Source organism: Nocardia sp. NBC_00881 (assembly GCF_045207455.1).
Classification (GTDB): domain Bacteria; phylum Actinomycetota; class Actinomycetes; order Mycobacteriales; family Mycobacteriaceae; genus Nocardia.
The window spans coordinates 1,326,446-1,384,116 of the sequence record NZ_CP108798.1 but is presented as its reverse complement, the minus strand read 5'-3'; the positions used below and the strand labels follow the sequence as shown (position 1 = coordinate 1,384,116).

The window sequence follows — 57,671 nt, the reverse complement described above, 5'->3', positions numbered from 1 at the left end:
TCTCCCCGCCTGACCAGCACAGCAGCCGCTCCGCGCTGTGCAGCAGTGGCCTCCGCCGAAAGGTCAACCGGTGCAGGCTACCGTACGCGGTGTCCGGCTTCGGCAGGATGTAAGGAGCCGATCTCTGAAAGACCGTGAGATCGGCCACCACCGGCTGGATCCGCGGCACGAACTGGACGGCGCTCGCACCGGTTCCGATGACCGCCACCCGCTTACCGGCGAGTTCGTAGTCATGATTCCACTCCGCGGAATGGAAGCTGACGCCCGCGAACGACTCCCGGCCCGAGATCGCCGGAATTGCCGGTCGGGACAACTGACCAGTGGCGGGCACGAACACGTCAGCATCCAAAGTCTCGCCAGTGTTTGTCTCGATTCGCCACCGTCGCGTTGCCGCATCGAAGTCCGCGCCGGTCACCTCTGTGTTGAACCGGAGGTGCGGGCGCAGACCGTAGTCGTCCACCAGCCGGTTCAGGTAGTCCTTGATATCGCGCTGCTCCGAATACCGTCTCGGCCAACTGCGATTCGGGGCGAATGAGAATGAGTAGTACGGCGACGGAACGTCGCATGCCGCACCCGGATAGGTGTTCTCCCGCCAGACTCCCCCGGCTTCGGACGCCTTCTCCAGGATGACGAAATCATGGTGACCGGAGCGCACGAGCTCCAACGCCATCGCCACCCCACCGAATCCTGCACCGACGATGACTACAGCCACAGACTCAGCCTAGATGGCCGGTGTTTTTCGCGTGGCGGGACCCGCCGGACGTAGTGGCTCGAAGCGTCGGGTGAGTTCGGGACAGGTGCCGAGGCAGGCGGATCTGCTGCGAAGGACGGCGTGTTTCCGCACCCGGCAGCGTCGCGGCGACTCGATTCAGGGTGTGCTGCATCGGGAAGGCTTCGTTTGTTCCCGGACGAGGCGTCGCTGATTGTTCACCGACATGGGGCGACGCAGCGCGCCGCCGATGATTGTGGCGGTGGTTATGGCGTTGCCACGCATCGAAAGGATTTCGGATCGGGAGGCGTTGGAGCGGTTCATTCACCGCGAGTGCCTCGCGGAGTGGTCACATTCTATCTGCGCACACCGTCTGCTTTTCGACCCAGATTGTCCTGTGGATGTTGAAGTAGACGGCTTGGTCTGCGACGGCGCCGAAGATGCCGCCTCCGCTGCGACGGCTGACTCGGCCTCGATTGCACCCGAACTACTACGATCAGGGTCCGAGTCGACGGTTTCGCGGGGAGGCCCGTTCGAGAGGGGACTGCACGCATGACCGGTTCCCAGCACGAACTAGACTAGGCGGTAACCCGAACCCGGGCACCCGCGAACCCACACCGCCGCCATTCAACCCACCCGGCGGCCAAGGGAGTCCCACTGCAGGCGCAGACCTGGCGTTCTTCGGTCCCGTTGCGGCGGGCCCGGCTGCCGACTCGCCCTGGTGCGGCCAACCCGGTCACGGGTACCGGCCGCCACCGCCGACCGGTAGCGGCAGAACGGGTCTGATCGTCGCCGGCGTTCTCGGGCTGGTGGTGGTGCTGGGAATCGGTGTGGCGATCGGCATCCTCGTCGGCGGCGACGGTGGCAGTGGATCCGCCGCTGCCTCGGCCACTACCCGGCAGGGATCGGGGCCGGGGATCTATTCGATGAACGGGATCACCAATACGTGCGACGTGGTCGACCCCACACCGTTGACCAAGTGGTCGTCCACGCCGAAGGGCGCTCCCAACCATCGGGAAACCCGGCCGTCCACCCACGACAGCGGCAGCCTGAAGTGCGATGTCGGCTACACCAGTTCAACCGGCGACGAGTTCTCCATGAACAGAGCCCGAATGAGCGTCGAGGCCGAGTTCACCGACGGGACGGCTCCGCCCTTCTACGACCATTGGAAACACGCCGACACCGCCACCGCTGGACCGGGGTCGGTCTCCGGCGACGTCACCGGAATCGGCAACCAGGGGGCCGCCCCCGCCTACGACCGTTGGAAACAGACCGACACCGCCGCCACCGGAGCGGGGCTGGCCTCCGGCGAGGTCACCGGAATCGGAGCCCAGGGCTACTGGCACACCGCGACCACCGACACCAGCAACGGAATGACCTACATCCTGGGCGTGCACGACAGCAATATTTCGGTGCGAGTAGAAGTCGCCGTCCTACGCGCAAAAGGCGAACCCCCGGTGAATCGGGACGAGCTCGACACGATCGCCAAAAACCAAGCCCAGCAGGCTCTGAATGGACTGAAGAAGGAATAAGCGCCAGAGCCATACGCGACGGTGTCCAATAGTCGATAGTGTCACCCACAACCGGGTCGTCACGTCTGGACTCCGAAAGCGGCTTGGATCACACCCGGCGTCACTCGAACGGCCGAGCGGCTCGGCGCCAGGACGCATGTGGTCAGAGGGGCTGGAGCCGGGTGTGCAGGAGGCAGAATTCGTTGCCTTCTGGGTCGGCCAGGACGTGCCAGCCCTCGGTGCCGGTCTGGCCGACGTCGACGGGGGCTGGCGCCGAGAGTGAGCAGCCGTTCCAATTCGGCGTCCTAGTCGCGGTCGGTGGCGTTGACGTCGATGTGCAGTCGGAGCTTCCCGGTCCGTGGGGCGCTGTTGAGGCGGAGGATGAGGGTGGGCTGCGGGCCGCCGAAGCCGGCGTCGGCCAGCCCGATCTCGATGCTTCCGTCGTCCTCCCCGCCGAGTTCGACGTAGCCGAGGACCTTGCTCCAGAATCCGGCGAGCCGGTTGGGGTCGCCGGCGTCGATGGCCAGGGAGTCGTCGTCGTCAACCGCGCCGTTCTGCTGAGCGCGCGTTCCAGCCGCGGCACCGGATCGCGGGAGTGCCGATATGCACTGTCTCAGCCTGGCTTCCACCGGGCAAATTACTCGATACCTCCTCTGCTGAAACAGTCGCTGGACAGTTCAGCGGAAACCCGTACGGCCCTGTGCCCCAATGTGTCACGCTGCCGGCATGGCTTCCTTGCGGGCAGATCGCATACGCGTGCTGGTGACCGTCAACCAGTTCGAATCCCACTTCCGTGGACTGGTAACACTGGCCGACGCGATAAGCAGGCATGGCCACGATGTCCGCGTTGCGGCACCCGAGAAGTGGGGCGCCTGGCTGCGCAGCAACTACGGCGTCGAGACCGTAGACGTGGGAACACGGTGGGCCGACCGCGAGTTCGACGCAGCCATCTTCGGACATCTGCTCGACCGGGACATAGACGCGTTCGACCGGATGTACATGACGGAGTTCCTCGGCGACCGGATCGCCCTGCGTGTCGCGGAAGACGTACTGAACCTCTCCGAACGGTGGCGGCCCGATGTCGTCCTGCACGAGTGCTCGGAATTCGGCGGTTACCTGGCCGCGGAGGTGCTCCGAATACCACACGTCACGGTGGATATCGGCCCGCTGCAGCTTGTGCGAAACCTCCACGAAGACCTGATCCGGCCCGCTCTGACCACTCAGCGGGCCAAACTCGGGCTTCCGGAAGAACCGTCGACACCGGGAATCCTGCGGCATCTCACGGTTTCCCTGACGCCGAAAGAATTCAATAACGCCGATCTCGACACCGCACTGGTCCGTTACCGGCACGAACCACCGGTACGTCACAATGACCAACTGCTCCCGGACGTATTCACGTCGATGCCTGGCGATAGGCCGATCGTTTACCTCTCCCTGGGCTCGATCGGACCCTTTTCACCGCGGTTCAGGGATCGAATGTCCGAAATCTACGGGGAGGTCTTCGCGGCCTTGGCCGAGCTCCGGTGTACCGCGGTCGTCTCGCTGCCGTCGCTGTACCAGGACATATTCCGGTCGCTACCGCCACACATCCATGTCCTGCCGTATGTCCCCCAGTCCCTCGTGTTAGCGAACGTGGACCTGTTCATCACGCACGGTGGATTGAATTCGATGCGCGACACGATAACCTACGGAGTCCCGCACGTGGTACTCCCCTTCTTCGCCGATCATCCCGGAAATGCACAACGCTGCGAAGCCCTCGGCACCGGCATCCACATCGATCCCATGACCGTCACCGCCTCGGATATTTTCACTGCCTGCCGGCGGACCCTCGACGACCCCGCCTACCGGCAAGCCGCGCGAGCGCTCAAACGACATATGTGGGCACTGCCGCCACAATCTGCATTCGCCGACGACCTCGGAGATCTCCTTCTAGGCTCACACCGGGAGAAATAGAATGAACGATAGAGACGATCTACTCACGAGAATCCGACGGTTGCACAATTCGCAAACCGAGCATCACTTCGTCGCGGGCGTCACCGAGATCCAATCATCCGGCGCCTGCCTCAATGACGACGACAGGGTCGCTGTCGTCGAGGCCGCGCTGGACATGCGTATCGCGGCGGGAATCCTGGCACATCGATTCGAGAACGAATTCGCCAGAAAAATCGGACTCCGTAAGGCGCGACTCACCAACTCCGGATCGTCGGCGAACCTGCTCGCAATCACCGCATTAACCGCCCCGGAGCTGGATGATACCCGGCTGCGCCCTGGGGATGAGGTGATTACGGCTGCAGCCGGGTTCCCGACGACCGTGAACCCGATACTGCAAAACGGATTGAAACCGGTGTTCGTAGATATCAATTCCTCCACATACAACACGACACCGGAAGCCGTGGAGGCGGCAATCGGCCCGAGAACCCGTGCCGTGGTACTGGCACACACGCTCGGTAACCCGTTTCCGGTGGCAGAGATCTCCGCGTTATGCGCGGAGCACGGCATGTTCCTGGTCGAAGACAATTGCGATGCAGTCGGATCGACATATCAGTCACGCGTTACCGGCACCTTCGGCGATCTGGCCACCGTCAGCTTCTACCCGGCACACCATTTGACCACCGGTGAGGGCGGATGCGTCCTGACCAACAACCTGACAACAGCTCGCGTCGTGAAGTCTCTGCGCGATTGGGGACGCGACTGCTGGTGCGAGCCAGGCGAAAGCAACAGATGCGGAAAGAGATTCAATCAACAGCAAGGCCGCCTTCCCTACGGATACGACCACAAGTACATCTATTCGCATATCGGCTACAACCTGAAGACAACAGATATCCAGGCTGCGCTCGGGCTCTCCCAGCTGGCCAGACTAGACGATTTCTGCGCCCGCCGGCGTCATAACTGGCGTCGGCTTCGCGAAGGCCTGGACGGGATCGACCATCTCCGCCTGCCGGAACCAACCCCCGACAGCGATCCGAGCTGGTTCGGATTTGCCCTGACGGTACTGCCGGACGCCCCTTTCGGCCGTATCGACATCGTCAACTTCCTCGAAGGCCGCAAAATAGCGACACGTGGCCTCTTCGCCGGAAATCTCCTCCGCCATCCGGCGTACTCGAACATCGAGTGCCGTATTTCCGGAAGCTTGGCGGCCAGCGACTACGTCGCCGACAATACCTTTTGGGTCGGGGTGTATCCGGGCATATCCGACGAGATGACCGACTACATGGTCGCCTCGGTCCGGGAGTACGTTTCCGGCTACCGACGCTCCCAGGTCCGGCTCGTGGAGACCTCGCCCGAGGGCAAGCGGTGAACAGGCTGGTGGTCACCGGTGCGAACGGACTGCTCGGCAGCGGGATAACGAGGGCGACAAGCCCATTTCGTCGTGCCGGTCGGCAGGTGCTCGGGTTCGGATCGAAAGAACTCGACATCACCGATGCAGCGGCGCTGAACGACACCGTCGGCCCCGGCGATGTAGTCATCAACTGCGCGGCGTACACCGGCGTAGACGCCGCCGAGACCGAAGCCGATAAGGCGTTCGCGATCAACGGGGTCGGCCCGGGACTGGTGGCCCGAGCCTGCGCGAACAAGGGAGCGCGACTGCTGCATATCTCGACCGCATATGTGTTCGACGGGTCGTCGTCAAGTCCGTGGGAGACCTGGTCACCGACCGCCCCGTCGAGCGTGTACGGAAAATCCAAGTTGGCAGGTGAGGAGGCCGCCCGAGCAGCGTTGCCCGATGCGCGGATCGTCCGCACCATGTGGCTGTACTCGGGGACCGACCGGGATTTCCCGGCCGCACTCGTGCGGAGATGCTCCCGGGGCGAGCACGTCGCGGTCGTCACCGACCAGATCGCGTCCCCAACCTACGTCGACGATCTCGTATCCGCTCTGTTCGACCTCGTCGCGCACCCGAATCCACCGCGCCTGCTCCACGCGACCGGCGGCGGCGCCGTATCCAAATACCGATTCGCTCGTGCGATTATCGAAGCGGCGGGACTCGATGCGGACCTGTTACGGCCCTGCCGGACATCGGATTACCGAGATGCCGCAACCCGGCCCCGGAATGCCGTTCTGTCGAATTCATCGTGGATCGACTGCGGCCTTACGCCGCTACCACACTGGCGTGACGGACTACGTCGCGCTGTCAGGGCTGCAGTTCGGGACATCCGGTCGTGAACGGAGCGAACCGGTGACACAGCGCGTGATGTCCACGTACCTACGGCTGGGGTGGTTTCGGCCGCGCGGGTATCCGGAGTGGGCCATCCGATCAGCAATGGAATCGAACCGATCATGACATCGACGCCTCGAATTACCACCGGCCAGGTGACCAGGCCGGGCCAAGGGATCGCCCGGATCTGCAAATGGTTCTTTCTCGCCCGATCTGGGCCTCGCGAACTAACCGACAACGACCATTACTTGCGGCTTCCTGAACAGTGCCATGTCGAAAGACAGCTGCGTGTGGCGGCGATTCCACCTCGGGCGGAGTTCCTCCACTCCTTGCGGCCTCTTCGAGCAGGTCGGGTGAACTGGGGCTCTCGCTTCCTCGGGAGCGCGGCGACGAACGGGAAATCCTCATCTACATCAACGGAACCGCGGCTTGGGAACGGGTGCGGCTATCTGCCGCGCAATCCGACGAGAGTCTCGCATTCTTCGTGAATTCCACGACTTGACTGCCGAGCATCCCATATCCGGTGACTCCCAGGCGGTCTGCCACAAACACCTCTCACCCAAGAACACGGTCTACCTCGACGGCGCCAGTGGGCCGCGGCCCGTCGCCTTCATCGACTGGGATCTGGACTGGTCCGCGGCATCCGCGATCGGTGCAGTGAACTGGGCATTCGCCTCGCTGCCCAGATCGGACGGCACTTGTCGGCCGATCTGGGCAGGCGGTGATCGGCGGTCTACCAGCGTGCCTCAGAGCAGTGGGAGTCCCACGCGGCGGGTAGATCATCGGATAATACCGGTGCGCCGAGGATCGTGTCGTCAAGGTCAAATGCGTCCAGCAGTGCGGGCAGGTTATCGGCGAGGCTGTTGATCGCGTGGTGGAGGTGCTGCTTCGTAGCGTTGGCAGCGGTAGCGTCGACTAAACCATGGGTGAGATACCATGCGGCGTGCTGGTCGAGATAGTGCAGGGCGAAAACGTCACGCACGGCGGCAATCTCGGTGTGTTGGGAATGTTTGTCGAGCAGGTCCAAGGCATACTTGGCGCAATGGGCCTCGGCGAGGCTGAGCGCGTCCGGAATGACTGCCAACCGATCCGCGAGCGCGGGAGTGGACAGATGCGGCTGTGCCTCTTGCGCGATCGTCAGAACGCGGGCGCTGAGCAAGCGTGCGCGGTCGTGGGGGTCGGAGGGGTCGTGTAGTACGGGTTCTGGTGGCGGGGTACCGGCAAGTTGTTTGGCCAGTATTCGGCCGGCGACCGAACCGAGGACGTCGCAGTCGCCCTCTCCGGTGATGGCGGCATGGCAGACGCCGAGGTAGTCGGCGACCCGGTTGGCGCTGAACATGCCTTGTGCACCCATTTTTATCCGGCAGTGGGTGATCGTGTCCAGTGCATGCAGCTGAATGAAGTGCTTGGCCAACATCACTGTGACGACGGTGTCGGGGTCGGTGAGATCGCTGCCGGCAAGGAATGTCTTGATCGCGTTGCCGTAGACGGTGCGGGCCACAGTGCCTGCGAGGTCGGTGAGCAGGGTGTCTCGCACATGTGGAATGTCGAGCATGAGCGGTCGGTCGACACTTGTCATCGGCACTTCCCGGCCTGCGGCGTAGCGCAAGGCGATGTAGAGCGCGGCGCGGGCCGCAGAGTTCAGGCACGACGACAGCGCCATTCGCCCGACGGTCAGCTGGCTGGTGACCGATGGGAATGCCCGCTGCCGACTGTTCTCGTCGCGCCAGGTCAGCACACCGTTGTCATCGATGGTGGCCAGGCCATTGCTCAGCCAGGCGTTGCGCTCGACCTGGAGGTGGTCGAAGCTGATGACCGCGTTGTCCATGATGACCAGGGGCTGACGGCCGAGCTGGATGATTGTAACGCCGGGGCATGGATCGCCGTTGGCATCGCGCAGCCGCGCCGTGAACAGGTGCACGCCATGATCGGTGCCTGCCCCGTCGATCAGCCGCGCGGCGATGACGCAGACCCGTGAAACCGGGATGCCGACGCTGGGCATGAATTTCCGCGCCCGCGAATTCGGTGTGTTGAGCACAAACCCGTCACCGTCCCAGGTCGCGGTGGTCTGCATGAATCCGATATTGGAACCGCACCCGTACTCGGTCAGCAGCATGTTCCCGATGCTGGAACCGTCATCCAGGTCCTGCAGGTACGGCGCCGCAGAGTCGGGATCGGTCAGGGTGGCCAAACTGCCCGAGGCCAAATTGTAGTGTCCGGAGATCAGCGGAACCAGGTCCGTCGCGAGCACTGCCGACCAGTCGAACACGGCGAACAGGCTGGGTAGATCGGTCGCGACAGCGCTGGAGGTGCCGAGCTCGCCAACCAGATAGCGCAACTGCTTGTACGCGTTGAGGCGCCGCTGCTCTTGGCTCTGCTTCTCCGTGATGACGAAGTCCGGGTTGGTCAGAGCCTTCTGCAAATGCTGATGAACCTCCGGGCTACCGTGCCGAAGCAGATCGGTCAGCGATGTGCCCTCTTTTGTCTGCCTCTTTCGGAGCAGGCCGAAAAGTACCGCATCCAGCTTGCCCCGCAACCCATTCCGCGCATCCTCCGCAAGTGTCATCCCCACAGTTGCACTCTCGCTTGAATTCATAGCCACTTGCGTCAACCTTCCACTCCGTGATCCGTGCGTTCCGCTCGGCCACGCACGCGATCACTCAGCCCACAACACCACCAGGTCAGCAAACTCGTCATAGTCGGCGAGAACACGAAACACAGTGTCCCACAGCATGTTGACTCACCGTATGGGTTCGTGGCGGCCGTCCTGTGGCTGGCGCCCGAGCGTCTTGGAGTACTCCTACCGCACCTGGGCCTTCGACAAGGGCCAGGCAAACGCACGCACACCGTGCCGAGTCGGATGACGAGCTGCGCGCCTGATCTCCAGCGGAGCACGACACCAATGGGTCCCGTTTCCGCGCGGATTCCTGCGTGCCGCCGGGTCGGTCTCGACGCGCCACCGCGACCGGGCCGCCGTCGACGGCAGGGCGTACTGGGCCAAGCCGCGCACCGACGAGTGGCCCGACGTCGTCATCAGCATTGGCGTCGGTTGAAGCAGGACGTCCAGTCCTCCGATCACACCGCCATTGACGGCCTGCAGGAGTAGCGGAGGGATTGCTTCAGGTGGCACGGACAACGCCCGACTGGCAGTTCTATGAATCGGACGTCTTCATCATGTCCAGTATTCTGGGTTGCCATTGGTAAAACCAACTAAATTTGTAGGACTCTCCATGGGGCGACGAGGTGGCGGAATAGGTGAATCGACGGTCGGTCGTACTGAATGGAACTTTGTCGACGAGTTGCTCGAAGCGCGGGTCGATCCGGACTGGGAGCGTTGTCGGGTCCGGTGTTATCACGGGGAAACAGAGGCGCTCGATCCGAGGAGATTCCCAGCTGATGGTGGCGTAAATATCGAATGCTTTCTCGGTGAGCGAGAGGAATTGATCGCTCGGTTCCGGAAGCCCGGCTTCTCGGTGCAGCGACACGATGGCACGGGGTTCGAAACAGTCGGCCGGCAGTCCGGGGAAGTACACGTTCATCGTCTTGTCGTGGTAGTCGATGCCGAGCAAGCCGACTTTGTCCTCCAAGCCGTGACGAGCGAACATGCGGGCGTGGTCGGCGAGACTGGGCGGCATGGACGGGAGTGCGGCAAGCTCCGATACCTTTTGCACGCCATCGGCAGGAAAGAACAGCCAGATCTTTTTGAAGCCGCCGACTACACCGATGTCGATCCCGTAGCTGTCGATGGGGCACTGTTTTCGGACCTGGTCCAGCAGAGTGCCAACCGGATGATCGGTCTCGGGAATCAGTTTGTTCGAAAGGGCGATGTGGTACGGATCGGCGTCTCTCGGCAGCGTCAAAAAACGGTAGTCCAGGTCTCCCGAGCGGCGGGCGTCGGTGACCACTCTGAAAGAGATCACGGAATGCGTGAGCATCGTGCCGTATGCGGTCAGAGTGGACCAGACAGTGTCTCGCACGCAGGGGACGTTCAATAGCCGCGCGGAATTCTCAATGGCAGCATAGAGATCGTCCAGCTCGGATTCGGTGGTGGTGACCATACGTCCTTCCAGAGATGAGTGCTACGAACAACGTCGCGGTCTCGCCGACCCGGTCGGCCAGACAGCACGTCAGGTCCGGCAGAGTCGAATGCGCAACGCGGACAGCACTCTACGCTGCGACGTAGCCGTTGGCTTTCAGTCGACTGACTTGGAAGTGGGAGTCATATCTCGATGTTGTGCCGATAGATCGCGCCGGTCATGCGGCGTCGATGGCCACGACACCCGGCGGATGCCCGTGACGGCGCGGGCAGCGGTCTCGGCGTTTCCGAGCCGTCGACGCTGCTGGTGACCTGGTCTAGTAGGTCGATGTCCTGGCGGCACCAGCGCGCGAAATCGCCCGCATCGCGCCGAAGTGTGTGCCGCGACTCGTCGGCGCGCAACGCGGTCCACCCGGCGATGGTGTCGGTCATCGCCCGGCGGATCGGGTCGGTCGGGCCCGCGGGCGCGAGATAGCCGCACTTCCGGTTTGGTCGATGCCCATCTGCACACGTGGCAGACCGGTCTGCGGTCCGTCGGGGCGGATTGGACGCTTTTCGGCTACATCATGAACGTGCACGGCAGCGCGGCCGGCCACTTCACGGCCGAGGACGTGGGGATCGGCGTCGAGACCGGGGCGTTGAGCCAGATCGATTGTGGGAAACGACAATCGGCGACTGGTGCCACAACAATTCCACTTTCGAGCACACTATGCGGCGGTCGAGGGGTTGCGGCGGTCCGGTATTCGCGTGATGTTCCTACACGGCACCGCCAAACGTCCGGGGCATGTGCCGCACTCGCGATCCGAGGTCGGACGGCTTCTCGACGGCCCGTTCGCGGAACGGAACGGGTTGCTGACCCTCGGTATGGCCGTCCTCGGACCCGGCTACTGCGACCCCGACGTCGCGATCGCCGATTTCCGGCTCGCCGCCGAATACGGCACGGTACTCCGTTACACTGACGAACTCGAGTCGCCGGACGCCGACAGGAACAGGTTCGAGTACGCAGGAATGTCCGCGATGTCGTTGCGCACGTTCGCGGATCGGAGTACGCCCGCCTTGCGGAGGATGGCGACGAGACGCTCAGCCTCGCCCCATTCGATACCTGCCTCGGTCGAGAGGGCCGCAATGGCCCGGCCGTCGAAGTCCGTGTTTTCACTCATGGTGTTGATCCTCCTCGGTGATGGGTGGAACCCGAGCCGCCGCCACAGCTCGTCGAACGGCGTGAACCTCCAAGAGCCCCTCGCCAACGGCTGCAAGCTCTCCGAACGTCGAGTATTCGGTGTGCAGGTGGTCATGTCGCCGCGCGCCCTCGCCTGCTCGAACACGTGCCGAGTACATGCGCCCCGGCGACACCCTGGTGGTGCGGTCCCTGGACCGGCTCGGCCGAGCCCTCCAGGACCTTATCGCGATCGGCGCCGGACTCCGCAAGCGCGGCATCGGATTAGGCTCCCTGTACGAGGCACTCGACACCACCCGGGCTGGCTTAGGAAAGCACGAAACCCGCGCCGTGGCGCGGGTTTCTGGCTTGTCGGCTCCTAGATGGCGCGGACGCTCTGGGCCTGTGGGCCCTTCTGGCCCTGGCCGATCTCGAACTCGACACGCTGCCCCTCGTCGAGGGACTTGAAGCCGGAGCCGGAAATCTCGGAGTAATGGACGAAAACGTCGGGACCGCCCTCATCTTGGGCGATGAACCCGAAGCCCTTTTCGCCGTTGAACCACTTCACACTGCCTTGCGACATACTTTTGTTTTACTTCCTGTTGCGAGCCGAGTGATCACTTCAACAACCCGTGCTCATCACACAGCATGCCACACTTCCACGTGTCAGCCGGAAACGGCACGGTCAATCGTGCCGCCGAGGCCGCCGTGTTCAGTCCTGCTGCCCGTATTCGGCGTTGAGTTCGCGGGCTTCGGACAGCTGGTCTTCGAGGACGATGATCCGGCACGCCGCGTCCAGAGGGGTGCCTTGATCAACGAGTTCACGGGCACGCGCGGCCAGACGCAACTGGTAACGGGAGTAGCGGCGATGCCCGCCCGGTGATCGTTGCGGGGTGATCAGTTTTGCCTCATCGAGGCTGCGCAGGAACGCTTGGGTCGTGCCCAGCATGTCCGCGGCCCGCCCCATCGTGTACGCGGGGTAGTCGTCATCATCGAACTTCTCATTCGCGGTCGTGTGTTCAGGAATCGTTGTGCCTCCATGCGACGAGTGCCCCGGTGCCGTACGGCACCGGGGCACTGAGGGGAATTACTACCAATCTTCCGACATGTCACCGACAATTCGGTCGTCGCTCCACCATGCGTACTCGTAGGCGACGTGACGGCAGGCAACTCCTCCCTTCTCTTCAACTGCGCTACTTCATCTTTCATACATTCGGCGACCTGGAACCGGCAGACTTCGCGGTTCCGCGTTCACGACCGCCGTTTTCAGCTTCACGGGCAGTTCGTCATCTCCCGTGCCATCCAGACTTCTTCCTCTTCTGACTCGATAGAAGCTACCTCAGTCCTTGCTCAATGTCTACTGTGACTACGGCAGATTTTCGTGTCGGTAGAACGCCGGGGAACCCGCCTAGCAGTACGCGTGGGTGTCCAGATAAGGAATCAGTCGTTCCGCCGGTTCAGCGGGCCATTCGGCGACGATGTAGTGGTGGTCGCCTGTGCGGTGATGGGCGATGAGAGTGCCATCGAGGTCGGTGCCCAATCGCAGATCTTCGCGCGCGCCGATTCCCAGAAGCGTTGCCGCAGGATGCCGTGACGGCGCGTCTGTCGTGTGGTGGGTAGTTCCAATCGGATCTGGATATGTTCCGCGCCAACGGGTGTGTTCATCGAGTGCAGCAGTGACGGGGGGCGAACACGGTGCTGGCCAGCCCACCGGCGAGGGTGAGGATCATCAGCGCGATCACCCGGTCGGCACCCATCAGCGGGTCGACGCCGCGAACGCCGGCGGACACAACACCGCCCCCGTCAGGGCACCGGCCGCCACCCAGCCGCCGTAGAACACCCTCAGATTCGGTGCGACCGCGACTACCGGCAGCGCCACCACCGCGACGACCGAACCGCGGTCATCACCAGCCGCGGCGCGATCCGGTCCAGTACCCGCCCGACCGGGATACCGGTGAGCGCGGTCGCGAGCTGGCCGACCGAGAACGCCGTGGTGATCACCGGCGCCGACCATCCGGTGTCGCCGGTGATCGACACCGGAAACGCGTAATACAAGATCCCGCAATTAGAGATCTGGGTCAGGCGCGGCACCGCCAGCACCCGGCGGCGCCGCGCCCGCGGCAATCCGATTGCGCGGGCGCGGTATCGGCATCACTCACTCCAGGGCCCGGGCCCTACCGGGCGGTCGGCGCGCAGCACGCGACCCCGGTCTCCGGCTCGGGCTCGGTTTCGCCGCGGCCGTCGGTGCCGCAGCAGGCCTGTACCGCCTGCCTGCCACTCATCCCGGTCAGTTCTGGGGCGGTGCCGAAGCGGTCGGTATCGGCCAGCACGGTGTAGACCTCCCACCGCTCCGCGTTGGGGCCGGTGACCCACACCTTGTCCTGGGTCGCGAAGCAACACGTCGTTGCCATCTGCTCCTCGGTGAACAAACCGGCCTGTGACAACCGGGCGATCTCGGCATGCACCTTTTCTGACGAATCCACCTCTACCCCGAGGTGGTTCACGCTGCCGCCGTGGCCAGGGTTCTCGATGAGCACCAGCTTCAACGGCGGCTCGGCTACCGCGAAATTCGCATATCCCGGCTTGCGTTTTGCCGGCTCCACACCGAACAGGGTCGAGTAGAACCCGATCGCCTGCTCCAGATCATCCACATTGAGAGCGAGCTGAACACGAGACATCATGACCTCCACCTGTGTTACATATATCGAATAGCTGACGGAACCGAGTGTGCCACCTTTTCGACATATGTCAATCCTTTCGGTAGGATCGGGTCCATGCCAAAAGCACTGCCCGTCATCGATATGTCCACCCCTGTCTGCTGCGCGCCAGTGGCGGCCGGACCGGTCGACGACGACGCGGCACTGCACGTCGCGCTGCGCCTGAAAGCGCTCGCCGACCCGGTCCGGGTGAAGCTGATGTCACTGCTGCTGGCCAGTCCGGACAGCGGCGAAAACGGAGGTGATCTCGCCGCCGTGGTCGGACTATCCGAATCCACGGTCAGCCACCACCTCACCCAACTCCGCAAAGCAGGGCTGGTCAGCTCCGAACGCCACGGCATGAACGTCATCCACCGTGCCCACCGTGACGCACTCGCGGCACTCTGCGTCGTCCTCGACCCCAACTGCTGCCGCTGAACCTGCATTCATATCTCGACACCCGAACCGGCTGCAGTTATCGCCTGTTCGTCAGGATGAGGTGTGGCGGCAGTGGCGGGCCCCTTGCTTACGACTGAGCCCGAGATTTGGGTGTCCTGGCTGTTGATCTGTCGTCCATCAGGCGGTTTCACCACCTTGGTGCCGACCGGGCGGGCAAGGACCTCATAGGAGCGGACCTCACCAGAAGAATTGGGAGTGTCCGGTAAGTAGCCGATGAGTGGGTGTGTGCGTAGCGCACCGCATCGGCTGTGAAGCCAGCGCGTGGCTGTTCATTCGATCTTGAAAAATAGCGCATCGTGGTCCGCGTCCCTGGTGGAGCGCGGTAGCTCGACGTCACCGACCCCGCCGCCGAGAAGGCTGTGAAGGCGGCCGTCGACCGGTTCGGTCGCATCGACGTGCTGGTCGACAACGCCGGTAGCTTCTATGCAGGGTTTTTCGAGGAGATCAGCCCCGCGGATTACCGACAGGTGCCCTTCTGGGTGATCGGCGGGCACGGCGCTGGCATGTCCCCCGTGCCGGGCAGCGTCGCCTGGGTGGATTGGGCGCCCGCGGTGGCAGCCGTCCGGGCAGCCGTCACTGAGGCAGCGGATGGTACCGGGATGCGGGCGATGGGCGGTTGCCGCCGTTCAGCACGGCGGTTTCGGCGGCCAGCAGTGCGTCCAGTGCATTGGCGGCGTTATTCAGGCCGGGAACGCAAATCGTCTCACCGAGCCGGACACCGGCCAAGCTGGCAGCGGCAACGTCCTCCGGGCGCATGGCGATCGGGACGTGCTGACCGGCGCCGTCGTTGAACTCCGTGGCCACCACTCCGGGGCACACCACTTGCGTGCGGATGGAGGTCTCGGCCAGTTCGTGGGCGAGGGTTCGGGTGAAGGCGACGATGGCGGCTTTCGCCGCGGTGTAGAGGGTGCGGTGCGGCATCCGCGGATCGGTCTGACCGCCACTGAATGCCAACAGCGACGCCACGGTGATGAGGGTGCCCTCACCGGCAGCGAGCATCCCGGGCAGGGCGGCGCGGACCAGCTGGATGGGGGACACAGCGTTCAGAGTGAGCGACCGATCCACCGCTGCGGGGTCGACCTGCGTGAGTGGTGCATATCCACCGGCGCCGGCGTTGCTGATCAACCGTCGGACATCCCCGGCTGCCAGCCGGTCGGTCACGGCTGCCAGCCCCTCCGGCGTGCTCAGGTCGGCGGGGAGCACCTCCACTGCAGCGCCACCGGCGCGCAGGTCGGTGGCCAGGTCGTTGAGCCGATCGGCGCGGCGAGCGACCAGCACGAAGTCGCAGTCGTCGGCGAGCAACCGGGCGTAGGCGGCGCCGATGCCGGAGGAGGCACCTGTGATCAATGCGAGGGGTCGAGGCATGCATCCATCCTGTATCAATCGTCTGTTATGTGTCAAACGTTTGATAAGCATTCGACGTAATATCCTCATCGGGTGGACCAGAACAGTGTTGAGCCGGCGGATCCCACGCTGAGCAGGCGGGTGACGTGGGCATTGCGGCGGGCGGAGATCGCGGTGCAGGCTGTCAAAGAGCAGGGGTTGCGCCCGTTGGGCATGGCCGTGGCGCACTACTCGTTGCTGATGTCCGTCCACGTCGACCCGGGCCTGACCGGTGCGGAACTGGCTCGCCGCCTGGGCGTCACGCCGCAGGCCGTCGCGTCGCTGGTCGCTCGGCTGGAGCAGCGGGGTCACCTGGAGCGCCGCCCGCATCCCCGGCACGGTCATGTGCAGGAGCTGCACCTGACCGATGCCGGACGGGCGGCGCTGCGCTCGGCGGACCGGGTGATCACCGAGATCGAGCAGCGGATCACGCAGGAACTCGGCGACGACAGCACGCGGCTGGTCGCCCTCCTCGAGCGCGTGATCGACGCGGTTCCCGACGGGCGTGCGCGCGATCCCGGGATGTCCGCCGATCGGTGAGTGGTCGCACCGATCGGCGCCACCGCGCAGGCCGCTGTGGCGCACCACCAGGAGCCGATATGGGCCCGGGCATTCCGGTGGCTCGCGGACGAGCGTCGCGCACTCAGTCCATTACCGGTCGGCTCACGGTCCGCTTGTTGACCTTGACCTCGCGGATGTCGCTGCCGGTCTCGGCGATACCGAAACTGATGATGTGCATCGCCGATTGCCTCGCCTTCGCCACGGATCTCCACGTACCGCGGCGGCCGCGGCCGTAACGGGCGAAGTCGTCGCGCTGGTGCCCATACTGCTGGCCAGTTCCGGCCCGCTGACCCTGCGGGTCGCGGCCGAATTCGCCGACTCCGCCCTCCCGCTACTCACCGGGGCCGAACACGCTGGCGGACTTCACAATCCCCACACTGGCCCGACACGCTGCGGCAGCCGGTCGACCGACGCCCCGGGTGGTCGGCATGGTGGGGGCCCGTAGCCACCGCCGACGTGGCACGCGCACGCGACCGCGCGGCGCAGCAGATGGACAGATACAGCGAGATGCCGGCATATCGGGCGCTGCTGGACCGGGAGAACATATCCGACCCGGTGGAACTGGCCGTGATCGGCGACGAGCAGATTATGGCCGACGCAGTGGCTCGCTATGCCGAGGCCGGCGCCGACGAGCTGATCTTCGCACTTACCGCTCTGGGATCGGCACGTGATGAGGAGCGAACCTGGGCGTTGCTCGGCGAACTGAGCAGGACCGGACGCGACTGAAGACGAGCTGAAAACAGGGCAACCAGGCTGACGTGAACGGATACACGAAGTCGGTAGCGGCAGTGTCGTCAGCCATGCCCGGCTGCGGAGGTCACAGCGGGTATCCCATCGCGCGGCGCCTGCGGGGGTTTCCACAGCTGCCCGCCGGGCCGTGCGGCTTCACGTGTGGGTTGCGCAGCCGCCCGACGTGAATGAACCACTCGCCCAACGGCCATCGACCGGCATGGCACCAGCTCACATGGTATGGACGGCACAATCGTCTGCTGGGTCCATCGCTCCAACGGGCGCACCCGGGAAATTCGCAGTCCGTCTCGACCGAGCCGCGCGGCGGGCTGTAGAGCGTGCGTGACAGCCAGGCATCGAGATCCGGTCCGGCCGCGATGCATCTACGCGTTAGCGTGACGGTGGCACGACATGTGCGCCACGGCAGCCAGCGTGGTGGCCGCGGCCCGACCATTGCCGCGGGTAGATCCTGCGACCAGGGCGATACGGCCGTCGAGACGGATAGACATGGATCGGTGCACGGATTCAACTGTTAGCGGCTGAGGGTTCGTCGATCACGGTCATCGGTCGAGGAGTTGGCGTGACAGCGCTTGCCCCCACCAGTGTTCGATCTGATCCGGTGGCCAGCCGCGCTCGTGGATGAGGATGGTGTAGACGTCGATGTTGCACAGTGCGGCGTAGACGTCGACGGCGGTGGCCAAGTCCACGCCGGGGCGAAGGGTGCCCGCGGGCCAGGAAGAGAACACCTCGACACGGGTCTGGTCGGCGGCGCGGCGTACTTGCTCGTAGATGGTGGCGAGGTCGGCTTCGGTGCGGCCGGCTTCGCGGACCAACGTAATCAGGTCGCCGGAGCGTTCGAAGAGTCTGCGGTCGTAACCGGCCATCGCGGCGAGTTGCTTCTCGGGGGTCGGGGCTGCACCGAGGTCGGCGAGCAGCCGTTCCGGGTCGGCCGGCAGATCGGCCGCGTCCACCAGAGCCCATACCAGGCCGGTCTTGTTTCCGTACGCGGCGTAGACCGTCGGTACCGATACATTCGCCTCGCGCGCCACCTCCCGCACGGTCGTCGACGCCCATCCTTGGGAGATGAACAGGCGACGAGCCGCTTCCGCTATGTCGGCGCGGGTGCGGTGCGCCTGGGCTTGGCGCCGGAGGTTGTCGTAGCCACGCCGCGGGGGCGACTCACTCACTTGCACCTTCGATCTTTTGCTGCATATATTGAAAATATCATACGTAAAGTCAATCGAGAGGATGTCTGTCGTGACTGTTTCGGATGGGGCGGGACTGGGTGGGCTCGGGTTTGTGCTCACAGCCCTGGTGGTCAACCTGCTCTACGTCCGCGCGCGGCTTCCGCTGCCGATGTCGGGCAAGGGTTTGGACGAGGTCATGGACTCGTTGACGGCAGTCGGGGTCGCAGTTCGACGCCCCTCGGTGCTCGCCCCGCTGACGTGGCTGTGCACAACGATTTTCGCCGCCGGATTGGCGGCAGTGCTGTGGGAATCCGGGCAGTCCCCCAGTGCGTGGGCGCTGATGGGATTCGGTGGCGTCCTCATGCAGAACGTCGCTTTCAGCTGCGTGGAGGCGTTGCGGTTCGGGCTGGCTTCGGCCGCCGCGCACGATCGTGGATCGACGGCGGGACTGTGGGCGCTCAGCAACGTGTTGTTCGGCTTCAACCAAGTCTTTCTCGCCACCGCACTGGTGGGATTCAGCATCGCCGGTGCCGAGACGGGGTTTCTGCCCCTCTGGCAGCAATGGCTCGGATACGGCAGCGCCGCATTACTTTTCGTCTCCTCTTCGGCCAGCTCCTATAATGCCGCCGGTACCAGCCGCACCGCGCTGATCGGGTTGGTGGGCTGGCTGGGATGGATGGTATGGATCGTCGCGTCCAGCATCGCCCTGCTGGACTATTGATAGACGCCGAAGTGGGGGGATACGAGCGATGGTGCGGACTTCCCGTTGTCCCGGCTGGCGCGCTCGGGTGTCCTTCGGCAGGTCGAACCTGCGGATAGCCTAGAAGGCTACGGTCGCGGTCGTTGACCAGAATGCGGCGTAAAGCCGAGCCGGTGCTTCCGATCTACCAGCCGGAGGTGGCCGTTGACGCGGTGGTATACGCCGCGGAGCATCCGCAGCGTCGCGAGTACATCGCTAGTCCTGGAACAGCACGAACTCGGCCCAGACGTTTCCCTCAACAGCACGATCGCCGGATGCTGCGGACCTCACTTGTTGTGTTCGTGCGTATCTCCGTGGACTAAGGGTAGGCGGTACAAGCACCTACTTCGACGAATGGAGGCGTCATGAGGGACGTCGACGACAACGTTTCTACAGGCCGAGGCCGTCTGCTTCGAATTCCGCGTAGCCGGGGAGCCCTCGGCGGACTTGCGGTGCTACTTCTGGGCGTCTGGGGTGCGCTGATCCCGTTCCTCGGACCGTACTTCAACTTTGCGTTCGCTCCTGACGAGCCATGGGTGTGGACGGCGGCGCGGGGCTGGCTCCAATTACTGCCCGGCGTCGCCGCGATCATCGGCGGATTGCTCATGTTGGCAAGCCGCAACCGTCTCGTGGCAAGCTTCGGCGGGTGGCTGGCGGTGGCGGCGGGCTTGTGGTTCGTGATCGGGCCGCTACTGGCGGACCCGCTGCGAATCGGAGATGTCGGCGATCCTGTCGCCACGTCTGACCTGAAACGTGCCGTACTACAACTGACCTACTTCTATGGTCTCGGTGCGCTGATTCTGTTTTTCGCCGCGACATCGCTCGGTCGACTGTCAGTGCGCAGCGCACGCGATATTTCCTTCGCGAGACGCGAGGTCGACGCCAGAGCCGCCGCCGGAGCAGACAGTCAACGCCGCGTGGCCGACGCGCCAGGACCTGACGAACCTGCCTCCCGCGCCGATACCGGAGCGAAGCCGCGGCTGAACAAGCCTGGGCTCCACCGCGGCTGAAACAAACCCGTTCTGGGCGGCGTGTCCGGTGGCCCGCGATCGGGCTCTCGTCGCGGTCTACGGTCAGTCCGAACAACGTGGCGCGGCACTTTTCCCGCCAATCGCATCCCCAAGTGCGACGGGAGTTCGAGTGCCGGGTCCGCCCGAGCATCGAACCGCGCCGGCGTCGACGATGGAGCATTTGTTGCCGATCGGCGTAGGTAATTTTCGCCGCGGGTTGCTGATGCTCGAACCGTACCTATTCGGCGAGTGTAGAGCCACGGATCATTGCCCCGCACGAGTGCGGGGAGCCGACGCTGGAGGTAGGAAGGTTGGCTGAATGCACCGGGTTCCGAAGGCCATAATCACCAAACGCCCGATCAGCCTGGCCGATGTTGTATCCGAGCGAACGAGAACTTTCCCAGTTGGGCCTGGTGTGACGCACATCAGTCGAGTTCTTGGGTATGGCTTGCTGATCGAGGCCGCTCAACACGTTGGAGGGCCGTGAATGGGCCGCACCTGATCGCGCTCGTCCATGCCGGGGCGTGGTCCCCACGGGCAAGCTCCTGCTACGGCCCACCGACATCACCCCACCCGAGCAACCGAATCAGACGACGTGGCTGTCGCATGATCAGGGTTGCACGGTGAAGGATGTGGGCGTGGAGTTGGAGCCTTACCGTGGTGAGCTGGTGGCGTATTGCTATCGGATGTTGGGTTCGGTCCATGAGGCCGAAGACTTGGTGCAGGAGACGATGCTGCGCGCATGGAGGGCTCGTGACCGGTACGACAGTGCGCGGGCGTCGGTGCGAACCTGGCTGTACCGGATCGCGACGAACGCATGCTTGAACACGCTCGAGGGTCGGGCTCGCCGTCCGTTGCCTTCCGGGTTGGGTGCGCCGTCCGACAACCCCGCCGTGCCGCTCACCCCGAAAGCGGACATTCCCTGGTTACAGCCGTTTCCCGATGCGCGGTTCAACGTGGGATTGCGGTCGGATCTGCGGTTGGCGCTGGTGGCGGCGATGCAGGTGCTGCCGCCGCGGCAACGAGCCGTGCTGCTGCTGCGGGAGGTGCTGGAATTCACCGCCGCCGAGGTCGCCCAACAACTGGGCACGACCGTCGCCGCGGTCAACAGCGCCCTGCAGCGGGCCCGCGCGGCGTTGGCGGATGTGCCCGACATCGACGAGGTCACCGAACCGGACGACCCCGCAGTGCAGGTCGCGATTCACCGGTACATGCGCGCCTTCGAGGCGGGCGACGTCGCGGCATTGGTTGGGCTGTTGACCCGCGACGCAATCCTGGAGATGCCCCCGGTGCCATTGTGGTATCGGGGCAGCCGGGATTACGGGCGATTCATGCGCCGCGTCTTCGACATGCGCGGCACCGACTGGCGGATGCGGCAGCTGTCGGCCAACGGGCAACCCGCGCTCGCCGCCTACGCGCCCGAACCGGGCGGCGGACATGTCCTGCACACGCTGCAGGTTTTCACAGTCACCGGCGGCCGAATAGCACGCAACGTCGTGTTCGCCGATCGAGGAGTGTTCCCGCTGTTCGGGTTGCCCGAGACGATGTCCGTGGGCGATCTGCGCCGGCCGCGATGAGTCGGCCCGGTGTCGCCGGTACATACGCTTGACCTTCCACCCCGGGACTGGTCAGCCGCCGGGAGAGATCACGCGAGGTACGGGGACGGGCTCACTGCCGCCACAGGGCCCGGACCCGGCCCGCACGCCGATTTGCGGGACCTTCTCACCTGGCGCGCAGGTGATTCCTCTCGGGTGTAGGCGTGCGCTCAGTCGAAGGTGCTGTCGAGCCAAACGATCGTCTGCATACCGAACAGATCGGTGCCCCAGCCGTAGAGATCGGTGATCATCCGCACCATGCTGCAATTGGTCGGCGCGTAGGTCACATCGGTGCCCTGGGCACGGTACTGGTCGGCCAGTTCACGCGCATCGCGGGCGGGCACCAGAGACATGAACGAATCGTCGGCTGCGCAGGAGGCGATGAGCACCTTGGATTTCGGCGGACCTCCACGACCGAGCATATTGTCGTCGAACGCATGCTGGAACGCGGGTTCGTCAGCCGGGTTTCGCCCCGTGTTGAACAATGTGTTCAACGGGACGAACGGCAATCCGAAGTACGCAGGCGTCTGGCACTGCGTGCGGAAGAAATCCGCGAGCCCCTTACCGGCCGGATTCAACTTCTCGTCGACGCGCATGCCCGGATACCACGGTTCGAGTCCGAGCAGGGTGGCGAAGGCGAAACCGGAACCGACCGAACCGCCGGCGATCCGCATGAAGTTGCGCGGATTCACGACCATGCCTTCCAACACAGTCGATTTCACGTTCAGTTCTGGCGCGTACTCGGGCTGCTGTTCGGCCGAGAACCCGGCACCCACCCCGCCACCGGCGATACCGAACAGTGCTGTCTGCGCTTTCGAGTCCAGACCGGCCTCATGAAAGTTCAGTGCCGCGCGGGCGCCATCGAGCTGGGCGTGCGCGGCGAATTTTCCGGCGAAAACGCCGTGCGGCCTACGGTCGGCGTCATTGCCGACATCGGAGATCATCACCGCGTACCCCTTGCCGAACAGCAGTGCCAGTGGGCCGAGAGCCGACCACGAGGCACCGTCGATCGGGGCGCCGCCGGTCCACTGGGTGCTCGGGTGACAGCTCCAGCCGACGCTGTCGTTGGCCTCCTGGTAGGAGATGAGGCGGCGTTCGGAATTCGGTGTGCCATCTACCGGGATCATCAGGATTCCGGTGCTGATCACGGGTGTGACACCGTCGTTTCCGGTGGTGACGTACATCAGCTTGTATGCGTCCAGGTTCGCCGGTTTCAAGCCGGTGAACAGCACGTCGACCTTCTTCGAGTTCAGCACGGTGCCGGGGCGCTCGTTCCCGGTGAGCGGCGGCTCCTGATAGAAGGGGTCGTTGGCTTGCAGCGCCTGGAACGCCTCCTCAGGGGAGGCGACGGTCGCGCCCCGCACGGTGCCGACCACGTAGCCGTTGAACACCTCACCGAGCCCCGGTGTACGCGGCGGGGCGAGCGGTTCCGGCGGAGCAGGCTGGGCCGGTGCTTCCGGCCGAGGGGGCGGCGCCGGTTGGGCCACCGCCGCACCGGCAGCGGTGAACACGATCATCGCCACGCCGAGCGCCGCGAGCGGCGTCCACCGTTTCCGGCCCGGGCCACGTCCGCGGGTTCTCCACGCACCGGGTCCACTGATCCCGACACCATTTCCGCGCATATCGACTCCATTTCCGCGCATCTCAGCGCACCGCCGTTCCAGCAACGACCGGCATTCCGGTCGCTGCCCCCGCGTCGACCGGTGTCACCTGGATCTGCTTGATCGCCGAATCCAGCAACTGCGGGATGTTCAGCAGCGGCCGGTGCGATTCCATCTGCACCTCGTACGGCGTGCGTAGCTGGGCTTCCACTGCGGGCCAATTGTTCTCGATCTGATATTTGTACTTCGGCAGCAATTCGGTGGTGATGTAGTCCCACCTCGGATCGAGTTCGGACCAGTTCCAGTCCGGCAGCGGCAGTGTCAGGAGCGCCGGGCAGCCGTCGGTCATCGTGAAGGGGATACGCACCGGCCGGAATTGGCGCGGCGGCACGACACCCGCGACCGACGGTGAACCCACCGCACCACTGAGATAGGTGATGGCCTCGCCTACCGGGCCCTTGTAGCCGCGCGCCTCGTCCCACTGGGCGCCGATCGCCCAATCCTGTTCACGCCGCAGCAGGGTCGCGTTGCCAGCCGCGATACGTCCGGAGTCACCGGAAGCGATATCGCGCCACGCGTTCATGATGTCGTCGCCGAACAATCCGGCGGCCTGGAATTCGGCGAGTGCGGGCAGACCTTCGGTGACATAGGCGTCGTGCATGGGCATCAGATCGGAGAAGATGTTCTTCTGCATGACGAGGATCAACCCGATGACATGCTGCAGATCCTGCGGCGTGATCTGTGGGCCCGCCGCGGCGAGCGCGGTGAGTCCGCGCGGTAGCATCGGAACGGCCTGCGGACCGGCGACCTGTTCGACCGCGGCGAGGACACCGCCCGCTGTTTCGGACAGACCGGGCACCCCGTAGATACCGCCCAGCAATTCGAAATCGACCAGCCCGCCGCCGAAATCGGCACCGACCTGGCCGCCCATACCTGCCCATTGCAATTCCCGATGGGCCAGTTGCAGGTCTTCGTAGTAGCGGTAGGACTTGATCAGATTGTCCCGGTTCGCCGCCACACCCGCGCGTGGGTCCCATGACCGCAGGTCGATGCCCGCTCTGTTCGTGGCGTCGACCAGCCAGTACTGGTACAGCAGGGCCGCATATCGGGTCGGCGTGATGCCACGGCCGCGCGCCTCGTCCAGCAGGGACCGCAGTTGCACGACGTCGTAGGGCAATGTCGGATCGACACCGCCGGGACCGGAGGCGGCGTTCCGATTGATCAGCGGCAGATCCAGGTAGCCATCCAACTCCGACGCTCCGGCGGGACCGGCGCAGGCAAGTCCGAGCCCGATCGTGGCCGCGAGTGCGGCGCCGCATAACAAGAAACCGATACGCATCAGCTGTTCATCCTTCCTCTCCCCAAGGTCGATACACACGAACTTCGCTCACGGAATACGCAGTGTCAGCACTCACAGACTAAGGGCCACGGCACCTCCCGCTGCCTGTTCAATCCGTCCCACCTTGACCCTGTTGTCGTACTAGCTGCTCATCGATCCCGCGAACCCGGCCGACGACCGGTGGTGCGCGCCGCCGCCGTCGAGTTGCTGCATCTGCGCTCGCTCTACCACGACATCGACAAACACGAGCACTACTACCGGCACGCCTACGCCATGACAACGGAACACAGTGCCGCAGTAGGCAATTGGATACACAGAAACAATCATCGGCGGCGGCACTCGGCGATCGGAATGCGCTCGCCGATCGACTACGAGCACTCCCTCAACGCCGCCCCTGAAGCAGGGTGAACTGTCCACTTGTTCGAGGAAACCCCAACAGCCTCCGCAACACCTCGCGATTGTCGGAGGTCAGGAACGGTTGCGGGCGTGGGTGATTCGACCATGCGTTGCCGTGAGGACTGCCACCACCATGACGGTGATCAATTGCAGCACGTTCCAGGCCACTGGATGGCGAACCGGCATTACCAATGGCTGCTGGTAGGTGGGGGCCCCTGCGATGACGGCTGGGATCCGTGGCTCGGTCGGCGGTAGAGGCAGTGGAGCCGGGGCGGGGGGAGGTGGCGCGAGCATTGGTGAATCCGGCTGCGGCGGGCCCAGTTGTAGCGGGATGTCGGGATAGGAATCAGGTGGCGGAGCATCCGGCAGCAGCAACAAACAGGTCAGCAGCGCGCTCCCGGTGGCCGCGCTGCCTACAACCGCACTCCCGAGTGCGGACTCGGACCACCAACTGCCGGTGACCGATCCGAGCATGATCAATGCACTGCCGGTGGCCGCGCTGCCTGTACAGGCTGCCTGCACGCTACCGGAATCGAGACCGAGGGCGTCGCTCGAACCAACCGCTTCGGGCGCCGCCGGTCCGAGAGCCAGTGGAGTGCCTGCGCCTTCTGTGCTATCAGTCAAAATGTTTTGCGGCACCGCGCTTCCAGTGGCGGGCAAGACAGCATGGGCAGGTGGCGCGAGCGCCAACTCGTTGCCGACCTCGTCGGCACCTGTAGTGACCGAGGTCTCGCCCGTCGCACTACCGGAGGTGAGATCGCCGAGAGACGGCCAGGCCGGCGGATCAGCGGCGGCAGGTGGCGCCGTTAGAACAGCAGCCGCGGCGGTCAGTGGAAGGAAGGCGAATCCCGCGGTGAGCCTGCGGATTCGCATCATGTCTATCGGCGATGCCATGTGCACATACCTCGTCTGTCGCATACCTGGAGGTTGGTCAACTCCCGTGTCGGAAACGGGTCAACGCCAGTTCGAAGGCGTCCCGCGGTACAACGCTGCCGCCGGAGAGCGGCCGATCGAGGCTGTAGATCGCAAGGATCACCCAGCCGACCACGACACCGAGCACGGCGGTCATGAGCAAGCTCCGCCTGGTGACGTCCTGGCCCGCCAGCACCATGCGCAGCAGCAACAACGCCGTTCCGAACCACAGGGCCGCGTACAGGAACCCGGGTATCGACAAGCTCGCGTCCATCGCGCGGTCGTACCGGGCTTGCGCTACTCCGTCGAGACTGGCCAAAACGCTGGAGCGGACATTGTCGTCGGCGTCGCGCAGAGCGGCCGCCTCGGCGCGCAGCGTGTCGAACGTCTGCTGGGTCGATTCGCTGAGCCGGTGTTTCTGTGCCATGACCGGCCATTCGTGGTCCAACACCTGCGTGGTGTAGTCGCGCACGAGCCCCTGGATCCGATCGCGTTCTGCCTGCGGCAGTGCGTCCGCGGCAGAGTGGACTCCGACCAGCGCTTTGGCCTCGGCAACAGTGTGGTTGTGTGCGTTGTCGTAGTTCTGCCAGCCGATCACCACCACCAACGCGACCACCGCAGTGAAGAACGTACTGATGATGTCGAGGACAAATCCGTCGCCACCTCCTTCCTCATTCTTACGCCACGACTTCGGGCGTAGCCGGTTCGCCAGAATGAGGACGGACACCGCGACGAGCGCGGACAGAACGGGCAGGGCCCATTGCAGAACCATGTGGTGCTCCATATCCCGGGGCAGCCGTTCGGCCACGTGGAATCACGACTTGTGTTGAGGGGCAGAAGTTGACGACGATCATGTGGCGGGTGGGGGTGTCCAGCGATGGGTACGTAGCCGGGCGGAGGAGACACCGAAGTCTTTTTTGAGATGTTCGGGGATGGCATAGTGCATGACTCGACCGCGGGTCAGGGAGCTGAGTTCGAAGACGGTGGTGAGTCGGCCGAGGTGGTCCAGTGCCCAGGCTCCCAAAGGAGAACTGTCTTCCAGGGTTTCGAGGAGACCGAGGCCGCTGGGGACGGCTTTGACGGCGGCATCCCATGCGGTGCGCGGCACTTGCAGCCAGTCGGCACAAGTGTCGCCGATGAGATAGCGGATCAGCGCGGAGACGAGGGGGTCGAAGAGGGTGCCCGGGACGACGTCCTCGTAGAGATCGATGAGTTGGCGAGTGAGGTGGGTCCCTTCTTCGCTGGGGCCGATGTAGCGCGTCAGGTATGTGTCGAGGAATTGCTGGGCGGATTGCAGGTTCTGGGGCGCGTGCGTCTGATCGACCCCAAGCATGGCGCCGACGACGCGCCAGGCATAGAAGTAGGCCTCGGCGCCGTCGACGCTCATGTGAATGTTGAGCCGATGCAGGCTGTCCAGCACGAGCAACGAGAAGAGCAACTGGCCGCCGATCATGTCCTCCTGGCAGATAGGTGCGCCCAATGCGACTGTATCCCACTGGTTTTCCCGTGCAAGGTGGTGGCGAATCGACGCGTGCAACAGCCGGACCTTCTGGGCGGCGGGGATGAAGCGCCCGCTTGCCTCGAAGGCGTCCGGCTGCATGAGGTACACGGTGAACTGGCCGGTCTCGGCCATGCGATTGGCGGGGTATGCCAGCGAGTGGGTGGCCGACAGCAGTTTCGCGATGTGCGGGATGAGGTAGCAAGCGGGCATGGCCGCAAAGGACAGTGCCGTGGAGATGTGCACGTTGTTGTCGATGAAGAACAGTCGGGCCTTCTCCATCTCACTCCAGTCCACCCACGATGGCGGGGTGGCGGTTTCGTGCAGGTACTCCCGGGCGACGTCGGGCAGATCGTCCGGTAGGGGCGCGCCTGCGGCGGAGACGTAGCGCATGAGCGCATTGAGCTTGCCGACCTCGCCGCGTTCGAACAAAGTAGCCACGGTGGCGTCGGCGAGTTCGTCACCGTACTGCCGCAATGCGTCCATCGACGCGCGGGTGTAGGTCATCAGGCGCTCCTCACAGCGACGGGCGAGACGGCGGACGTGCTATGCCGGTGTCAGTGCATGCGTATGGACGCAGCATGCGCGAGTTCGGTCAGTGCTCGCGTGGCGGTCGCTGGAACATCCACGCCGACCAGCGCGCGAGTGGCCTCCTCGACCCGGGCGGTAATCATCTGTTCGATGCGGATCGGGGATCCGACATGATTCATCAGATCACGCATTTCGTGTAGATCCTCGGGACCCAAGTCGCGCCGATCCAGCAAATTGTGCAGCTGTTTTCGCTGTACGTCGTCGGCGGCCCGCCAGGTTTCGGCGAGCAGGGCGGTCGGGCGGCGGGTGCGGAGATCGTCGAGACTCGCCTTGCCGGTCCGCACCGGATCGCCGAACAGGCCCAGCAGGTCGTCGCGCAACTGAAACGCATCGCCCAGCGGTAATCCATACGCGGAGAACACTTTCAGCAGGCGGTCACTTGCACCGGCCAACGCACCGCCGATGAGCAGCGGCTGCTCGACGGTGTACTTGGCGGTCTTGTACCGGATCACCTTCAACGATTCACTGGTATTCGGTGCTGCACCGGTCCAGATGATCTCCAGGCACTCCCCCGCGATCAATTCCCTCGCCAGAGCGGCCCAGTGCGGACGCGCACGCGACAGATAGGCCGCCGGCAGACCACTCGCGATGAACAGCTCTCCGGCCAAGGCCATCAACAGATCGCCGACCAGCATGGCGAGCGCCCTGGCGGACTTCTTGGCGCTCGGACGACCGCGCAGCGGGGTACGCAGGGCGATATGCGCGGTGGGCAGACTGTGCCGCAGCGGGCTGTCGTCGATGATGTCGTCGTGCACACTGGCCGCCGCGTGCACCAATTCCATCGCCGCCGCGGCCCGCACGAGCGCATCGCTGTCCGGTTGTCCCGATGCCCGCCAACCCCAGTAGCAGAACGCCGCCCGCAGACGTTTGCCCTGCGTTGTCGCGACCACGATCTGGTCGGCCACCGGTCGCAGTTGGGGGTCGATCATCAGGAGCTGGTCGTTCTCCTGTGCGACGAAGTCCCTGAGCGTGGCGTCGATGCGGGCTTTGAACGCATCCGGATCGTATCGATCAGACATCGCCGGAGGCAGCACGTCGCGTCACTACTCGCTGAGCGAGGATTTCCAAGTGGGCAGGCGGCACGGTGGTATACCGGTCCAGCGCCAGCCGACCGCGCGCTTTCAAATCTGTTTCCGCGTCGCCCGCCAGTCCGACCACATCCGACCGCCGCAGCAGCCCCCACACCCGGCCCACCACCGGGCCGACACGGCTCAGCGCTAGATCCGCTAGACCGGCCGCCAAGAGAACGGCGTCCTCGCCTCGAGATCCGGACTGAAAAGACCGTTGCGACATACGACCACGCTCCCCACTCGTGCGAACGATCCGATACCGTGCTGTCCCAACAAGATCGGCCCGGCACGCACAGTGTGACATCAGCTCCGCGCGGACACGCCGAGAACTTGCTACAGACAAGTTGAAGACGTTGGTCTTGTAGTCGCGGCGGATCATCGCCGGGGTGCCCACCGCCATGGCGGTGGTGATCATCGTAGCGGCCAGGGTGGGTTTCGTGGCGAAGTTGAGTCCTCGGGCTTTTTCGGCGCCCTTTGCGCGTCACCGCTCTCACCGTCCACCAGGATCGCCTCGCTTCTATCGAGATGGCAGATCAGGCCTGAGCCGCTATGTCGGTGTCCCGCTTTAGCGTGAGACAGCGGGTATTGCAAGGGATCCGGCTTCCTGTGCACCGTCTAGCGCCCTCTTACAGCGGAAACGCGTAGGGGCGCTCCAGCTTACGGATGCGGCACCAGGAAAGACCGCATCCGTTTCCGCGTCCTGCCCTGGTTCGGCTCGTGCGGCCGGTCCGGATACCGGATCCCCGAAGGTACTGATGCGGACACGAACCGGACGTGCATGTCTCCACGCATCCGGCTCTCCACATGTTCAAGCCGCTGGCACATGGTCGGTGTCGGGTTGCCAATCTGCCCATGGTGCAGGAGTTTTCGAGCCGCGATATCAGTGACGGCTGACCGCAACCTCTCGTGGTCGGAACAGCTCGACGCGGCGGTCGCTGATCTGTCAGTTCGGTCGGAATCGGCGGCGTAGCGTTCCCCACGTCAAACCGAAATGCCGTTTGCGCAGCTACGACCCCTCATGGACGCGAAGTGGTCGACGTAGCAGAAGGTGCGCTGGGACACACCGTGCTTGAAATAGTTGCACCAGCCCCGCATGACGAGATTGATTCGCCGTAGCAGGGCATGTTCGATGCGAGTTGAGGCGCGTCAGGTTTCGGACCTTGCCGTGTCTGCGTGTCCAGCGGGACGACACGGCAAGGCTAACCGCATCGTCCGCGGTTGACCGCTGAGCCTGACGGCGGGGCTGCAGTGCTATCGGTAGCCCCGCTCGAGCAGGTACCTGGCTCCTGCCTCGAAGCTCTCGGGACTGAGCAGTTCGAAGCCGAAGGCATCGGCGAGCCGGTCGGTCATGTTGAACGCGGCGCAGACCGCCAGCGCGTCCTCGACCTGCTGACGTGAGACACCTGCGAACAGCACTTCCCGCATGTCGTCGGCGTCCACCTTTCCCTCCCGGGTCAGCTTGCCGAGCATCCACAGCGTTGCCCGGAGCCCGTCCTCGACAGGGGCCGATTCCAGGTCGGACAGCACCGCTTGAACCTTCGCGCCGTCCTGGTACGCCTGTCCCGCGGTCGCGGTGTGTGCGCCGACGCAGAACGCGCACTCGTTTACCTTCGACACGAAGGCGGCCATCAGCTCTCGGTCAGCTACCGACCATGCGGAAGGCCCGCGCATCGCCTCGTGAGTGAACTTCTTCGCCCAGGCACCGTAGAAGCCGGGCCGGTAGAAGACCAGCTTGACGGCGTCGGGTACTGGGTGTCTGGAGAACACCCGGATGAGTGCGAACAGCAACTTGGTCCCGGGGCCGTAACCGCGGTTGAGGATGTCAAGTCGCATTATTCGGCCTCGCTGTTGACGGTTGCTTCGGCCAGGGCTGCCAGTCCCGCTTCATACAGCCGGGCGGACTGGCCGACCGCAGCCGATATCACCAATTCGAAGAGCTGGTCTTCGCTGAAGCCCGACGCCTTCGCCACAGCGAAGTCCTTTTCGGTGACCTGCCCCGGCCTTGTGGCAACCTTGTCGATCAGCGCGTGCAAGGACGGTGGGATGGCGACGTTGTCGAAGGCACGCGCTCGCAGTTCTGGAGATGCCCTGCCCGCTCCGTTCAGGACACGATCCACCAGGGCTCGGTGCGCTGCACGCTTCTTGTCCTCATCTGGCACCGCGCTCTCCGCCTCCTCTCCAGCTCGGCTACGCCCCTCGTGTACATAACGATCAGTGCACGGCCGAACAGGACACGCCGTCGGAACAAAATGTACCCGCAGGAACCGGCAGCAACCGGGCGGACATCTTTCCGGCAGTTGTCTTATACGCTGACTCTCACCCCTTTGCCCAACGTGCCCACGATCGCCGACAACGCTGAACTGCTGGCGGCAGGACGCCGAGCACGCTCCGCCGCCGATCTCGAATCCTGGTCGCTCCGCTATCTGGACCAGCTGGCCGAGCTGGAATCCGCTCGGCCTCAACCCGCCGCCAGGATCGCCGCGCATCGCAGATCACGGAGCCGCCACCGCGCCCTGGGCCTGCTCAGCGTTTACGGGGTGTAGATGGTCTGATGTGTGCCGTTGACGGTGTCGGGGAAGGGCCTATTCTGCCGAGTCGGTGGGGTGTGGTGGTGCGTCGGGGAATATGAAGCCAGCTTGTCGCAGGAGCCTGCGTAGGTAGGCGGATATATCGGATGGCTGCAGGCCTTCGGTTGCTTGGGATCGGGCAGGTTCCAGCAGGAGATGGTGAATGATTGCGCCGTTGAGCATGTCGAGCAGAATGTCAAGGTCGGCCGTTGGGGAGAGGACGCCCGAGGCCTGGGCTTGGTGGAGGAGAGCGCGGGAACGTTGGCGCCGCGGCAACGCATGGTGGTGCCAGTAGGCGTTGAGCAGCGCGGGGTGGCTGGGGCCGGCTCCGAGTAGGCGGGCGGAGAGGAGCCGATACCTGGGGTCGGCAAGCGCCGCTCCCCATTCCGGTAGCAGCGCCTCGATTGTGTCGGGCAAGGTGGTGGCGGATGCGGTCAGCGGTACGCCGGGGATGTCTTCGCGAGCATGCTCGATCGCCTGGGCAAGCAGGTCCTCTTTTGATTTCCAGCGTTTGTAGACGGTGACTTTGGCGACGCCTGCTCGTTTGGCGATGCTTTCTATGCTCGTGTTCTCGACGCCGCGCTCGATGAGAAGGTCGACGGCGGCGCGCAGGATGGCGGCGTCGGCATGGGGGTCGCGGGGGCGTCCTGGCCCTTCGCGCCGCGGCGTCTCGGTGCTCATGCCCCAATCCTGGAGTAGAACGTATCCGCGAACCACCTGTGCAGCGCGGCGGGATCATCGCCGCGCCAGGCGAGGTGCCCGTCGGGGCGAATCAGCAAGGCGGACTGCGGAGCTGCTGTGTCGGTCACCATGGTGACGTTCGGGGCGAGATGTTTCGAGGCCACATTCGTCAAGGCCTCGGGAGCGGTGCCTGGGCGTGCCAGGACGACCCATGCCGGGTGCAGTTCGGTGTACAACCGTGTCGCGCTACCGTCGAGGCGCACACATTCCCGGTCGGGTATGCGATCCCCGGGCCGGGGTTCAGGGCCGCGGCGGCTACCCAGGGGGCCTTGCCGGTAGTCGACCCACAGCTGCGACGCGGTGCGTGTTGCTTTCTGCTGCACTTTCGGGGAGTTGAGCAGCGGAATGAAAACCCGGTCACGGACGAAACGCACCACAGCACCGTTGCCGACGAGGATCTTCGTATTCGCGCTGGTGGTGCGAAGCACTTCGGTGGCCAGTGGGCGCCGCTCGGCGGCGTAGGTGTCCAGCAACCTCTCGTCCGCGCGACCGCTGACGACCAGCGACAGCTTCCACGCCAGGTTCTCGGCGTCCCCGATTCCGGTGTTCATGCCCTGCCCGCCGATCGGGCTGTGGATGTGCGCGGCGTCGCCGGCCAGCAAGACGCGGCCGGCTCGGTAGTCGGATGCGAGTCGTCGGTGAATGCGGAATACCGAGGTCCATATCGCTTCACGGATTCGCACCCCGGTCGCACCGGCCCGTATCGGCAGCAGCTCCTCGAAGCGAGCGACGATATCCGCAGTTGACAGCTGCCCATCGACGGCCGGGACGTCGGCCATCAGCCGCCACAGGTCGCCACCATCGTCGGCGTCGCGCATGGGAATTGCCAACAGCAAACCGTCGCGGTGATAGTAGCCCGCCGATGCGGAGCGGTCACGGTCCCAGGTCACGTGCGCATCGGCCAGAAGAAACTGTTCCACCACCGAAACTCCGGGGAACTCGATCCCAGCGGCGCCGCGCACCACGCTGTGCGCCCCGTCGCAACCGACCAGCCATTTCGCCCGCAGCCGTGTCCCGTCCGCGAATTCCACGGTCACACCAGCGGCATCTTGCGTCGCCGCCGTGACCATCGTGTCCCACTCGATATCGGTGCCCAGCTCGGTAAGTCGCCGCCGCAGCTGCTCCTCGATCCGGGCCTGCGACACAAACAGTGCCTGCACCGACTCCCGGTCGTCCGGCGCGAACCGCATCGTCGCAATCGGACGTGACCGCACGTACATGCGCATGCCGACCGGCGCGAGGGACCGTTCACGTAGATCACCCATCGCACCCAAACGCTGCAGGATCTCGACGCCTCGCGCGTGGAGGATGTTCGCTCGGGAAGTCGATGCCGGGCCGCTCGCTCGGTCGACGACACGAACCGCAATTCCATGTGCGGCCAACCCGCACGCCGACACCAGACCGGACGGGCCCGCCCCCACCACCAACACGTCTACGCGGTCCATCACCATTCCTTTTTAGTATACGACTACGTTTGCGTATATTAATACTGTCACATGCGCGCTGGCCCGGTCAATCGGCTTCAGCGCAGATTGAGTGATCGACCACAGACGATTTTTCGCCGAACAGGCTTCGGCCTTAGCGGATGTTCAGGACCTCGGGTATGGCGGCAGCACGAAGGCTGCTCAACTACCGGCATCCATTCGCGCAGATTCACCGACCAGACCGGATTGTCGGGACCGGGCTCGGCGCAGTCAGCAGGTTACGTTCACATCGGCAGCCGGGTCGAAGGACACATGCACATGGTCGCGGTGATTGGCGGTTGGACTTCCACGGTCTTTCATGTACGACCAACCGCCGCCGTCGTTGTACCGCTGCTGCCAGATCACGTAGGTCACACCGAAACGCTGCTGATTGGCCAGCACGAATTCGGCGATCGCGTCGCCGCGCGCGGAATCGGATGTCATGAAATCGAGTGCTAGGCCCGCACCATGATCGCCGTCGCCACGGCCGACGGCGCCGCCGATATCGGTGACGCCGAACGTCTTCTTGAGCAGGTTGCCCACCTGTGCCACGTGCGGCTGTGCGCCGGCGAGTTCTGTCGAACACGGGACGGAGGGATTTGGGGGCAGGTGCTGTTCGGCCTTCTTGGCCGACGGTAGTGGTCGATCGGCTGCGGCCGCCGGCGCCGCAGGCGGCTGAGTCGTCGACGGCACGGTAGTCGGGGCCAGGTCGGTTTCGACGGAAGACGACGACGGCGAATCGGCCGCCGCGGCATGCTGAGCAGCCGGGCTCGGTCGGATCACCACCCACAGCACGACGGCGACAGTCGCGACGATGCCAGACACGGCCATGGGAGTGAGCTTCCAGGCTGTGGTCCGTTTGCGATGTCGACCAGGCATGATGTCGAATACCGGTTACTGTCGAGGGCGGGTCACCGTTACATTACGAAAAGGTCGCGGAAATGTCACGCCAGCGCGGCCAGCGGGGCACCCTTTGACACTTCCCCTCGCCTCGCATGTTCTGGCGGGTCCTGTCGTTCCTGCGGAGTACGCTCGCTCGCGTCGGCGTGGCGGTGACGACATGGAGGTCGGCGATGGACGTATTGCTCGGAATCGGGACGCGCAAAGGGTTGTTCCTGGCACGTAGCAGGGACGGTCGGTCGAGCTGGAACGTGAGTGCGCCGCGGTTCGCAGTAGCCGACGTGAAGGCGTTGGCGATCGACGCTCGGCGGGAGACGCCACGCGTGCTCGCAGGAGTGCTGGACAGCCATTTCGGGCCGACGATGGTGGTCAGCGACGACGGCGGCGAGACGTGGAGTGAGCCGGACGATGCACCTTTGGCGTTCCCGGAGGACACCGAGGCGGCGGTGCAGGGTGTGTGGCAGATCGCGCCCGCGACAGACGCCGAGCCGGAGGTGGTGTACGCGGGCGTCGAACCATCGGCGTTGTTCCGCTCCACCGATGGCGGGAGGACGTTCGAGCTGGTCAGAGGACTCTGGGAACACCCGCACCGGCCGGAGTGGACGCCGGGAGGCGGCGGGTTGGCGTTGCACACGGTCCTCCCGCATCCGACAGACACACAACGGATCGCGGTCGCCATGTCCACCGGCGGCGTGTATCAGACGTCCGATGGTGGGGCATCGTGGAAGCCGACGAACAAGGGCGTCACGGCCGATTTCATGCCGGGCGAGTTGCCGGAGTGGGGGCAGTGCGTACACAAGGTCGCGTTGGACGCCGAGACGCCGAGCACCATGTATCTGCAGAACCACGGTGGCGTATTCCGCACCACCGATGACGGCGCGAGCTGGCAGTCGATCGACGGCAGGTTGCCGGCGTCCAACTTCGGCTTTCCGATCGTCGCGCACCCTCGGCGTTCCGGCGTGATCTACACGTTCCCGCTGGTCGCGGATATGGAGCGGTTCCGATTTCCGCCGGACGCCACATGCGCCGTGTACCGCAGCGAGGACGGCGGCGAGACATGGTCCGCGAAGACCGACGGGCTCCCACAGGTGCCGTTCTGGGCGGCAGTCATGCGCGATTCCATGTGCGCGGATGACGCCGACCCGCCTGGCATCTACTTCGGCACCCGCAACGGCGAGGTCTATTGCAGCGCCGACGAAGGTGAACACTGGCAGCTCGTGGTCGACAAACTGCCGGACGTGTTGTGCGTGCGGGCAGCAGTCATCGGATAACGGCCATGGCACGCGTGCATTTGCCGTCCATGCTGCGTACGTACGTCAGCGGCGAAAAGGAATTCGACGTCGAAGGGGCGACCCTCCGGAACGTCTTGGACGCCCTGCGCGAGCGGTCTCCCGCGTTGGAGCGCCGGCTTCGCGACGAGAGCGGCAAACTGCGTCGCTACGTGAACTTCTACGTCGATGGCGACGAGTGCCGCACACTCGACGGCCTGGACACACCCCTCGGCACCGGCACTGAGGTCATGATCATCCCGTCGGTCGCCGGCGGGTGACTACGCTCACCGCTGGCTCAGGCCATGGGCGTTGAACCCACGCACGGACTGTATGAGTGCACCTCACCGAGCCTTTATCGCCGATATTGCTGTGCTCGGCCGATCACGGATGTCGCACATTGCTCAGTTGTGCTCGGTGGTAGCCGAAGCCCGGAGATGTGGTCGATGCGGATTTTGATCACCTGGTCGTTGCGCTCCGGCGCCCACGGTCGGCGCGGAAAATCCGCTGCCGCGACCAGTTCGTCCACGTCGGTGACCGCGGTCGCTGGTCCGCTGACCAGTACTGTCCACCCGCTGCGGGTCTCGAGCTCGATCTGGTCGATCTGGAACGCTACGGTCTGGCCCGCGACGGCCGCGCCGCGGCTGCCGGGTACGGTCCAGATCCATATGCTCTCGTCCAGCATGTAGAAATTGACGGGTCGGACCACTGGCACCCCGTTCTCGACATAGCCGAGCCGACCCACCGGAACTGAGCGCAACCGCGTTCGGCAATCGGCCTCGTTCAATTCGGTCAATGTCCTCAGCTGTGACATCGTCGTACCCCATTCCTCGTCTGACCGGGCAGCCGCACGACCACGGTCCGGTGTATGTCCTCACTATGCGAACCGAACCACCCTTGCCGCGAGAGGCGAAAGTCCCTGGACCGGGGGCACTGCGCGAGCCACTGAGATGTGGTCCCACAACGAGTAGTCACCCGTGCTGGGCTCGCTGTCATCAACCGCGGTCGGTGCCTCTGCCTGATTCAGCCGCGACGAGCGGTGCGATTGCCTCAGCCGTACCAGTCACACCGGGCGCGATCTCTTTACTGCTCAAACGTTTTCGCGAGCTGCTCGATAAGTTCCGCGAGGTGGTTTCGGAGGTAGAAATGATCTCCGGGGTAGACATGTGTTGCCACGGAACCGGTCGCCTGTTTGCCCCATCCCTCCAGATGCTCGGGCTTGCACAGCGGGTCGTCGTCCCCGGTGAACAGGACGAGTGAACAGTCGAGCGGAGTCGAATCTGCCGTGTATCGATAGCCCCGGTACATGGTGTAGTCGTAGTTCAGCGCCTGTGCGGCGCGTTCGAACATAGCTTTTTCCTGCCGGATCTCCGGTGGGATGAAGGCCAGTGCCTCCAGTGCCTCGGGACTGGGGGTGCGGAAGAGGCGTTCCGACAACTCGGCCATTCCCGGGCCATCGGGTGCCGGCATCGCCGAGAGCCCGAGCGCCACCGGTGTGGTGCTGTGGCCGCGCGAGAGTGCACGGGCGGTCTCGAAGGCAAGCAGGCTACCGCCGGAGTGCCCGAAGAATGCGAACCGGCGCTGGTCGGAATCCGCGGCGATGGCGGTCGATAGTTCTTCCGCCAGTGCGAGGAGGTCGCTTCGCGGATGCTCTTCTGCGCGGTCTTCACGTCCGGGCAACTGGATCGCGTGCAACTCGATGTGCTCGGGGAGCAGGTCGATCCAGGGCAGATAGGTCGATGCCGAACCCCCGGCATGCGGGAAGCAGTAGAGCCGTGTCGCTGTGCCGAGGCGCGGAGCGAACGTGCGGAACCAGCGTCCGGTTACGGCGCGGGTGATGGAGGACGCAGCTTTGGTCTGCAGGTCGTAGTCCGTCCGGGTCTCCAGGTCGAGACGTTCCAGGAGGTAACCGACGAGTTCGCCCGCGCTGGGGTGGGTCCACACGATGGTGGCGGGGATCTTCACATGCAGGTCAGTTTCGAGGCGGTTGCGCAGTTGTAGGGCGGTGAGCGAGTCGAATCCGAGGTCGGACAGCAGTGTGGTCGAGTCGACTGATGCGGTGCTCAGCCCGAGGATCGCCTGCATGCACCCACCGAGGTAATTCAGGGCGAGCTTGCCGCGCTCATCGAGCGGTGCCGCCCGGAGCCGGGCGTTGACGCCGGAGGTGTCGTCGACGCCGACAGATTCGGCCGCCGACGTGATCGGCATGTCAGCGAAAAAGGCGGACTCGGCTGCGGCGGGGGCAGTGTGAAACCAATGTTCGGGGTCGTAAACGAATACGCCCGCGTTGGTCCGCTCGTGATCGATCAGTTCTTCCAGAGAACGCAGGCCCTCAGCGGTGGTGAACGCGGCGTATCCGTGATGGCCCAGCTGGGTGGCCCGACCGGCCTCCCCCCAGACTCCCCAGTTGATCGCCAGAGCGGGCAGTCCTCGCGCCCGTCGCCATCGAGCGAAGGAGTCGAGCCAGTCGTTTGCCGCGGCGTAGTTGCCCTGTCCTGGACTTCCGAGCAGCGATGCTATTGAGGAGAACAAAACGAACCAGTCGAGTGAGTGCCCGGCCGTCGCCTCGTGCAGCCGCCAGGCTCCGGTTACTTTCGGCCGCCACACTTGGTCGAGGCGGCGGGTGTTCAGACGGGCCAGGGCACCGTCATCGAGGACGGTCGCGGCGTGCAGGACTCCGGAAAGCGCCGCTCGGCCCGCGGTCGCCGCCGCGACGAGCCTATCGGCCACACCGGGTCCGGCGATGTCGCCGCGGACGAGGTCGATCTGTACACCGCTTGCGCGGATTTCGGCAAGTGCGGCAACCGCGGCCTGCGACGGTGCCGACCTGCCATTGAGCACAATCCTGCCGGCGCCGTGGTCGGCGAGCCAGCGGGTGATTTCCAGGCCGAGTCCTCCGAGTCCTCCGGTGATGATGTAGCTGCCACCGCGTCGCACGATTGGCATCGTGTGGGAGGGAAGTGCCACTTCGATCTCGCCGTGCTGCGGTACGGTCAAGACCAGCTTCCCGATGTGTTTGGCGGCCGCCATGTGCCGCAGCGCTGTCGCTGCGTCAGTGAACGGAAACTGAGTGCAGGCAGGCGGGTTCAGCCGGCCGGCGGTGAACTCGTCCCGTAGTTCACGCAGCAGTTCGTGGATCAGCGGACGGCGTTCGCGGCCGAGAACGGCCAGATCAACTGCGGCTACGGTGATGTTGCGGCGCAGCGCCAGCAGACCAAGCTTGGCGTTGGCGTAGATATCGCGTTTGCCGATCTCGATGAACCGCCCGCCGAGGTTCAGGACGTCCAGCCCCGCGAACAGCAATGGTCCGGACAGCGAATTCAGTACCACGTCGACTCCCTCGCCACCGGTCGCGGCGAGAGTCTGGGCAGCGAACTCCGAGGACCGGGAGTCCATCACATGCTGCACGCCGAGGTCGCGGAGGTAAGCGCGCTTGCGGTCGCTGCCGGCCGTGGCGAGAACCTCCGCACCAAGAGACCGTGCGATGGCGATCGCGGCCAGGCCGACACCCCCGGTTCCCGCATGAACGAGGATCCGCTCACCGGCGGTGAGCCGAGCAACTCGCGTGAGCGCGTACCAGGCGGTCAGGTGAGCAGCAGGCACGCCAGCGGCTTGGACGTCTGTCATCTCGTCGGGCGCTGGAACGACCACTTCGGCGGGTAAGGTGACGAACGTGTCGGCGGTGCCGTCGTGGAACGCCATCACACGGTCACCAACTCGTAGGTGATCGACGCCGGGACCGATGCCGGTGATGACGCCGCAGCACTCCAGGCCGAGCCTGCCGGAGGTACCGTGCAGGTCGGGGAACATGTCCAGCATGTGCATGACATCGGCGAAATTCAGCCCTATCGCCGTCGTCTGGATCTCGACCTCTCCACGTGCAGGCTCGCAGCGCGGTCGGGCGACCGGGCCGATCGTGTCCAGGTCTCCAGGTCGGGCGATGTCGAGGGAGATGCGGTCCTGGCCGTACCGCCGAGTCCGCCGCGGCCGGGTCTGCCAGGTCCCGTCGCTGATCCGGTTGTTCGCCAGCCGCGCCGCCCACCTCCGGCCGCTCCGCCAGGCGATTTCGTCGTCGGAGCCGCCGGCGAAGAACTCGGCGACTAGATTGCGCACCGAGCCGATGCCCGGTTCCACGTCGACCAGGGTCGTGCGCAGCCCCGGATATTCGCACATCGCCACTCGGGCGACTCCGCGCAACCCGCCCTGCACCAATGCGGGCACTTCATCTGCGATGATGGTGTGCGCGCCCTGGGTGACGATCCACAACCGGGGCACAGTCTCGGACTCCGAGAGTAGCCCGACCAGATCGACCACACGCATGACCGCGCTACGGCACAGGTCCGGGATTTCCGATTCCGCCGCCACCGCCGCGGCCGGGAGGAAGACGACATCCGTTGCGGTAGCCAACGTTTCCGTTATTGCCGCCATAGGCCACGACTCGCGCGGACCGTCGGCGCTGAGCAGCGTGGCGGTCACGTCGGACGCGACCAGTTCAGCGTGCAAAGCTGCCGACAGCGGATCGGCGTTGTCGCCGAGTACCAGCCAGCTTCCGCGAGCCGAGCCCGATCCTTCCAGCGGCAACGACGCCCACCGGACCTCATGGAACAATCGCTCATGCCGGGAGGCAGGCCGCTGCCGCTGCATCGGCGCGAACCGTACATCGGTCGCTTCGGCCACCACTGCTCCGTCGTCTGCCAGCAACCGCAGGATTCCTGTTGGTCCATCCGCCGACGTCGACACCAGCGTCGTCTGGCAGTACGCCGCGATCGGACCGGTGTCGAAGACACGCAACGATCTCACGCCGACGGGGAAAAGCAACTGGTTCCCGGCGCTGCCTGTCGCGTCGATCGCCTCGACGAGGAGCGTCTGCAGACATCCGTCGAGCAGGACCGGATGCACACTGACCGGGCCGGCGAGTGCACGGGCCGCGGGCGGCACGCTGACCCGCGCGAGCATTCCCTCGTCAGCCGACCGTCGCAGGGTCTCGACTGCAGCGAAGGCCGGGCCGTGATGGTAACCGTCGGCGCGTAGTTCCGCGTAGCGGCTCTCGACGTCGATCCGCTCGTCATACAACGCGTTCAAGGAGGTCGGGTCGACCGGCTCGGGACGAGTGTCCTGCGGCAGATACCTCAATTCAGCGGTCGCGTGGACGAGCCAGTCGTCGTCGCCGTCGCCCTTGCTGAGCATCTCGACGACAGCTGTATCGTCACTGCGCGGAGTGAGCGACGTGTACAGCGTCGTGTGCTCCTCCAACGGCAGTAGCTGGACAAAACGCATATCGGACAGCAGGACGTGCGCTACGTCGCAGTCGAAGAACTCGATCCCCGCAGCCAGCGCGGTCTCGCAGTACGCCGCTCCGGGAAGTACTGTGACGCCTTCCACTCGGTGCTCGGCGAGCCATCTCTGTGCCTGTGTCCCGATATCGACCTGCCAGAGGTGTCGGCGGCCGGGCTCGGGCACGGCAGTGTGCACGCCGAGCAGCGGTGGCCGAATCTGCGCCGTGACTTGGCGCGCGGGGTGTGGCAGAGGCAGATCCACCCAATGGCGGGTCCGATTCCATGTGGTCGCCGGGGCATCGACGAGCATTCCGCTCGTATGGCGCCGGCCGAAGTCGATGGGCACGCCTGCGACGTAGAGGCGGGCCAACTGGCCCGTGATCGTGCGCAGATCGTCGTTGTCGCGGCGGACGGTGTGCGCGACCACCGCGTCGCTATCAATGTCCTGGAGTGTTTCTCGCATCGCGTGGCCGACGATGGGATGGACCGAGACCTCGAGGAACACGACATGGCCGTCCTCGGCGGCGGCCCGGACCGCGTCAGCGAACCGGACTGGTCTGCGAAGGTTGTCCGCCCAGTAGGCACCGTCGAAGATGACCGATTGTCGGGGATCGTCGGTCACGGTGGAGTAGAACGGCACAGCAGGATGTTGCGGGCGGATATCGGATAGCGCACCGATCAGCAGGGGCGCGTAGGGATCCAGGTGCGGCCCGTGAGCCGCCACGTCGGAGGCGATGAACCGGGCTGTCAGTCCGCGGATCTGCCAGCGCTCGACAACGTGCCGTACCGGTTCGGGACCGCCCGCGACCACAGTGGCACGTGGAGACGAGATCACGGCGACCGTGACATCGTCGACCTGACGCAGTTCCTCCTCTACCTGCTGGTGGGGCAGGTCCACCGACGCCATCGCCCCCGTGCCGGCCAGCGGGATCAGCGCAGCCGCACGGCGGCAACTGACTCGTACACCGTCCGCTATCGACAGCGCACCGCAGACGACCGCGGCCGACACCTCTCCCATGGAATGGCCGAGCACTGCTCCGGGCCGCACGCCGAGAGATCGCCAGACTGCGGCCAGCGCCACCTGAGTGGCGAACAGGCAAACCTGGATACGGTCGATCCGAGTGACCTCCGTCGAGGCGCGCAGCGTGTTGGTCACCGAGAAGCCCGCCTCGGCGGAGATCAGCGGCTCCAGTTCAGCGATCGTGGCGGCGAAAACCGGCTCATCCTCGAGCAGGCGGCGGCCAATGCCGGCCCACTGCGACCCCTGTCCGGAGAACACCCAGACCGCACCCGCGCCAGCAGCATCGCGCACCGTGCCGCCGAGCGAATCATCCTCATCGCCGCCTGCGGCGATCCGGTCCAGTGCTCCGACGAGCTCATCCACAGACTCGGCGACCACGCCTGTCCGCGCGCGGTGATGTGAGCGCCGCACCGCGAGGGTGTGCACCACATCGCCGAGTTCGACCCGGCCGCGCGTGTCGGTCAGCCAGCGAGAAAGCCGTGCAGCGGCCGCGCTGAGCATCTCCGGGGCCGTGGTCGACAACGGCACCAGGACCGGGCGCGGCGCGGTCTCGCTCCGCACTTGTGCAGCAGCCGGTCGGTCCGAGTACTCCTCCAGAACAATATGAGCGTTGGTGCCACTGAAGCCGAACGAGGACACCGCCGCCAGCCGGGTGGGCGCGTCCACCGGCCACACAGTCGGCTCTGTCGGCACGAAGAAACGGGTACCGTCCGGGGAGATCTTCGGGTTCCACCGCTGGAAGTGCAGATTCGGCGGAATGACACCGTGCTGGAGAGCGAGTACGGCCTTGATGAAGCCCGCGATTCCCGAGGCCGATTCGAGATGGCCGATATTGGATTTCACCGAACCGAGCGCGCATCGTCCCACACCGTCCCCGTAGACCGGCGACAGCGCACGGAACTCGATCGGGTCGCCGACCGGCGTGCCGGGACCGTGGGTCTCCACCAGCCCCACCAGGCCGGGGTCGATACCTGCCTGTGCGACCGCTGCGGAGTACACCATGCGTTGCGCGTCCTCAGACGGATGGACCAGTCCCTGCGACCGCCCGTCCTGGTTGATCGCGGAGCCGCGGATTACCGCCAACACCCGGTCCCCGTCGCGCTGCGCGTCCGAAAGACGTTTGAGCACAACGATTCCGGCGCCTTCGCTTCGTACCAGGCCGTCTGCGCGGGCGTCGAAGGCATGACAGCGCCCGGTGGCCGAGAACATTCCCCACCGGGTTCCGGAGAGCATGAACTCCGGGCTCAGCATGACGTTCACACCGCCGGCCAGCACGAAATCGGACTCGCCGGTCCGCAAGCTCTGGACGGCCAGATGGGTCGCGACCAGTGATGATGAGCAGGCTGTGTCGATGGCGACACAGGGTCCGTGCAGTCCGAGCATGTAGGAGACACGTCCCGCCGCCGTACTGTGCACGTTCCCGACAGTCGCGGCGTAGGCATCGATGTTCTGGTAGTGCGTGCCGAGACGCACGGAGTTGTCCTGGCTCCAGATCCCGACGAAGACACCGCCCTGGGTTCCCATCACGTCGCGTGGCGGGATGCCGGCATGCTCCAAAGCTTCCCAGGAAACCTCCAGTAGGAGCCGATGTTGAGGGTCCATCGAGGCCGCCTCCGCGGGCGATATGCCGAAGAAGGCGGCATCGAAACCGGTGATGTCGTCCAATGTGGCCGCCCAGCGGGTGTTCGAACGACCCGGTGCCTCTCGATCGGGGTCGTAGAACGCGTCAACATCCCATCGGTCGAAGGGTCCCTCGCGGACCGGATCCCGTTTCTCGATCAGAAGCCGCCACAGATCATCCGCCGAATCGACCTCCCCCGGCATTCGGCAGGCCATCCCGACGACAGCGATATGCTCGTTCAGTCGACGCGTGTCGTCCACGAGCAGGTGCGAGATGTCGCCGATAACCATCGGTCTTTCCTTTCCGGGAGCCACTCCGGTTCGTGTCGTCGCAACGGAGAAGGTATTTCTACAGCGGGATGTTTCCGTGCCGCTTCGGAGGCGACGGCTCTCGTTTGTCGTTCATGATGCGCAGTGCGGTGGCAATATTTCGCCGTGTTTCGGAGGGGGTGATCACCGCATCGACGTATCCGCGTTCGGCGGCCCGGTAGGGTGTGCAGTGGGTTTGGTCGTACTCGGTGATCAGCCTGCGGCGGAGACCTTCCGGATCCGCTGCGGCGGCAATGTGGTCGCGGTGCAGAATGTTGCTGGCAGCCTCCGCTCCCATCACGGCGATCTCGGCAGTGGGCCAGGCAAAGCAAACATCCGCGTGTAGGTGCTTCGAGCCCATGACGACGTATGCTCCGCCGTAGGCCTTGCGGATTATCGTCGTGATCTTCGGCACGGTGGCCTCCGCATACGCGTACAGCAGTTTCGCGCCGCGCCGGATAATGCCGTTCCATTCCTGATCGGAACCAGGGAGAAATCCTGGCACATCGACCAGTGTCACAATCGGGATATTGAAGGCATCGCAGGTTCGCACAAATCTCGCGGCCTTTTCGGACGCATCGATGTCCAGACATCCTGCGGATTTCAGTGGCTGATTCGCCACGATGCCAACCGTATACCCGCCGATGCTGCCCAGGGCACAAATGATATTGGGCGCAAACAGTGGCTGCACTTCGAGGAAGTCTCCGTCGTCCACGATGGCGTTCACCACCACATACATGTCATACGGCGTGTGCACAGATTCGGGGACCACTGAGTCAAGCACTGCCCCGTCCGGGTCCTTCCCAGCGGCGTAGACCGGCGGGAGGTCGTTATTGCTGGCGGGCAAGTAGGCCAGCAGATCCCGGACGTACGCGATCGCGTCTTCCTCGTCCACGGCAAGGTGGTGCGCGTTGCCGGAGCGGGAGTTGTGCACTCGTGCGCTGCCGAGTTCTTCCAGCCCCACGCGCTCGCCCATAGCGACGGCCAGTACGTCCGGGCCGGTGACGAACATATGGGAGGTCTTGTCCACCATCACGACAAAATCGGTGAGCGATGGCGAATACGCCGCACCCCCAGCACATGGGCCCATAATGATCGAGATCTGCGGAACAACGCCGGACATGCGAACGTTCCGGAAGAAGATCTCGCCGTAAAGCGCCTGCGCAACAACCCCTTCCTGGATGCGCCCGCCGGCTCCGTCGTTGATGCCCACCACCGGACAGCCCGCCTTGGCGGCCAGATCCAGAATCTTGCAGATCTTCTCGCCGTGCACCTTCCCGAGCGTGCCACCCAAGACAGTGAAGTCCTGGGCGAACACCGCCGTCAACCTGCCGTTCACCGTGCCGTGGCCGGTGACGACACCGTCACCGTACACGTCGTCACCCACATTCAAATCAGTCGAATGGTTCCGCGCGAACGCGTCGAGTTCGACGAAAGAACCCGGATCAAGAAGCAGTGCGATACGTTCCCGGGCGGTCTTCTTGCCGCGCGAGCGCTGCCGGGCAATCGCCCGCGGAGTCCCAGGGCATTGCGACCTGACCATGAGGTCATCAAGCTCTGCGAGCTTCGCCGCCGTTGCACGACTACGCTCGGCACGCCCCGTGACGTTCCTGTCCGCGACCGGATCGTCGCTCATCGCAGATGACCTCGCACGCTGACAGGACTCATGCTCGCGAAGGTAACGATCCGCTCGAGCCTGTGTCTACCAGCGTGTTCACCGTCCATGGGAACGACCGGTCTATCCAGGTCGTCGGCTCAGTCTCATATTTGATGGTGGCGTGGTGTCGTTGACGGCACGATGTGTCGGCGCGTGTAATGAATGTACCTGTGGCAGTAAACTTTCGGGACCGGCTGACATGAGTCCGGCGACGCCGTTCGCTGCGGTGTCCCACCCCCGCTGGTGACCGGTCATCGTTGGCCCATGACGAGCTGGGGTCTCGATAGTAATCGCCGAAAATCCAGCGAAATTCGCGTAGTTCCTGTTCAGGCGCGGTGTGGTGAGGTATGGGGTCGTCATATTGTGGTGCCGGGTAGCTGCGGCGGCCTCTGTACTGCTTTTCGCCCGCTGGGTTTCGATGGGTCTCAGCTGTTGGGGGCCAGGATCACGTAGCTCGAGGTGGCGTGGGCGATGAGACGGCCTGCCTCGTTACGACCTGGGTCTGGGCGAGGGCGGTCCGACGGCCGCGGTTGATTACGGTTGTCTCGCACCGAAGTAGGCCGGAGTCCTCTGTCGCAGGGCGCAGGTATTTCACCGTGAGATCAAGTGTGGTGTGGACCTCGCCTCGCCCGGCTTCAGCGTCGTCCGGACCGCGCAGCCGCGGCGGTGTCGAGCATTATGGTCAATACGCCACCGTGCACCGTACTGGACGGATTGTAGTGGATTTTCTGTGCCCGCATGGTCACCTCGACCCACCCCTCGCGGGCCGCTATGTCTCCCCCGTCGATCAGACTCGCCGCGGGACACTTCGCGATGCGGCCGTCCGCGATCGCCTGGATCTGCTCGAGGCCGCTGCGCTTGGCCAACTCGGCGATTGCGGCAAGATCTGCCATAGGGTCGGTCCAGTTGTAAGTCCTGGTCTGCACCGCGGAGTCGGCCTGGTTTTGATTCGTGACCTCAGGCTTGCTGCCATTGGACATTTCGATCGTCGCCTGGTCTTTATGTGCCATGACGTTCCTTACTGCGGTTTTATCTGCTGGTCAATTAGAGCGTAGAGTTCGACAGCACTCGCCGCCTCGACAGCGATGCGGTCCTCGACAGCGATGCGGTCCTCGGCGGCGACGCGGGCGCTGTTGGCCGTGGATTCGTGTTCTTCCAAAGCTTCGGTCAGCGTCGAGCGGATCCGCTCGGCTAGGTGCGCCTTGCCCCCGGCGGACGCCATAGTCGCCAACAGTGATCGGAGGGCGGCGATCTGGTCGTCAACTTGGTCGTCAACCACCGATGTCGTCAACGTGGCTTCCCACTCCGAGTGCATGAATTTCGCGACGGCGGTGGCGGTCGGATAATCGAACACCAGCGTCGACGGCAGTTCCATGCCCGTCACTTTGGTGAGCCGATTGCGCAGCTCCACGCCGCCGAGCGAATCGAATCCCAGTTCGTTGAACGGGGTCTCGGGCTCGATGGCAGTGGCCGCCTTTCCCAGAACTGCCGCCACGTGCTCCTGGACGACGGCGAGTACGGCACTCTCGCGGTCGGGTTCGGGTGTGGCGGCGAGTCGCCTCGCCAACGACCCCGTATTGCTGGGGTGGCGAGCCTCCGTGGTGACGAGGGAGCTGAGGATCCTGGGCAGGGCTCCCATGGCAGCCTGCGTGATGAGCGGCGCCGCGTCGAGGTGGACACCGGCGATCGTTGGGAGGCCGACTGTGAGGGCCGAGTCGAGCAGCGACATTCCGTCGTTCTCATCGAGCGGGATCAAACCTTCGCGTCGCATGCGCGCGAAGTCGGCCTCGGTGATGGTGCTGGTCATGCCGCTGGTCCCGCGCCACGGACCCCACGCCACCGACGTCGCGGGCAGCCCGGCGCGGTGGCGGTGGTGGGCCAACGCGTCGAGGAAGACATTAGCTGCGGCGTAGTTGGCCTGGCCTGGATTGCCGAGTGTGCCAGCGATGGAGGAGTAGAGCACGAATATCGACAGATCCTGATCCTTGGTGGCTTCGTGCAGATTCCATGCCGCATCCACCTTCGGGCGCAACACCGTCGCGAACTGCTCCGGTGTCATGTCGGCGAGCAGACCGTCGGCCAACACTCCCGCGGTGTGCACGACACCGGTCAACGGATGCTCGGGTGGGATCGCCGACAACAGCCCATCGAGCGCTGCCCGGTCAGCCACGTCGCACGCGACCACGTCCACCTGCGCACCCAACGCGGTCAATTCGGCTGCGAGGTCCGCGGCACCGTCGGCGCCGAGACCACGCCGACTGGCCAACACCAGCCTCCGCACCCCGTGCTCGGTGACGAGATGTCGAGCCGTCACCGCACCCAACCCACCGGTACCGCCGGTGATCAGCACTGTGCCCTCGGGTCGCAGCGGCGACGGGATGGTGAGCACGTTCTTGCCGATATGCCGGGCACCGACCACATCACCGCCGACACCACGGTTCAGCCGCGCTGCGTACGGCAGGCCGTGCCGCAGCGCCAGCTGAGGTTCGTCCGTGATGGCTACTGCGGCGGCGACGTCGGCACGGTAGTCCTGCCAACGGTCCACGTCGATGATCGCGATCCGGCCTGGATTCTCGTTCTGTCCGCTCCGCAGCAGACCCCACACCGCCGCGCCGACGAGATCTACCGGTTCGCCGGCCTCCACCGCCACCGCGCGCCTGGTCACGACGGCGATCCGTTCATACTCCGTGAGCAGTTCCCGCACCCGCGCCGCTATCTCGACAAGCCGACGGTGAACCGCACCCGGCACGTCCCCACCCGCACGCGCGTCGTCGACTCGTAACACGGCCACGGGCCTGTGGTCGACAATCACTGTTTCGCCGGCGTCCGTGCTTGCCCAATCCTGGTCCGTGACGAGGTCGCTGGGTTCGGGGGCGGGTAACGGGACCCAGCGTAGCTGGTGCAGGTCGCTGTTCGGATGTGAAGGGGCGCCGAGGGCGCGGAGAGGGATCGGACGCAGGGTCACCGCTCCGACTTCGGCGACCGGTGCGCCGTGAGAGTCGGTGAGTGTCAAAGTGATCCGCTGATTCTCCGCTTCGGGCGCAGCGGCCCGCAGCTGGACTCGCACCGATGCTGTTCCGACGGTGTGTAGGTCGATGTTCTCCCATGAATAGGGCACCAGAATCTCGCCTGGCGCGGCGGGTTCGGCCAACCCACCGAAAGCGATCGCGTGCAAAGCCGCGTCCAACAACGCTGGGTGTATCCCGAACCGGTCCGTCGATGACTGCGCCTGCTCCGGCAAAGCCACCTCCGCGAAAACCTCGTCACCGCGCCGCCACAGCGCGGTCAACCCTTGGAACAGTGGTCCGTAGCCGTAACCACGCTCAGCCAACTCCGCGTACACGTCACCGACCTCCACCGGCGACGCCCCAACCGGCGGCCAACTCGTCGTCAGCGACGGCCCGACCTGAGATGGTGACTGCGCAACAATAGTTCCGGTCGCGTGGCGAACCCACTCCGCCTGATCCGGTTCACCGCTACGTTGCGGGCGCGAATACACCGACACCACTCGCGAACCCGCGTCATCAGGTCCGGCCGTCATCACCCGCAGCTCGACCGCACCCACCGACGGCACAACCAACGGCGCGGTAACGACCAGCTCGGCCAGCCGCGGGTTGCCGACCATCGCCCCGACATACAGCGCCAACTCCACGAACGCCGTACCCGGCAACAGCACAGTCCCTCCGATCATGTGATCGGCCAACCACGGGTGACTCGACAACGACAACCGGCCGGTCAGCGCCACCTCGGAATCCGGCAACCACACCGCCGCGCTCAACAGCGGATGGTCCACACCATCCAGACCCGACGTCCGGACATCACCCCCACCAGCAGCGGCGGCCGCCAACCAATACCGTTGGTGCTGGAACGCATACGTCGGCAAAGTGACCCGGTCGGCGGCGTGCCCGGCGAGTACGGGCCGCAACTGCACGGGCAGTCCCGCTGTATGTGCCTGTGCGAGGACTGTGACGAGCTGGACCGCCTCGTCGTTCGATCGCCGTGACGACGCCGCTACCATCGACTTCGCCTCGGCGTCTGGTCGCTCCGTCAGGCATTCGTGAGTCATCGAGGCCAGTACCGCGTCCGGACCTACTTCCACGAACCTGCGCGCACCAGCCTCGATCAGCGTGTCCACAGCGGGTGCGAACCGCACGCAACGACGTACCTGCGCTACCCAGTACTCCGGATCTCGCACCTCGTCACCAGCGTGTTCCCCTGATACGTTCGACACGATCGGTATCGACGGTTTTCGGTGGGTCAATCCTTCGGCTACGGTGCGGAACTCGTCCAGCATGGGCTCCATCCGCGCTGAATGGAACGCGTGCGAGACCCGTAGCCGGGTGGTTTTACGGTGTTGCGCCGACAGCGTCTGTTCTACCTCGTCGACGGCGTCGGCGTCGCCGGAGATCACCACCGACGCCGGCCCGTTCACCGCCGCGATCGACAGGCGATCGTCGTACTCGGCGATCACCTCTGCCATGTCGGTCTCCGACACGCCGGCGGCGAGCATCGCCCCGCCTGGGGGCAGCGCACCCATCAACCGGCCCCGGGCAGCCACCAGCACGCATGCGTCCGACAGCAACCACACCCCGGCGGCGTATGCCGCGGCGAGCTCGCCGATTGAATGTCCCGCAACGGCATCCGGTGTGAGACCGAACGATTCCAGCAGCCGCAACATCGCTACCTCGAACGCGAACAATGCCGGTTGGGTGAACTCTGTTCGATCCAACACGCCCTCGACATCGGTGAACATCACCTCCTTCAGCGACCGCCCCAACAGCGGGTCGAACTGGGCGCATACCTCGTCCAATGCCACCGCGAACGCCGGGAACGTCTCGTACAATCCCGCACCCATACCCACCCGTTGGGCGCCTTGACCGGTGAACAGGAAGGCCGTTTTGCCCGAACCCGCAATGCCGTCGACCACCAACGCCTGCCCCGGAATACTTGTATCCAGGGAAGCCGACCCCAGTGGAGAATGGGCCAGAGCCTGCAGTCCGGCCAGCAACTGCGCCCGGTCACGCGCGAGGACAACTGCCCGCCGATCCAGCGATGCCCGCGAGTCCAGCAACGACCGCGCCACCGCCCAGAGGTCCACATCGGCACGATCCGCCAACCATGCCCGCAACCGGTCCGCCTGGCCCCGCAACGCCTCCTCCGACTTCGCCGACACCACCCACGGCACCACGGCGATATCACCGATGTCAGTGTTCGACCCGGCAGGCTCAGGTTCGACGCGGGGTGCCGATGTCGTCGGTGGTTCCTCGAGGATCACGTGCGCGTTCGTGCCGCTGATCCCGAACGACGACACTCCCGCACGCCGCACCCGATCGCCGGCGGGCCACGCCTGGGCATCGGTCAACACCCGCACCGACCCCGCCGACCAATCCACATGCGGCGACAACATATCGACGTGCAACGTCTTCGGCAGCATCTCGTGCTGCAATGCCTGCACCATTTTGATTACCCCACCCACACCGGAAGCTGCCTGCGTGTGACCGATGTTGGACTTGAGCGCGCCGATGCGCAGCGGTCGATCTGGTCGATCCTGTCCGTAGGCGGCGATCAACGCCTGCGCCTCGATCGGATCCCCCAACGCCGTACCCGTTCCGTGCGCCTCTACCGCGTCTACGTCCACCGCGCGCAACCCGGCGTCGGCCAATGCCGCCGCGATCACCCGTTCCTGCGAGGGGCCGTTCGGCGCGGTCAAACCATTGCTCGCGCCGTCCTGATTGACCGCGCTGCCACGCACCACCGCCAACACGTTGTGGCCTAGTCGCCGTGCGTCCGAGAGCCGTTCCACTACCAACACCGCCGCACCTTCGGACCAGGCCACCCCGTCGGCCGACGCCGAAAACGATTTGCACCGCCCATCCGGAGCCAAACCACGCTGCCGGGAGAACTCTATGAACGGCATCGGTGTCGCCATGACAGTCGCACCGCCCACCAATGCCAGTGAGCTCTCTCCTTGACGCAGCGCCCGGCACGCCACATGCAACGCCACCAGCGACGACGAACACGCCGTATCCACCGTCATCGCCGGCCCTTCCAAACCCAATGTGTAGGCCACTCGTCCGGACACCACGCTCGCCGCGGCACCGGTTCCGATATAGCCCTCGACCTCGGGTCCGGCCTTGCGTGTCACTGCCTCGTAGTCCTGATACGTCACGCCGGTGTAGACGCCGGTGTCGCTGCCCCGCAACGACGTCGGATCGATCCCCGCGTGTTCCAACGCCTCCCATGACAATTCCAGCAGCAACCGTTGCTGCGGATCCATCGCGATCGCCTCACGAGGACCGATCCCGAAAAAGGCCGCGTCGAAATCGGCCGCGTTCCGAAGGAATCCGCCCTCGCGTGCGTAGGACGTGCCCGGGTGGTCGGGGTCCGGATGAATCAGGCGATTCAGGTCCCAGCCGCGATCGGTCGGGAACTCGCTGATGGCATCCGTTCCCGACACCACCAGATCCCACAGCTCATCCGGAGACTCGACACCGCCGGGGTACCGGCAGGCCATACCCACGATCGCGATCGGCTCGTCGGCCCGCGCCAGGCGCACGGTATTTTTGACCGGTTCGCCCACCGTCTTCGACTCGATCCGGGATTTGATGAGCGTGGCCACCGCACGGGTGGTGGGGTAGTCGAAGACGAGGGTGGAAGGCAGCCGGAGACCGGTGGTTTTGGCGAGCCGGTTGCGAAACTCCACCGCACCCAACGAGTCGAAACCCAAACCACTGAACGGCTTCTCGACGTCGACCAACTCGCCGGAGGCGTGGCCCAGCACCGCGGCAACCTGAGCCCGCACGAAATCGAGCACGATCGCGGCGTGTTTGTCCGGCGACCCCGACGCCAACAGCCTCACCAGGTCGCCACCACCACTGCCGGCGCGGTGCGGCGACGGCACCAATGACTGCAGCATCTCCGGTAGCAGGCCCGCGCGTGCGTTGATGGACAGGGCCGCCATGTCGAAGTCGACCGCGGCGACGAACGGTGCGTCCGCACCGCCCGCGAGATCGAACAGCGCAAGCCCATCGGATTCGGCCAGCGGGCGGAAACCCATGTGCGACAACCGCTCCACTGCGGCCTTGCCCAGTTCAGCCGTCATCCCGCTATCTTGGCTCCACGGACCCCAGGCCACGGAAACCGCGGGCAGCCCTAGGTGGACGCGGCGGCGCGCCAACGCGTCCAGCACCGAGTTCGCCGCCGCGTAGTTGCCCTGACGCGGCGATCCGAGAACCGCGGCGATCGAGGAGAACATCACGAACGCCGACAAATCCCGATCCAGCGTGAGCTCATGCAAGTTCAGCGCCGCGTCGACCTTCGGCGCGAGCACCCACTCGACCTGATCGGACGTGAGCGTGTCGACGGTGCCGGGGGCCAGCACACCCGCCGCATGTATGACGGCAGTGAGTGTGGGGCCGTCGGACAGATCGTCGAGCATCGCCGCCACGGCGGCGCGGTCGCTGACATCACAGGCCACCACTCGTGTTCGAGCCCCGAGTTCGGCCAGCTCGGTGACGAGTTCGGCGACGCCTTGGGCCTGCTCACCGCGCCGGGATACCAATACCAGGTCACGCACCCCGTGCGTCCTGGCGAAATGGCGTGCCACGAGTGCTCCCAACCCGCTGGTGCCGCCGGTGATCAGCACAGCGCCCGAGCCGAGTTCGATGGTCGTCCCGGTCGAGGGTGTGTCGCGGCGGGTCAGCCGCGGCGCCAGCAGCCCACCCGCGCGCAGCGCCAGCTGCGGCTCGTCGGCGGCCACGGCCACCGAGATCAGTTCCGGGGTCATTTCGCTGTCGCTGTCGATGTCGAGCAACACAATTCGGTCGGGGTTCTCCGATTGAGCGCTGCGTAGCAGACCCCAGGTGGCCGCCGCGGCCAGATCGGGGCCTTCTCCGGGCAGACCGGCGCCATTGCGTGTCACAACAACCAGTCGCGCTTCGGGCGCGGGCAGGGCCAACCATGAGCGGACCGTCGCCAGTCCCGTGTGCACACGTCGGTGCACGGCATCGGTCGACAATGCCGCACTTTCCTCGGGCGAGTTGTCGGCGAACCAGACCAGCACATCCGGACCGTTGTCCCCGGCAGCATCGCTCAGCGCGGTCATGCCCGGGTAGATCTGTGCAAATGCCGGATTAAGTTTGTTCCAGTAGTCTTTTGGCCGGGAGGATTCCGTGGCAGGCTCGTCGGTCTGCATCGAGCCTATGACGGCGATGCGCTGGCTGTCCGTACCGGGGGAAGCGATGGTGCGGGGCGGTTGTGCATGGATACGGTCGAGTGGGCTCCACTGTATGTCGTAGAGCCGGTGGTGACCGACGGATCGAGCATCGTGCAATACGTCGCTGTTCACCGGACGTGCCTGCAGTAGCTCGACGGTCAATACCAGAGCGCCTGTGTCGTCGCCGAGCTCGAGCCGGATACTGCCGTGGTGGCGTGCGGTGTTCGCGTGGTTGTCGTGGTTGCTTTCCGCTGCTGTTTCGGGTGTGGCGTTGACACCGCTGTCGGTTTTGCTGTGTCGGATTCGTGCCTGCACGGCCGTCGCCCCGGGACGGTATAACCGCACACCAGTGAACGAGAACGGTAGCGGTGCGTGGTCGGCGGTGTAGTCAGCGGCCAACTCTTCTGCCGCGGCGTGCAGCGCGGAGTCCAGCAACACGGGATGGATACCGAACCGGTCGGCCTCGGCGCCGGTCTCGGCCGGCAGTCGCACATCCGCCAGGACATCACCGTCGGCGTCCCGCCACTGGCGACTCACCCCCCGGAAGGCGGGTCCGTAGCCGAGTCCGCGGGCGGCCAACCGGTCGTAGATCGTGTCGCCGAACGTCACATCGTCCCCGGGTAAAGGCACTGCGAGGCAGGCTTGCGGGCTGTCGATGCTGTCATGGGCAGGGGCGTCACCCGCCGCGCTGGAAGCGAGAATTCCGTGTGCGTGGGTGATTCCGGATCCGTGGTCGGAATGTTCGCCCACTGCCCTGGAGGCCACGACGAAGCGTCTGCGTCCATCGTGGTCGGGTTCTTCGACACCGACCTGGACCTCGACTTCGGTCCGGTCGTCCAATCGCATGGGTGTTTCCAGGACCAGCTCGTCGATGACGTCGATACCCAATCGGGCACCGACCGCCAACGCCAGTTCCACGAAACCGGTTCCTGGGAGCAGTATCGCGCCGAATACGGTGTGGTCGGCGATCCAGGGATGCGACGGCACCGAGACTCGGCCGGTGAACAGCCACTCATCCTTGCCGGCGACTCGCACCGCATCGGTCAACATCGGATGACCCGACCTCGACGGTGTCCCGGCAACTGGCTGCAGCCAATACCGTTGGTGCTGGAATGCGTAGGTAGGTAGCGGAACCCGTGACACGGTGCGGCCCTCGAACAGTGGCTGCCAGTCCACACCTACACCCGCCACATGGGCGTGTGCCAGCGCGGACACGAACCGGGTCGGTTCGTCGGTCGAGCGTCGGGCTACAGCGACCACGGTTGAGCGCGCCTCGACGTCCGGGGTTGGGGCTAGACATTGCCGAGTCAGCGCCGAGAGCACGCCATCAGGACCGATCTCGACAAACCGCCGCACGCCGGCGTTGACCAGGGTGTCTATTCCGGCTGCGAACTGGACACATCCACGGACCTGCTGCACCCAGTAATCCGGATCGGTCAACTCCGCGCCGACGACGCCACCGTGGAGGTTCGACACGACCGGAACGTTCGGCGGATGGTAGGTCACACTTTCGGCTACCGATCCGAACTCGGCCAGCATCGCATCCATCCGCGCGGAATGAAACGCGTGGCTGACGCGCAGTCGGTTGGTTTTGTGGCCGTTGGCGGTGGCGCGTAGTTCGACTTCGTCGATGGCGTCGATATCTCCGGACAACACCACCGATGATGGACCGTTCACCGACGCGACCGACAGCCTGTCCCCGTACCCGACGATGATTTCGGCTGCGTCGGCTTCCCCGACGGCGACTGCCAGCATCGCCCCGCCCTCCGGTAACGCTCCCATCAGCCGACCGCGCGCGGCGACCATGCGGCAGGCATCCGGCAGTGACCACACCCCGGCTGTATACGCGGCGGTCAGCTCACCGATCGAGTGTCCGATCAGCATGTCCGCTGTGATGTCGAACGATTGCATCAACCGGAACAGTGCCACCTCGAACGCGAACAAGGCGGGTTGGGTGAATTCCGTTCGGTCCAGCAACACTGCATCGTCGTCTCGGGCGAACACCAGATCTTTCAGCGACCGGCCGAGCAACGGGTCGAACGCAGCGCAGACCTCGTTGAATGCTGTCGCGAACACCTCGAACGAGTCGTAGAGGTCCGCGCCCATCCTGGCACGTTGCGCGCCCTGCCCGGTGAACAAGAACGCCGTCCTACCCGACCCCACAACCCCCTGTACGACTCCAAAAGACACCGCATCCGACGCCAAATCCGCGAGACCGGAAAGCAACTCCTCCCGATCCGCACCAACAACCACGCCCCGAAATTCCAGTTGGGCACGAAAACTCGCCAGCGAGTACGCAATGTCCCACACACCCGCATCAGGATTGCCGACCACCCACTCCCGCAACCGCTCCGCCTGCGCCCGCAAACCCGACTCGGATTTCGCCGATACCAGCAACGGAACGGCCGTTGCGGGGCGGGGCCGGTCTGTGAGCGCGGGCCGCGGGGTTGAGACTCGTGCGGGTGCTTGTTCGAGGATGGCGTGGGCGTTGGTGCCGGAGACGCCGAAGGATGACACTCCGGCGCGGCGGACGTGGCCGTTGGCGGGCCATGGTTGTGGCTGGGTCAACAATGCAACGTTGCCGGTTGTCCAGTTCACGTGTGGGGTGGGCTCGTCGATGTGCAGGGTTTTGGGTAGTGTTTCGTGTTGTAGTGCTTGCACCATTTTGATGACGCCGCCGACACCGGCTGCGGCGGCGGTGTGCCCGATGTTCGATTTGAGTGACCCGATCCACAGCGGTCGGTCGGGTCGGTTCTGTCCGTAGGTGGCGATCAGTGCTTGTGCCTCGATCGGGTCACCCATTGTTGTCCCCGTTCCGTGGGCTTCCACCGCATCCACATCCGAGGGTGTCAGGTCGGCGTTGGCCAATGCCGCCGCGATGACTCGTTCTTGCGATGGACCGCTCGGTGCGGTCAAACCGTTGCTCGCACCGTCCTGATTGATCGCGGTGCCGCGCACCACCGCCAGTACGTCGTGGCCGAGGCGGTGGGCGTCTGACAGGCGTTCGAGGACCAGTATGCCGACGCCCTCGGAGAAGGCGACACCGTCGGCTGCGGCGGAGAACGATTTGCAGCGTCCGTCGGGTGATAGGCCACGTTGCCGCGCGAATTCGACGGAGAGATAGGGGTCAGCATAGATTGTCACACCGCCGGTCAGCGCCAGCGAGGTCTCTCCCTGCCGTAGCGCTTGGCAGGCCAGATGCAAAGCGACCAGCGATGATGAGCACGCGGTGTCGACGGTGACGGTAGGCCCTTGGACACCGAAGACATACGCCAGTCTGCCGGAGGTCACGCTGCATTG

The 57,671-nt window shown here is 64.9% G+C and carries 48 protein-coding genes and 1 pseudogene (2 of these 49 running past the window's edge); 15 read left to right on the top strand and 34 right to left on the bottom strand.

Annotated features, from left to right (window positions below; genetic code table 11):
- Positions 1-712: the 5' portion of a flavin-containing monooxygenase gene (locus OH799_RS05615; RefSeq protein WP_406276423.1), read on the bottom strand. 731 nt of this gene lie to the left of the window's left edge; the window shows 712 of its 1,443 coding nt (coding positions 1-712); it begins with the start codon at positions 710-712; the stop codon falls past the left edge of the window.
- An 806-nt stretch (positions 713-1,518) separates the two neighbouring features.
- Here OH799_RS05615 and OH799_RS05610 point away from each other — a divergent pair.
- The gene (locus OH799_RS05610) at positions 1,519-2,241 is read left to right on the top strand and encodes a hypothetical protein (RefSeq protein ID WP_406276421.1); all 723 of its coding nucleotides are present in this window, start codon (positions 1,519-1,521) and stop codon (positions 2,239-2,241) included.
- A gap of 142 nt (positions 2,242-2,383) precedes the next feature.
- Here the strand turns inward: OH799_RS05610 and OH799_RS05605 are convergent.
- A pseudogene (locus OH799_RS05605) lies at positions 2,384-2,747 on the bottom strand (VOC family protein).
- A gap of 199 nt (positions 2,748-2,946) precedes the next feature.
- On the opposite strand from OH799_RS05605, the gene OH799_RS05600 reads away from it, so the two are divergent.
- The 3 genes from OH799_RS05600 to rfbD are packed head-to-tail and all read left to right on the top strand — an operon-like array spanning position 2,947 to position 6,384.
- Positions 2,947-4,173 (top strand): glycosyltransferase, encoded by a 1,227-nt coding sequence (locus OH799_RS05600; protein WP_406276419.1) that lies wholly within the window; start codon positions 2,947-2,949, stop codon positions 4,171-4,173.
- Between the two features lies 1 nt (position 4,174).
- The gene (gene rfbH / locus OH799_RS05595; protein WP_406276417.1) at positions 4,175-5,518 is read left to right on the top strand and encodes a lipopolysaccharide biosynthesis protein RfbH; all 1,344 of its coding nucleotides are present in this window, start codon (positions 4,175-4,177) and stop codon (positions 5,516-5,518) included.
- A complete protein-coding gene (gene rfbD, locus OH799_RS05590) occupies positions 5,515-6,384 on the top strand; it encodes a dTDP-4-dehydrorhamnose reductase (protein ID WP_406276415.1) in 870 nt (289 codons plus the stop codon). Before rfbH ends, rfbD begins: the two co-directional genes overlap by 4 nt.
- Before the next feature lie 725 nt (positions 6,385-7,109).
- Here the strand turns inward: rfbD and OH799_RS05585 are convergent.
- From OH799_RS05585 to OH799_RS05570, 4 genes are all read right to left on the bottom strand, one after another.
- Positions 7,110-8,942 (bottom strand): acyl-CoA dehydrogenase, encoded by a 1,833-nt coding sequence (locus OH799_RS05585; RefSeq protein WP_406276413.1) that lies wholly within the window; start codon positions 8,940-8,942, stop codon positions 7,110-7,112.
- A 586-nt stretch (positions 8,943-9,528) separates the two neighbouring features.
- Positions 9,529-10,434, bottom strand: coding sequence for an aromatic prenyltransferase (locus tag OH799_RS05580; RefSeq protein WP_406276411.1), 906 nt, complete (start codon positions 10,432-10,434; stop codon positions 9,529-9,531).
- A gap of 161 nt (positions 10,435-10,595) precedes the next feature.
- On the bottom strand, positions 10,596-10,844 hold the full coding sequence (locus tag OH799_RS05575) for a hypothetical protein (RefSeq protein ID WP_406276409.1): 249 nt from the start codon (positions 10,842-10,844) through the stop codon (positions 10,596-10,598).
- Between the two features lie 518 nt (positions 10,845-11,362).
- Complete coding sequence (locus OH799_RS05570) at positions 11,363-11,572, bottom strand: hypothetical protein (protein ID WP_406276407.1); 210 nt, start codon at positions 11,570-11,572, stop codon at positions 11,363-11,365.
- A gap of 176 nt (positions 11,573-11,748) precedes the next feature.
- On the opposite strand from OH799_RS05570, the gene OH799_RS05565 reads away from it, so the two are divergent.
- The gene (locus tag OH799_RS05565) at positions 11,749-12,036 is read left to right on the top strand and encodes a recombinase family protein (protein ID WP_406281835.1); all 288 of its coding nucleotides are present in this window, start codon (positions 11,749-11,751) and stop codon (positions 12,034-12,036) included.
- Here the strand turns inward: OH799_RS05565 and OH799_RS05560 are convergent.
- The 6 genes from OH799_RS05560 to OH799_RS05535 all read right to left on the bottom strand — a co-directional run bounded on the left by OH799_RS05560 (position 11,948) and on the right by OH799_RS05535 (position 14,246).
- Positions 11,948-12,151 (bottom strand): cold-shock protein, encoded by a 204-nt coding sequence (locus OH799_RS05560; protein ID WP_357264439.1) that lies wholly within the window; start codon positions 12,149-12,151, stop codon positions 11,948-11,950. The two genes, OH799_RS05565 and OH799_RS05560, sit on opposite strands and share 89 nt — an antisense overlap.
- 129 nt (positions 12,152-12,280) lie before the next feature.
- Positions 12,281-12,535 (bottom strand): MerR family transcriptional regulator, encoded by a 255-nt coding sequence (locus OH799_RS05555; protein ID WP_406276405.1) that lies wholly within the window; start codon positions 12,533-12,535, stop codon positions 12,281-12,283.
- A 441-nt stretch (positions 12,536-12,976) separates the two neighbouring features.
- On the bottom strand, positions 12,977-13,108 hold the full coding sequence (locus OH799_RS05550) for a hypothetical protein (protein WP_406276404.1): 132 nt from the start codon (positions 13,106-13,108) through the stop codon (positions 12,977-12,979).
- Between the two features lie 121 nt (positions 13,109-13,229).
- Positions 13,230-13,358 carry a hypothetical protein gene (locus tag OH799_RS05545; protein WP_406276402.1) on the bottom strand — a complete coding sequence of 43 codons (129 nt, stop codon included), beginning with the start codon at positions 13,356-13,358 and terminating at the stop codon, positions 13,230-13,232.
- A gap of 73 nt (positions 13,359-13,431) precedes the next feature.
- Positions 13,432-13,605 carry a hypothetical protein gene (locus tag OH799_RS05540; RefSeq protein WP_406276400.1) on the bottom strand — a complete coding sequence of 58 codons (174 nt, stop codon included), beginning with the start codon at positions 13,603-13,605 and terminating at the stop codon, positions 13,432-13,434.
- 137 nt (positions 13,606-13,742) lie between these two features.
- Positions 13,743-14,246, bottom strand: coding sequence for an ArsI/CadI family heavy metal resistance metalloenzyme (locus tag OH799_RS05535; RefSeq protein ID WP_406281833.1), 504 nt, complete (start codon positions 14,244-14,246; stop codon positions 13,743-13,745).
- 96 nt (positions 14,247-14,342) lie between these two features.
- Between OH799_RS05535 and OH799_RS05530 the strand changes: the two genes are divergently transcribed.
- Positions 14,343-14,702: an Rv2640c family ArsR-like transcriptional regulator gene (locus tag OH799_RS05530; RefSeq protein ID WP_406276398.1), complete on the top strand. Its 360-nt coding sequence runs from the start codon at positions 14,343-14,345 to the stop codon at positions 14,700-14,702.
- A 290-nt stretch (positions 14,703-14,992) separates the two neighbouring features.
- Here the strand turns inward: OH799_RS05530 and OH799_RS05525 are convergent, their stop codons facing one another.
- Together OH799_RS05525 and OH799_RS05520 are read right to left on the bottom strand one after the other, a co-directional pair.
- Positions 14,993-15,217, bottom strand: coding sequence for a hypothetical protein (locus OH799_RS05525; RefSeq protein WP_406276396.1), 225 nt, complete (start codon positions 15,215-15,217; stop codon positions 14,993-14,995).
- A gap of 79 nt (positions 15,218-15,296) precedes the next feature.
- Positions 15,297-16,088, bottom strand: coding sequence for an SDR family NAD(P)-dependent oxidoreductase (locus OH799_RS05520; protein WP_406276394.1), 792 nt, complete (start codon positions 16,086-16,088; stop codon positions 15,297-15,299).
- Positions 16,089-16,160: 72 nt separating this feature from the next.
- Between OH799_RS05520 and OH799_RS05515 the strand changes: the two genes are divergently transcribed.
- Positions 16,161-16,646 carry a MarR family winged helix-turn-helix transcriptional regulator gene (locus tag OH799_RS05515; protein WP_406276392.1) on the top strand — a complete coding sequence of 162 codons (486 nt, stop codon included), beginning with the start codon at positions 16,161-16,163 and terminating at the stop codon, positions 16,644-16,646.
- A gap of 477 nt (positions 16,647-17,123) precedes the next feature.
- Positions 17,124-17,393, top strand: coding sequence for a hypothetical protein (locus OH799_RS05510; RefSeq protein ID WP_406276390.1), 270 nt, complete (start codon positions 17,124-17,126; stop codon positions 17,391-17,393).
- Between the two features lie 563 nt (positions 17,394-17,956).
- Here the strand turns inward: OH799_RS05510 and OH799_RS05505 are convergent.
- Positions 17,957-18,583 (bottom strand): TetR/AcrR family transcriptional regulator, encoded by a 627-nt coding sequence (locus OH799_RS05505; RefSeq protein ID WP_406276388.1) that lies wholly within the window; start codon positions 18,581-18,583, stop codon positions 17,957-17,959.
- A 70-nt stretch (positions 18,584-18,653) separates the two neighbouring features.
- On the opposite strand from OH799_RS05505, the gene OH799_RS05500 reads away from it, so the two are divergent.
- The 3 genes from OH799_RS05500 to OH799_RS05490 all read left to right on the top strand — a co-directional run bounded on the left by OH799_RS05500 (position 18,654) and on the right by OH799_RS05490 (position 21,909).
- Positions 18,654-19,304, top strand: a complete 651-nt coding sequence (locus OH799_RS05500) for a 2-oxoglutarate/malate transporter (protein ID WP_406276386.1) — start codon at positions 18,654-18,656, stop codon at positions 19,302-19,304.
- Positions 19,305-19,687: 383 nt separating this feature from the next.
- Positions 19,688-20,332, top strand: a complete 645-nt coding sequence (locus OH799_RS05495) for a hypothetical protein (RefSeq protein ID WP_406276384.1) — start codon at positions 19,688-19,690, stop codon at positions 20,330-20,332.
- Between the two features lie 524 nt (positions 20,333-20,856).
- Positions 20,857-21,909 (top strand): sigma-70 family RNA polymerase sigma factor, encoded by a 1,053-nt coding sequence (locus OH799_RS05490; protein WP_406276382.1) that lies wholly within the window; start codon positions 20,857-20,859, stop codon positions 21,907-21,909.
- 188 nt (positions 21,910-22,097) lie between these two features.
- On the opposite strand, the gene OH799_RS05485 is transcribed toward OH799_RS05490, so the two are convergent.
- A complete protein-coding gene (locus OH799_RS05485; RefSeq protein ID WP_406281830.1) occupies positions 22,098-23,444 on the bottom strand; it encodes a lipase family protein in 1,347 nt (448 codons plus the stop codon).
- 127 nt (positions 23,445-23,571) lie between these two features.
- Positions 23,572-24,867: a hypothetical protein gene (locus OH799_RS05480; protein ID WP_406276380.1), complete on the bottom strand. Its 1,296-nt coding sequence runs from the start codon at positions 24,865-24,867 to the stop codon at positions 23,572-23,574.
- Between the two features lie 183 nt (positions 24,868-25,050).
- Here OH799_RS05480 and OH799_RS05475 point away from each other — a divergent pair, with 183 nt between their 5' ends.
- Positions 25,051-25,275: an IS3 family transposase gene (locus tag OH799_RS05475; protein WP_406276378.1), complete on the top strand. Its 225-nt coding sequence runs from the start codon at positions 25,051-25,053 to the stop codon at positions 25,273-25,275.
- A 60-nt stretch (positions 25,276-25,335) separates the two neighbouring features.
- Here OH799_RS05475 and OH799_RS05470 read toward each other — a convergent pair whose 3' ends face one another.
- The 8 genes from OH799_RS05470 to OH799_RS05435 all read right to left on the bottom strand — a co-directional run bounded on the left by OH799_RS05470 (position 25,336) and on the right by OH799_RS05435 (position 31,493).
- On the bottom strand, positions 25,336-26,157 hold the full coding sequence (locus OH799_RS05470) for a hypothetical protein (protein WP_406276376.1): 822 nt from the start codon (positions 26,155-26,157) through the stop codon (positions 25,336-25,338).
- 37 nt (positions 26,158-26,194) lie between these two features.
- Positions 26,195-26,947, bottom strand: coding sequence for a hypothetical protein (locus tag OH799_RS05465; protein WP_406276374.1), 753 nt, complete (start codon positions 26,945-26,947; stop codon positions 26,195-26,197).
- Positions 26,948-27,025: 78 nt separating this feature from the next.
- Positions 27,026-28,180 (bottom strand): oxygenase MpaB family protein, encoded by a 1,155-nt coding sequence (locus tag OH799_RS05460; protein ID WP_406276372.1) that lies wholly within the window; start codon positions 28,178-28,180, stop codon positions 27,026-27,028.
- A gap of 50 nt (positions 28,181-28,230) precedes the next feature.
- Positions 28,231-29,283: a polyprenyl synthetase family protein gene (locus OH799_RS05455; protein WP_406276370.1), complete on the bottom strand. Its 1,053-nt coding sequence runs from the start codon at positions 29,281-29,283 to the stop codon at positions 28,231-28,233.
- Positions 29,276-29,506 (bottom strand): hypothetical protein, encoded by a 231-nt coding sequence (locus OH799_RS05450; protein WP_357264514.1) that lies wholly within the window; start codon positions 29,504-29,506, stop codon positions 29,276-29,278. The genes OH799_RS05455 and OH799_RS05450 overlap by 8 nt, the downstream gene beginning before the upstream one ends.
- 809 nt (positions 29,507-30,315) lie before the next feature.
- The gene (locus OH799_RS05445) at positions 30,316-30,453 is read right to left on the bottom strand and encodes a group II intron maturase-specific domain-containing protein (RefSeq protein ID WP_406281827.1); all 138 of its coding nucleotides are present in this window, start codon (positions 30,451-30,453) and stop codon (positions 30,316-30,318) included.
- Between the two features lie 132 nt (positions 30,454-30,585).
- Complete coding sequence (locus tag OH799_RS05440) at positions 30,586-31,167, bottom strand: carboxymuconolactone decarboxylase family protein (protein ID WP_406276368.1); 582 nt, start codon at positions 31,165-31,167, stop codon at positions 30,586-30,588.
- Positions 31,167-31,493: a hypothetical protein gene (locus tag OH799_RS05435; protein ID WP_406276366.1), complete on the bottom strand. Its 327-nt coding sequence runs from the start codon at positions 31,491-31,493 to the stop codon at positions 31,167-31,169. The genes OH799_RS05440 and OH799_RS05435 overlap by 1 nt, the downstream gene beginning before the upstream one ends.
- 165 nt (positions 31,494-31,658) lie before the next feature.
- Between OH799_RS05435 and OH799_RS05430 the strand changes: the two genes are divergently transcribed.
- Complete coding sequence (locus OH799_RS05430) at positions 31,659-31,877, top strand: hypothetical protein (RefSeq protein ID WP_406276364.1); 219 nt, start codon at positions 31,659-31,661, stop codon at positions 31,875-31,877.
- Positions 31,878-31,916: 39 nt separating this feature from the next.
- Here OH799_RS05430 and OH799_RS05425 read toward each other — a convergent pair whose 3' ends face one another.
- The 3 genes from OH799_RS05425 to OH799_RS05415 form a co-directional block, all read right to left on the bottom strand.
- A complete protein-coding gene (locus OH799_RS05425) occupies positions 31,917-32,582 on the bottom strand; it encodes a TetR/AcrR family transcriptional regulator (RefSeq protein WP_406276362.1) in 666 nt (221 codons plus the stop codon).
- Positions 32,579-34,087 (bottom strand): FAD-dependent monooxygenase, encoded by a 1,509-nt coding sequence (locus OH799_RS05420; protein WP_406276360.1) that lies wholly within the window; start codon positions 34,085-34,087, stop codon positions 32,579-32,581. The genes OH799_RS05425 and OH799_RS05420 overlap by 4 nt, the downstream gene beginning before the upstream one ends.
- A gap of 249 nt (positions 34,088-34,336) precedes the next feature.
- The gene (locus OH799_RS05415) at positions 34,337-34,936 is read right to left on the bottom strand and encodes a hypothetical protein (protein WP_406276358.1); all 600 of its coding nucleotides are present in this window, start codon (positions 34,934-34,936) and stop codon (positions 34,337-34,339) included.
- 242 nt (positions 34,937-35,178) lie between these two features.
- Here OH799_RS05415 and OH799_RS05410 point away from each other — a divergent pair, with 242 nt between their 5' ends.
- On the top strand, positions 35,179-36,276 hold the full coding sequence (locus OH799_RS05410) for a WD40/YVTN/BNR-like repeat-containing protein (protein ID WP_406276356.1): 1,098 nt from the start codon (positions 35,179-35,181) through the stop codon (positions 36,274-36,276).
- A 5-nt stretch (positions 36,277-36,281) separates the two neighbouring features.
- On the top strand, positions 36,282-36,554 hold the full coding sequence (locus OH799_RS05405) for a ubiquitin-like small modifier protein 1 (protein WP_357264540.1): 273 nt from the start codon (positions 36,282-36,284) through the stop codon (positions 36,552-36,554).
- A gap of 74 nt (positions 36,555-36,628) precedes the next feature.
- Here OH799_RS05405 and OH799_RS05400 read toward each other — a convergent pair whose 3' ends face one another.
- The 6 genes from OH799_RS05400 to OH799_RS05375 all read right to left on the bottom strand — a co-directional run.
- On the bottom strand, positions 36,629-37,087 hold the full coding sequence (locus tag OH799_RS05400) for a pyridoxamine 5'-phosphate oxidase family protein (protein WP_406276353.1): 459 nt from the start codon (positions 37,085-37,087) through the stop codon (positions 36,629-36,631).
- A gap of 269 nt (positions 37,088-37,356) precedes the next feature.
- The gene (locus OH799_RS05395) at positions 37,357-44,481 is read right to left on the bottom strand and encodes an SDR family NAD(P)-dependent oxidoreductase (protein WP_406276351.1); all 7,125 of its coding nucleotides are present in this window, start codon (positions 44,479-44,481) and stop codon (positions 37,357-37,359) included.
- Positions 44,482-44,539: 58 nt separating this feature from the next.
- The gene (locus OH799_RS05390) at positions 44,540-46,135 is read right to left on the bottom strand and encodes an acyl-CoA carboxylase subunit beta (RefSeq protein WP_406276349.1); all 1,596 of its coding nucleotides are present in this window, start codon (positions 46,133-46,135) and stop codon (positions 44,540-44,542) included.
- Between the two features lie 466 nt (positions 46,136-46,601).
- On the bottom strand, positions 46,602-46,814 hold the full coding sequence (locus OH799_RS05385; protein ID WP_406281824.1) for a hotdog domain-containing protein: 213 nt from the start codon (positions 46,812-46,814) through the stop codon (positions 46,602-46,604).
- Positions 46,792-47,166, bottom strand: coding sequence for a hypothetical protein (locus tag OH799_RS05380; protein WP_406276347.1), 375 nt, complete (start codon positions 47,164-47,166; stop codon positions 46,792-46,794). The genes OH799_RS05385 and OH799_RS05380 overlap by 23 nt, the downstream gene beginning before the upstream one ends.
- A gap of 8 nt (positions 47,167-47,174) precedes the next feature.
- Positions 47,175-57,671 carry the 3' portion of an SDR family NAD(P)-dependent oxidoreductase gene (locus tag OH799_RS05375; RefSeq protein ID WP_406276345.1) on the bottom strand. It continues 5,976 nt past the right edge of the window, so the window shows 10,497 of its 16,473 coding nt (coding positions 5,977-16,473); the start codon falls outside the window, past its right edge — the gene reads right to left on this strand; it ends in the stop codon at positions 47,175-47,177.

What these genes read in the sequence shown, in the direction of transcription:
- rfbH (WP_406276417.1), top strand. Translation starts at nt 4,175, where the DNA reads ATGAACGATAGAGACGATCTACTCACGAGAATCCGACGGTTGCACAAT.
- OH799_RS05415 (WP_406276358.1), bottom strand. Translation starts at nt 34,936, where the DNA reads ATGGCCGTGTCTGGCATCGTCGCGACTGTCGCCGTCGTGCTGTGGGTG.
- OH799_RS05440 (WP_406276368.1), bottom strand. Translation starts at nt 31,167, where the DNA reads ATGCGACTTGACATCCTCAACCGCGGTTACGGCCCCGGGACCAAGTTG.
- OH799_RS05395 (WP_406276351.1), bottom strand. Translation starts at nt 44,481, where the DNA reads ATGGTTATCGGCGACATCTCGCACCTGCTCGTGGACGACACGCGTCGA.
- OH799_RS05410 (WP_406276356.1), top strand. Translation starts at nt 35,179, where the DNA reads ATGGACGTATTGCTCGGAATCGGGACGCGCAAAGGGTTGTTCCTGGCA.
- OH799_RS05485 (WP_406281830.1), bottom strand. Translation starts at nt 23,444, where the DNA reads ATGATCGTGTTCACCGCTGCCGGTGCGGCGGTGGCCCAACCGGCGCCG.
- OH799_RS05555 (WP_406276405.1), bottom strand. Translation starts at nt 12,535, where the DNA reads ATGGGGCGGGCCGCGGACATGCTGGGCACGACCCAAGCGTTCCTGCGC.
- OH799_RS05565 (WP_406281835.1), top strand. Translation starts at nt 11,749, where the DNA reads ATGCGCCCCGGCGACACCCTGGTGGTGCGGTCCCTGGACCGGCTCGGC.
- OH799_RS05425 (WP_406276362.1), bottom strand. Translation starts at nt 32,582, where the DNA reads ATGAGCACCGAGACGCCGCGGCGCGAAGGGCCAGGACGCCCCCGCGAC.
- OH799_RS05575 (WP_406276409.1), bottom strand. Translation starts at nt 10,844, where the DNA reads ATGACCGACACCATCGCCGGGTGGACCGCGTTGCGCGCCGACGAGTCG.
- OH799_RS05580 (WP_406276411.1), bottom strand. Translation starts at nt 10,434, where the DNA reads ATGGTCACCACCACCGAATCCGAGCTGGACGATCTCTATGCTGCCATT.
- OH799_RS05480 (WP_406276380.1), bottom strand. Translation starts at nt 24,867, where the DNA reads ATGCGTATCGGTTTCTTGTTATGCGGCGCCGCACTCGCGGCCACGATC.
- OH799_RS05495 (WP_406276384.1), top strand. Translation starts at nt 19,688, where the DNA reads ATGAGGGACGTCGACGACAACGTTTCTACAGGCCGAGGCCGTCTGCTT.
- OH799_RS05530 (WP_406276398.1), top strand. Translation starts at nt 14,343, where the DNA reads ATGCCAAAAGCACTGCCCGTCATCGATATGTCCACCCCTGTCTGCTGC.
- OH799_RS05585 (WP_406276413.1), bottom strand. Translation starts at nt 8,942, where the DNA reads ATGACACTTGCGGAGGATGCGCGGAATGGGTTGCGGGGCAAGCTGGAT.
- OH799_RS05405 (WP_357264540.1), top strand. Translation starts at nt 36,282, where the DNA reads ATGGCACGCGTGCATTTGCCGTCCATGCTGCGTACGTACGTCAGCGGC.
- OH799_RS05535 (WP_406281833.1), bottom strand. Translation starts at nt 14,246, where the DNA reads ATGTCTCGTGTTCAGCTCGCTCTCAATGTGGATGATCTGGAGCAGGCG.
- OH799_RS05600 (WP_406276419.1), top strand. Translation starts at nt 2,947, where the DNA reads ATGGCTTCCTTGCGGGCAGATCGCATACGCGTGCTGGTGACCGTCAAC.
- OH799_RS05400 (WP_406276353.1), bottom strand. Translation starts at nt 37,087, where the DNA reads ATGTCACAGCTGAGGACATTGACCGAATTGAACGAGGCCGATTGCCGA.
- OH799_RS05560 (WP_357264439.1), bottom strand. Translation starts at nt 12,151, where the DNA reads ATGTCGCAAGGCAGTGTGAAGTGGTTCAACGGCGAAAAGGGCTTCGGG.
- OH799_RS05520 (WP_406276394.1), bottom strand. Translation starts at nt 16,088, where the DNA reads ATGCCTCGACCCCTCGCATTGATCACAGGTGCCTCCTCCGGCATCGGC.
- OH799_RS05455 (WP_406276370.1), bottom strand. Translation starts at nt 29,283, where the DNA reads ATGTCTGATCGATACGATCCGGATGCGTTCAAAGCCCGCATCGACGCC.
- OH799_RS05470 (WP_406276376.1), bottom strand. Translation starts at nt 26,157, where the DNA reads ATGGCATCGCCGATAGACATGATGCGAATCCGCAGGCTCACCGCGGGA.
- OH799_RS05465 (WP_406276374.1), bottom strand. Translation starts at nt 26,947, where the DNA reads ATGGTTCTGCAATGGGCCCTGCCCGTTCTGTCCGCGCTCGTCGCGGTG.
- OH799_RS05570 (WP_406276407.1), bottom strand. Translation starts at nt 11,572, where the DNA reads ATGAGTGAAAACACGGACTTCGACGGCCGGGCCATTGCGGCCCTCTCG.
- OH799_RS05390 (WP_406276349.1), bottom strand. Translation starts at nt 46,135, where the DNA reads ATGAGCGACGATCCGGTCGCGGACAGGAACGTCACGGGGCGTGCCGAG.
- OH799_RS05420 (WP_406276360.1), bottom strand. Translation starts at nt 34,087, where the DNA reads ATGGACCGCGTAGACGTGTTGGTGGTGGGGGCGGGCCCGTCCGGTCTG.
- OH799_RS05380 (WP_406276347.1), bottom strand. Translation starts at nt 47,166, where the DNA reads ATGGCACATAAAGACCAGGCGACGATCGAAATGTCCAATGGCAGCAAG.
- OH799_RS05460 (WP_406276372.1), bottom strand. Translation starts at nt 28,180, where the DNA reads ATGACCTACACCCGCGCGTCGATGGACGCATTGCGGCAGTACGGTGAC.